This window comes from Pseudomonas sp. FG6, assembly GCF_057809015.1.
On record NZ_JBMDJD010000011.1, the window covers coordinates 57,001 to 112,036 of the forward strand.

The 55,036-nt window shown below is 63.9% G+C and carries 57 protein-coding genes (2 of these 57 running past the window's edge); 30 read left to right on the forward strand and 27 right to left on the reverse strand.

From position 1 onward, the window contains the following. The 12 genes from ACODSJ_RS09475 to pilG form a co-directional block, all read right to left on the reverse strand. Positions 1-222 carry the 5' end (the start) of a malonate decarboxylase holo-ACP synthase gene (locus ACODSJ_RS09475; RefSeq protein ID WP_489101474.1) on the reverse strand. Its footprint begins 402 nt before the window's first position, so the window shows 222 of its 624 coding nt (coding positions 1-222); its start codon is at positions 220-222; its stop codon lies off the left edge, out of view. Continuing rightward, positions 216-1,019 (reverse strand): biotin-independent malonate decarboxylase subunit gamma, encoded by an 804-nt coding sequence (gene mdcE / locus ACODSJ_RS09480; protein WP_489101475.1) that lies wholly within the window; start codon positions 1,017-1,019, stop codon positions 216-218. The genes ACODSJ_RS09475 and mdcE overlap by 7 nt, the downstream gene beginning before the upstream one ends. After that, a complete protein-coding gene (locus ACODSJ_RS09485) occupies positions 1,016-1,867 on the reverse strand; it encodes a biotin-independent malonate decarboxylase subunit beta (RefSeq protein ID WP_489101476.1) in 852 nt (283 codons plus the stop codon). Before ACODSJ_RS09485 ends, mdcE begins: the two co-directional genes overlap by 4 nt. Beyond that, a complete protein-coding gene (locus tag ACODSJ_RS09490) occupies positions 1,860-2,159 on the reverse strand; it encodes a malonate decarboxylase subunit delta (protein ID WP_489101477.1) in 300 nt (99 codons plus the stop codon). Before ACODSJ_RS09490 ends, ACODSJ_RS09485 begins: the two co-directional genes overlap by 8 nt. Beyond that, entirely contained in the window at positions 2,159-3,034 is an 876-nt protein-coding gene (locus ACODSJ_RS09495) for a triphosphoribosyl-dephospho-CoA synthase (RefSeq protein ID WP_489101478.1), read from the reverse strand. The genes ACODSJ_RS09490 and ACODSJ_RS09495 overlap by 1 nt, the downstream gene beginning before the upstream one ends. Then, positions 3,035-4,705: a malonate decarboxylase subunit alpha gene (gene mdcA / locus ACODSJ_RS09500; protein ID WP_489101479.1), complete on the reverse strand. Its 1,671-nt coding sequence runs from the start codon at positions 4,703-4,705 to the stop codon at positions 3,035-3,037. A gap of 310 nt (positions 4,706-5,015) precedes the next feature. Then, entirely contained in the window at positions 5,016-5,483 is a 468-nt protein-coding gene (locus ACODSJ_RS09505) for a chemotaxis protein CheW (RefSeq protein WP_489101480.1), read from the reverse strand. Continuing rightward, the gene (locus tag ACODSJ_RS09510; protein WP_489101481.1) at positions 5,476-11,379 is read right to left on the reverse strand and encodes an Hpt domain-containing protein; all 5,904 of its coding nucleotides are present in this window, start codon (positions 11,377-11,379) and stop codon (positions 5,476-5,478) included. The genes ACODSJ_RS09505 and ACODSJ_RS09510 overlap by 8 nt, the downstream gene beginning before the upstream one ends. Positions 11,380-11,565: 186 nt before the next feature. After that, on the reverse strand, positions 11,566-13,626 hold the full coding sequence (locus ACODSJ_RS09515; RefSeq protein ID WP_489101482.1) for a methyl-accepting chemotaxis protein: 2,061 nt from the start codon (positions 13,624-13,626) through the stop codon (positions 11,566-11,568). A gap of 207 nt (positions 13,627-13,833) precedes the next feature. Next, a complete protein-coding gene (locus ACODSJ_RS09520) occupies positions 13,834-14,373 on the reverse strand; it encodes a chemotaxis protein CheW (RefSeq protein ID WP_489101483.1) in 540 nt (179 codons plus the stop codon). 10 nt (positions 14,374-14,383) lie between these two features. Further along, on the reverse strand, positions 14,384-14,749 hold the full coding sequence (gene pilH / locus ACODSJ_RS09525; RefSeq protein WP_489101484.1) for a twitching motility response regulator PilH: 366 nt from the start codon (positions 14,747-14,749) through the stop codon (positions 14,384-14,386). Between the two features lie 43 nt (positions 14,750-14,792). After that, entirely contained in the window at positions 14,793-15,224 is a 432-nt protein-coding gene (pilG, locus tag ACODSJ_RS09530) for a twitching motility response regulator PilG (RefSeq protein WP_489101485.1), read from the reverse strand. A 224-nt stretch (positions 15,225-15,448) separates the two neighbouring features. On the opposite strand from pilG, the gene gshB reads away from it, so the two are divergent. From gshB to ACODSJ_RS09565, 7 genes are all read left to right on the forward strand, one after another. Beyond that, positions 15,449-16,420 carry a glutathione synthase gene (gshB, locus tag ACODSJ_RS09535; RefSeq protein WP_489101486.1) on the forward strand — a complete coding sequence of 324 codons (972 nt, stop codon included), beginning with the start codon at positions 15,449-15,451 and terminating at the stop codon, positions 16,418-16,420. A 96-nt stretch (positions 16,421-16,516) separates the two neighbouring features. Then, positions 16,517-17,413: an energy transducer TonB gene (locus ACODSJ_RS09540; protein ID WP_489101487.1), complete on the forward strand. Its 897-nt coding sequence runs from the start codon at positions 16,517-16,519 to the stop codon at positions 17,411-17,413. Between the two features lie 175 nt (positions 17,414-17,588). After that, on the forward strand, positions 17,589-18,158 hold the full coding sequence (locus ACODSJ_RS09545) for a YqgE/AlgH family protein (protein WP_489101488.1): 570 nt from the start codon (positions 17,589-17,591) through the stop codon (positions 18,156-18,158). Beyond that, positions 18,158-18,595, forward strand: a complete 438-nt coding sequence (ruvX, locus tag ACODSJ_RS09550) for a Holliday junction resolvase RuvX (protein ID WP_489101489.1) — start codon at positions 18,158-18,160, stop codon at positions 18,593-18,595. Before ACODSJ_RS09545 ends, ruvX begins: the two co-directional genes overlap by 1 nt. Before the next feature lie 85 nt (positions 18,596-18,680). Then, positions 18,681-19,187: a bifunctional pyr operon transcriptional regulator/uracil phosphoribosyltransferase PyrR gene (gene pyrR, locus ACODSJ_RS09555; RefSeq protein ID WP_489101490.1), complete on the forward strand. Its 507-nt coding sequence runs from the start codon at positions 18,681-18,683 to the stop codon at positions 19,185-19,187. A gap of 24 nt (positions 19,188-19,211) precedes the next feature. Further along, entirely contained in the window at positions 19,212-20,216 is a 1,005-nt protein-coding gene (locus ACODSJ_RS09560) for an aspartate carbamoyltransferase catalytic subunit (RefSeq protein WP_489101491.1), read from the forward strand. Continuing rightward, entirely contained in the window at positions 20,213-21,484 is a 1,272-nt protein-coding gene (locus ACODSJ_RS09565) for a dihydroorotase (protein WP_489101492.1), read from the forward strand. The genes ACODSJ_RS09560 and ACODSJ_RS09565 overlap by 4 nt, the downstream gene beginning before the upstream one ends. A gap of 131 nt (positions 21,485-21,615) precedes the next feature. On the opposite strand, the gene ACODSJ_RS09570 is transcribed toward ACODSJ_RS09565, so the two are convergent. After that, entirely contained in the window at positions 21,616-22,044 is a 429-nt protein-coding gene (locus ACODSJ_RS09570) for an NINE protein (protein WP_489101493.1), read from the reverse strand. Positions 22,045-22,292: 248 nt separating this feature from the next. Between ACODSJ_RS09570 and ACODSJ_RS09575 the strand changes: the two genes are divergently transcribed. Next, positions 22,293-22,904, forward strand: coding sequence for a C40 family peptidase (locus tag ACODSJ_RS09575; RefSeq protein ID WP_489101494.1), 612 nt, complete (start codon positions 22,293-22,295; stop codon positions 22,902-22,904). A 200-nt stretch (positions 22,905-23,104) separates the two neighbouring features. Here the strand turns inward: ACODSJ_RS09575 and ACODSJ_RS09580 are convergent, their stop codons facing one another. Then, entirely contained in the window at positions 23,105-24,139 is a 1,035-nt protein-coding gene (locus ACODSJ_RS09580; RefSeq protein WP_489101495.1) for a type IV pilus twitching motility protein PilT, read from the reverse strand. 56 nt (positions 24,140-24,195) lie between these two features. Here ACODSJ_RS09580 and ACODSJ_RS09585 point away from each other — a divergent pair, with 56 nt between their 5' ends. The 10 genes from ACODSJ_RS09585 (at position 24,196) to ACODSJ_RS09630 (ending at position 31,236) form a co-directional block, all read left to right on the forward strand. Then, complete coding sequence (locus ACODSJ_RS09585) at positions 24,196-24,882, forward strand: YggS family pyridoxal phosphate-dependent enzyme (RefSeq protein WP_489101496.1); 687 nt, start codon at positions 24,196-24,198, stop codon at positions 24,880-24,882. Positions 24,883-24,917: 35 nt separating this feature from the next. Continuing rightward, positions 24,918-25,736, forward strand: coding sequence for a pyrroline-5-carboxylate reductase (proC, locus tag ACODSJ_RS09590; protein WP_489101497.1), 819 nt, complete (start codon positions 24,918-24,920; stop codon positions 25,734-25,736). A gap of 10 nt (positions 25,737-25,746) precedes the next feature. Next, a complete protein-coding gene (locus ACODSJ_RS09595; protein ID WP_489101498.1) occupies positions 25,747-26,337 on the forward strand; it encodes a YggT family protein in 591 nt (196 codons plus the stop codon). Positions 26,338-26,340: 3 nt separating this feature from the next. Beyond that, positions 26,341-26,634, forward strand: coding sequence for a DUF167 domain-containing protein (locus tag ACODSJ_RS09600; RefSeq protein ID WP_489101499.1), 294 nt, complete (start codon positions 26,341-26,343; stop codon positions 26,632-26,634). Between the two features lie 243 nt (positions 26,635-26,877). Further along, positions 26,878-28,017, forward strand: a complete 1,140-nt coding sequence (metX, locus tag ACODSJ_RS09605) for a homoserine O-succinyltransferase MetX (protein WP_489101500.1) — start codon at positions 26,878-26,880, stop codon at positions 28,015-28,017. A gap of 7 nt (positions 28,018-28,024) precedes the next feature. Beyond that, a complete protein-coding gene (metW, locus tag ACODSJ_RS09610) occupies positions 28,025-28,645 on the forward strand; it encodes a methionine biosynthesis protein MetW (RefSeq protein ID WP_489101501.1) in 621 nt (206 codons plus the stop codon). Between the two features lie 25 nt (positions 28,646-28,670). After that, on the forward strand, positions 28,671-29,105 hold the full coding sequence (locus tag ACODSJ_RS09615) for a DUF4426 domain-containing protein (protein ID WP_489101502.1): 435 nt from the start codon (positions 28,671-28,673) through the stop codon (positions 29,103-29,105). Then, positions 29,102-29,698 (forward strand): RdgB/HAM1 family non-canonical purine NTP pyrophosphatase, encoded by a 597-nt coding sequence (gene rdgB / locus ACODSJ_RS09620; RefSeq protein WP_489101503.1) that lies wholly within the window; start codon positions 29,102-29,104, stop codon positions 29,696-29,698. Before ACODSJ_RS09615 ends, rdgB begins: the two co-directional genes overlap by 4 nt. Further along, entirely contained in the window at positions 29,695-30,894 is a 1,200-nt protein-coding gene (gene hemW, locus ACODSJ_RS09625; protein ID WP_489101504.1) for a radical SAM family heme chaperone HemW, read from the forward strand. The genes rdgB and hemW overlap by 4 nt, the downstream gene beginning before the upstream one ends. Before the next feature lie 18 nt (positions 30,895-30,912). Next, a complete protein-coding gene (locus ACODSJ_RS09630) occupies positions 30,913-31,236 on the forward strand; it encodes a DUF3392 domain-containing protein (protein ID WP_053148260.1) in 324 nt (107 codons plus the stop codon). Positions 31,237-31,397: 161 nt separating this feature from the next. Here ACODSJ_RS09630 and trmB read toward each other — a convergent pair whose 3' ends face one another. The 4 genes from trmB to ACODSJ_RS09650 all read right to left on the reverse strand — a co-directional run bounded on the left by trmB (position 31,398) and on the right by ACODSJ_RS09650 (position 33,653). Continuing rightward, entirely contained in the window at positions 31,398-32,123 is a 726-nt protein-coding gene (gene trmB / locus ACODSJ_RS09635) for a tRNA (guanosine(46)-N7)-methyltransferase TrmB (RefSeq protein ID WP_489101505.1), read from the reverse strand. Between the two features lie 9 nt (positions 32,124-32,132). Beyond that, the gene (locus ACODSJ_RS09640) at positions 32,133-32,927 is read right to left on the reverse strand and encodes a thiazole synthase (RefSeq protein ID WP_003177480.1); all 795 of its coding nucleotides are present in this window, start codon (positions 32,925-32,927) and stop codon (positions 32,133-32,135) included. Between the two features lie 53 nt (positions 32,928-32,980). Then, entirely contained in the window at positions 32,981-33,181 is a 201-nt protein-coding gene (thiS, locus tag ACODSJ_RS09645) for a sulfur carrier protein ThiS (RefSeq protein ID WP_489101506.1), read from the reverse strand. A gap of 91 nt (positions 33,182-33,272) precedes the next feature. Next, on the reverse strand, positions 33,273-33,653 hold the full coding sequence (locus ACODSJ_RS09650) for a DUF423 domain-containing protein (protein WP_489101507.1): 381 nt from the start codon (positions 33,651-33,653) through the stop codon (positions 33,273-33,275). A gap of 73 nt (positions 33,654-33,726) precedes the next feature. Between ACODSJ_RS09650 and mtgA the strand changes: the two genes are divergently transcribed. Next, positions 33,727-34,449 carry a monofunctional biosynthetic peptidoglycan transglycosylase gene (gene mtgA / locus ACODSJ_RS09655; protein WP_489101508.1) on the forward strand — a complete coding sequence of 241 codons (723 nt, stop codon included), beginning with the start codon at positions 33,727-33,729 and terminating at the stop codon, positions 34,447-34,449. 117 nt (positions 34,450-34,566) lie between these two features. On the opposite strand, the gene rpoH is transcribed toward mtgA, so the two are convergent. From rpoH to ftsY, 4 genes are all read right to left on the reverse strand, one after another. Beyond that, positions 34,567-35,421, reverse strand: a complete 855-nt coding sequence (gene rpoH / locus ACODSJ_RS09660; RefSeq protein ID WP_489101509.1) for an RNA polymerase sigma factor RpoH — start codon at positions 35,419-35,421, stop codon at positions 34,567-34,569. Between the two features lie 113 nt (positions 35,422-35,534). Beyond that, complete coding sequence (gene ftsX, locus ACODSJ_RS09665) at positions 35,535-36,557, reverse strand: permease-like cell division protein FtsX (protein ID WP_489101510.1); 1,023 nt, start codon at positions 36,555-36,557, stop codon at positions 35,535-35,537. Next, positions 36,554-37,225 (reverse strand): cell division ATP-binding protein FtsE, encoded by a 672-nt coding sequence (gene ftsE / locus ACODSJ_RS09670; protein ID WP_489101511.1) that lies wholly within the window; start codon positions 37,223-37,225, stop codon positions 36,554-36,556. The genes ftsX and ftsE overlap by 4 nt, the downstream gene beginning before the upstream one ends. Continuing rightward, positions 37,222-38,658: a signal recognition particle-docking protein FtsY gene (gene ftsY / locus ACODSJ_RS09675; protein WP_489101512.1), complete on the reverse strand. Its 1,437-nt coding sequence runs from the start codon at positions 38,656-38,658 to the stop codon at positions 37,222-37,224. The genes ftsE and ftsY overlap by 4 nt, the downstream gene beginning before the upstream one ends. Positions 38,659-39,001: 343 nt before the next feature. Here ftsY and ACODSJ_RS09680 point away from each other — a divergent pair, with 343 nt between their 5' ends. Genes ACODSJ_RS09680 through ACODSJ_RS09695 form a run of 4 tightly spaced genes read left to right on the forward strand, consistent with a single transcriptional unit; the run spans position 39,002 to position 43,483 of the window. Continuing rightward, positions 39,002-40,357 (forward strand): M16 family metallopeptidase, encoded by a 1,356-nt coding sequence (locus ACODSJ_RS09680; protein ID WP_489101513.1) that lies wholly within the window; start codon positions 39,002-39,004, stop codon positions 40,355-40,357. Continuing rightward, complete coding sequence (locus ACODSJ_RS09685) at positions 40,350-41,840, forward strand: M16 family metallopeptidase (protein ID WP_489101514.1); 1,491 nt, start codon at positions 40,350-40,352, stop codon at positions 41,838-41,840. The genes ACODSJ_RS09680 and ACODSJ_RS09685 overlap by 8 nt, the downstream gene beginning before the upstream one ends. After that, positions 41,840-42,451, forward strand: a complete 612-nt coding sequence (rsmD, locus tag ACODSJ_RS09690) for a 16S rRNA (guanine(966)-N(2))-methyltransferase RsmD (RefSeq protein ID WP_489101515.1) — start codon at positions 41,840-41,842, stop codon at positions 42,449-42,451. The genes ACODSJ_RS09685 and rsmD overlap by 1 nt, the downstream gene beginning before the upstream one ends. A gap of 24 nt (positions 42,452-42,475) precedes the next feature. Further along, positions 42,476-43,483, forward strand: coding sequence for a hydrolase (locus ACODSJ_RS09695; RefSeq protein ID WP_489101556.1), 1,008 nt, complete (start codon positions 42,476-42,478; stop codon positions 43,481-43,483). 63 nt (positions 43,484-43,546) lie between these two features. Here the strand turns inward: ACODSJ_RS09695 and ACODSJ_RS09700 are convergent, their stop codons facing one another. Then, complete coding sequence (locus ACODSJ_RS09700) at positions 43,547-44,401, reverse strand: sulfurtransferase (protein ID WP_489101516.1); 855 nt, start codon at positions 44,399-44,401, stop codon at positions 43,547-43,549. A gap of 44 nt (positions 44,402-44,445) precedes the next feature. Further along, positions 44,446-45,117, reverse strand: coding sequence for a TetR/AcrR family transcriptional regulator (locus tag ACODSJ_RS09705; protein ID WP_489101517.1), 672 nt, complete (start codon positions 45,115-45,117; stop codon positions 44,446-44,448). A gap of 151 nt (positions 45,118-45,268) precedes the next feature. Between ACODSJ_RS09705 and ACODSJ_RS09710 the strand changes: the two genes are divergently transcribed. The 5 genes from ACODSJ_RS09710 (at position 45,269) to ACODSJ_RS09730 (ending at position 50,056) form a co-directional block, all read left to right on the forward strand. Further along, complete coding sequence (locus ACODSJ_RS09710) at positions 45,269-46,699, forward strand: coniferyl aldehyde dehydrogenase (RefSeq protein ID WP_489101518.1); 1,431 nt, start codon at positions 45,269-45,271, stop codon at positions 46,697-46,699. A gap of 27 nt (positions 46,700-46,726) precedes the next feature. After that, positions 46,727-47,272 carry a twin-arginine translocation pathway signal protein gene (locus tag ACODSJ_RS09715; RefSeq protein WP_489101519.1) on the forward strand — a complete coding sequence of 182 codons (546 nt, stop codon included), beginning with the start codon at positions 46,727-46,729 and terminating at the stop codon, positions 47,270-47,272. 70 nt (positions 47,273-47,342) lie between these two features. Then, on the forward strand, positions 47,343-48,938 hold the full coding sequence (locus ACODSJ_RS09720) for a GMC family oxidoreductase (protein WP_489101520.1): 1,596 nt from the start codon (positions 47,343-47,345) through the stop codon (positions 48,936-48,938). Positions 48,939-49,191: 253 nt separating this feature from the next. After that, positions 49,192-49,671, forward strand: coding sequence for a pantetheine-phosphate adenylyltransferase (gene coaD, locus ACODSJ_RS09725; protein ID WP_007945531.1), 480 nt, complete (start codon positions 49,192-49,194; stop codon positions 49,669-49,671). A gap of 133 nt (positions 49,672-49,804) precedes the next feature. Next, complete coding sequence (locus ACODSJ_RS09730; protein WP_489101521.1) at positions 49,805-50,056, forward strand: YfhL family 4Fe-4S dicluster ferredoxin; 252 nt, start codon at positions 49,805-49,807, stop codon at positions 50,054-50,056. Positions 50,057-50,206: 150 nt separating this feature from the next. Here ACODSJ_RS09730 and ACODSJ_RS09735 read toward each other — a convergent pair whose 3' ends face one another. From ACODSJ_RS09735 to ACODSJ_RS09745, 3 genes are all read right to left on the reverse strand, one after another. Then, positions 50,207-50,527, reverse strand: a complete 321-nt coding sequence (locus ACODSJ_RS09735) for a multidrug transporter (protein WP_489101522.1) — start codon at positions 50,525-50,527, stop codon at positions 50,207-50,209. Between the two features lie 67 nt (positions 50,528-50,594). After that, entirely contained in the window at positions 50,595-51,407 is an 813-nt protein-coding gene (gene mutM, locus ACODSJ_RS09740; RefSeq protein ID WP_489101523.1) for a bifunctional DNA-formamidopyrimidine glycosylase/DNA-(apurinic or apyrimidinic site) lyase, read from the reverse strand. Between the two features lie 43 nt (positions 51,408-51,450). Continuing rightward, the gene (locus ACODSJ_RS09745) at positions 51,451-52,266 is read right to left on the reverse strand and encodes an HDOD domain-containing protein (RefSeq protein ID WP_489101557.1); all 816 of its coding nucleotides are present in this window, start codon (positions 52,264-52,266) and stop codon (positions 51,451-51,453) included. Positions 52,267-52,459: 193 nt separating this feature from the next. Between ACODSJ_RS09745 and ACODSJ_RS09750 the strand changes: the two genes are divergently transcribed. Then, the gene (locus ACODSJ_RS09750; RefSeq protein ID WP_489101524.1) at positions 52,460-53,656 is read left to right on the forward strand and encodes a class I SAM-dependent rRNA methyltransferase; all 1,197 of its coding nucleotides are present in this window, start codon (positions 52,460-52,462) and stop codon (positions 53,654-53,656) included. A 240-nt stretch (positions 53,657-53,896) separates the two neighbouring features. After that, positions 53,897-55,036, forward strand: the 5' portion of a protein-coding gene (locus tag ACODSJ_RS09755) for an MFS transporter (protein WP_489101525.1). The gene runs 63 nt beyond the window's last position; 1,140 of the gene's 1,203 nt are visible here — the first part of the coding sequence; its start codon is at positions 53,897-53,899; its stop codon lies off the right edge, out of view.

Consider the following 55,036-nt stretch of genomic DNA (forward strand, 5'->3'; position numbering starts at 1 on the left):
CCGGCGCTGGATCGCGGCCACCGGCATCGACGTGGCGTAGCGTTGCTCCCGCGAGGCCCCGCGCACGCCGACCGCGACGTGCCCGGGCGCCATCAGTGCTCGCCGCACCACCACCGGTTGGCCGTGGCTGAGGGACTCGACGGCCCACGATGGCGCGTCCACGGGCAGTTGCCCAGGGGGCATCCCCCACAGCAGGTCATGGGCCAGCAAGCCGTTCACCACTGCGCCCTCAACAGCTGGCGGACCGTGCCGGAGGCGCTCCGATGAGGCGCGCCGAGGCGGCTGCGTAGGTCCCGGGGTGCCCCGGCCACATCGCTGATCGCGTGTTGCAGGCAATCGATGACCCGCGCCAGATCGGCCGCCGAGGGCTGTTCGATCTGCTCCACCGAGAGGGTTTCCCACAAGAGGCCCAGGCTGGCAAAGCTATCGATGTCATAGGCCATCGGCGGCACGCTGGCGGCCAGGGCTTCCAGCTCTTCGACGCTGCGCAAGGTCACTCGCGCCGCCGACGCCTTGCCCATGGCGTGGACCATCACGCCCGGGTCGCGCAGGGCGATCAACCGGTTGGCCTGGTAGCCGTGGGCCAGGAACGCCCCGGACATCGCCTTGCCCACCAGCAAGCCAATCACCGGATGGCCGGCCAGTCGGGCACGGGCATAGCTGGCGGCCGCTCCGGCCAGGGCCTGGTGAATGCCCAGGGCTTCTTCACGCCGACCATACGCCTGGCTCGGTACATCGACGATGGCGATCAGCGGACGTTTTTGCGAGGTGTCTCGATCAGCGTCGATGGCCTCGTCCACCGCCTTCGCCAGGCCCCAGCCCTCAAGCAAGCCGACTTCGCCGCTGCGCGCCCGTGGAAAACGGTTGCCCGGATCGGCCACGACGGCCAACAGGCGCACGGCTTGCTCGCCCAGCCTGACATCGGCCGCTTTCAACGAAGCGGGCAAGCCTTGCACCGGGCTGGCACCGCCACTCAGGGCCTCGAACCAGCGCAGGCCTCTCGATGAATACGCACTCATGGGCGTTCTCCCTGATACAACTGGCGAACCACTGTCGGCTCGATTTGCACTTCGGTGTCCAAGCGCGCCAGGCGCTGCAAAAACCACTCGGCCTGGCCACTGCGGTGTTCGGCGGGCACGCCCAGGTGCAGCAACTGGCTGACCTGTTGGCGAATCTGCGCCACATCATCGGCCGCGTAACGATCCACCAGCCCGGTGGCGAAACGCTGTTCGCCGCCGGTCAGGCTCCAGATGAACGGCCGGTCGCGCGAGTCGTATTCGTCGAGCCCGGCCTCCTGTTCGATCACCTGCGGACCGTTCAGGCCCAGCCGCGCTTCCTGGGTCACCAGTAGATAACTGCACAACCCGGCGGCAATCGACATGCCGCCAAAGCAACCGACGCTGCCGGCCACCACGCCGACCACCGGCTGATACTGGCGCAGGTCGACAATCGCCGAGTGAATCTCGGCAATCGCCGCCAGCCCGAGGTTGGCTTCCTGCAGCCGCACGCCGCCGGTTTCCAGCAGGAGCACGGCGCGGGTCGGGATGCCCTTGCGGTTGTCCTCGGCGGCCAGTTCCAGTGCACCGGCAATCTTCGCCCCGCCGACTTCACCCAGGCTGCCGCCCTGGAACGCGCCCTCGATGGCGGCGATCACCACCGGCAGACCGTCGAGCGTACCCTTGGCGATCACCACGCCGTCGTCGCTTTGCGGCACCACACCCTGGCGCAACAGCCACGGCGACATGATCCGCTGGAAGGGGTCGAGCAATTCGCGAAAGGTGCCGTCGTCGAGCAAGGCCCTGGCCCGTTGCCGGGCGCCAAGTTCGACAAAGCTGTGCTTGTTGAGCAGCGCTGCACTGTCAGTCATGGCCGATCTCCTCGAAGCCCTGTTCCAGGCGCAAGCGCACCACGCCGGGGGTGGCGCCGAAATCATGAATGTCGATGGACAGGGCCGGCGGCGTCTGGCCGTCGAACAGGCGGGCGAACAAATGCTGCCAGCGCTGCTCACTGCCGTTGACCGAGGTCTGCACCTGGATGGTCAGCTTGCCCGCCACGCCGGGCTCGATCAGCACTTCCAGGTCGCCCGAGCCGACACAGCCCACCAGCGCCCGGCCCCGGGGCGGCTGGCCGGCGGGGAATTCAAAGGATAAGGTTTGCATCAGCACACTCCTGGAAAGAGGCCATCGCCGCGTTCGATACGGTCGAGGAACAGGCTGGCGGCGAGCAGGTCGGCAGCGCCGCCGGGCGAGGCGTTCAAGGCAATCAACTGTTGGTCCAGCGCATGCAGCTGGCGGCGACCGCCCAGCGTCGCGCTGCCCCCGGCATCGAGCACCGCTCTGGCCCCCTGTTGCATGGCCTGCAAGCCCGCTTTGCCAGCGCGGTAGAGCACGCAGGTGTCGGCCAGGGTCGTCATGATCGCCAGCAACGCATCGAGCCGGGCGTTCTGCTCCCCCGCCCCCGCCGCGCGGCTGCGCTTGAGTTGCGGCAGGCCCAGGCCGGTGACCGCCGGGAACGCCAGTTGCGCTTCTTCCCGGGCGCCGCGCACACCGTAGCGCTGGGCAACCTGGGCGCCGTGGCTCAGGGGTTGAGGTGCGTAGCGGTCGTTGAGCAAGGCCAGGCGCGCCGCTCTCACGGCGACGGCACCAGGGGTGTTGGATGCAGGCTCCAGCGCCGTTGCCGCGACCAACAGGCCCAAGGCCCAGATCGCACCCCGGTGGGTGTTCACGCCGCCGGTGGTGGCGAGCATCGCCGCTTCACCGTCCCGGCCCATCTGCCCGAGGGCTTCGCGCAGCGGCAGACCGATCTCGCCGCAATCGAGGGCCGCTTCGGCCATCGCCTTGAACGCCGGCCACAGCGACAGCGCCGAGGCGTGCATCAAGCCCAGATGCAGGTCGGTGTGGGCGCCATTGCCGCGCCGATCCACCAGGGCCGGTTTGGGCGACAGGTCGGCCTCATCGATCAATGCGTCCACCGCCAGATCGGCCAGGTGCTCGGCCAAGGAAAGGTTTTTCGGTTGCAGGTTGAAGGCGCGCATTTACCAACTCCTGAACTTGGCGGGCGGGTTGTAGAGGCCACCGGACCACTCCACCAGATCGGCGACGCTCTTGGCGGCGAGCAATTCGCGGCTGGCGTCGGTACGACGGATGCCGAGGTCTTCAGGCAGGGCAATCAGCCCTTCGCGACGCAGGCGCGCGGTGTCTTTCGGGTTGTGGCGCAGGCCGATGCTGGTGACACCGGCAACCGCTGCGATCATCGCCTGGCGCTCTTCCAGCGAGCGGGCCTTGTACAGGTAGGCAATGCCTTCTTCGGTCAGCAGGTGGGTGACGTCGTCGCCGTAGATCATGATCGGCGCCAGGGGCATGCCGGCTTTTTTCGCCACGTCCACCGCGTCGAGGGTGTCGACGAAGGTCGGTTTGCCGCCTTCCTGGAAGGTCTCGACCATCTGCACCACCAGCTTCTTGCCGCGTTCGAGCAGCGGTGCCTCGCCATCGCCGTGGCGCATGTCGAGCCAGGCCGGCGTGCCATGGCGACGCCCGCGCGGGTCGTGCCCCATGTTCGGCGCACCACCGAAACCGGCCAGGCGGCCACGGGTGACGGTGGAGGAATGACCGTCGCCGTCCACCTGCAGGGTCGCGCCGATGAACAGGTCCACCGCGTACTGTCCGGCCAGTTGGCAGACCATGCGATTGGAGCGCAGCGAGCCGTCGTGACCGGTGAAGAACACATCGGGCCGGGCGGCGATGTAGTTCTCCATCCCCAGCTCGGTGCCGAAGCAATGCACGCTTTCGACCCAGCCGCTTTCAATGGCCGGGATCAGTGTGGGGTGCGGATTGAGGGTCCAGTTGCGGCAGATCTTGCCCTTCAGGCCAAGGGACTCGCCGTAGGTCGGCAGGATCAACTCGATGGCGGCGGTGTTGAAGCCGATGCCGTGGTTGAGGGACTGGACGTTGTGTTTTTCGTAGATCCCGCGGATCGCCATCATCGCCATCAGCACGTGCACGGGCTTGATGTGGCGCGGGTCGCGGGTGAACAGCGGCTCGATGTAGAACGGCTTGTCGGCCACCACCACGAAATCGACCCAGGACGCCGGGATGTCCACGCGCGGCAGGTCGCTGACGTCGTCGACCAACTGGTTGACCTGGACGATGACAATGCCATCGCTGAAGGCCGCCGGTTCGATCAACGCGGGCGTGTCTTCGGTGCTGGGGCCGGTGTAGATATTGCCTGCACGGTCGGCCATGAAGCCGGCCGAGAGCACCACGTTGGGGATCAGGTCCACCACCAGCCGGGCATAGAGTTCGATGTAGGTGTGGATCGCGCCGATTTCCAGCAGGCCGTCTTCGAGCAACTGGCTGATGCGCAAGCTCTGGGTGCCGGCGAAGGAAAAGTCCAGCTTGCGGGCGATGCCGCGTTCGAACAGGTCCAGGTGCTCGGAGCGACCGACGCTGGGCATGATCATGTGCAGGTCATGCAGCTTGCCCGGATCGACCTTGGCCAGGGAGCGCGAGAGGAAATCCGCCTGCTTCTGGTTGTTGCCCTCCAGCACCACGCGATCGCCGGGCAGGATCAACGCCTCCAGCGCCGCGACGATCTTGTCGGTGGGCAACACCACACCGTCGGCAAGCCCCTTGACCTGCTCGAGCCGCCGCTGCTTTTCGCTGCGCCGCCGCGTCCAGCGCGAGTCGGGGGATATTGTTGTTGTCATGACCACTCCACAGGTTCGCTGTCGTGGAGGTCACCTTAGGAGTTTAGAGGCGCGGGCATCAATCAAGCTCGATGGCGGATCGTTACGCTTGGAGTAATGATGGACGGGCGCCCACAAAATCACGTGGCGAGGGAGCTTGCTCCCGCTCGGCCGCGAAGCGGTCGCAGAGTCGCAACGGGGTTTGCCTGAAGATATGCAGGGGCCTGCTTCGCAGGCCAGCGGGAGCAAGCTCCCTCGCCACAGGGGGGGCAAGCTGACCGGTCCCATTAAGGGACTGATCGGACCTTTTCTGGGACCGATCCACCAAAACTCACGCAGCCACCAACCCCGCCGCCAGCACCAGCTCTTCCAACGCCAGTAAATCCGGCACCTTCGCCACATGCTCGCCCACTTGCACCGCCGCCTGCTCCAAGCCGCACAGCGGTACGTCGACGTAGCTCAACTGGCTGTCGAGCTTGCAGGAGCGTGGGATGCCTTGGACCACCAGCGCGATGAAGCGCAACGCCGGCCGCCCGCCCAGGGCGTTGAGCACGACGATGCGGGCCCGTTCGCCGATCACGGTTTTCTGTCCGCAGGCCGACTCGAAGCTCAGCAGCGGGACCTGGCGTTCGCGCCAGCTGACCCAGCCCAGGAACCACGGCGGGGTGTCCAGATCGAAGGCGCTGCCCTGATAGTCAATGAGTTCGGCCACCGCCACATTCGGCAGGATCAGGTGACGGTCCGCCAGGGGCAACAACAGCCCGGTGAGGTGGCTGGTGCGTGGGTAAAGGTCATGCATGGGTCTTGCTCCAGTACGCGATGCTGTCGAGCAGCACCGATTCCTGGTACGGCTTGCCCAGGTAGTCATTGACGCCGATGGCCATGGCGCGGTCGCGGTGTTTCTGGCCCGTGCGGGAGGTGATCATGATGATCGGCAGGTGCGCCAGGCGCGGGTCGTTGCGCACCTGCGTGGCCACTTCGAAACCGTCCATGCGCGGCATTTCGATGTCCAGCAGCATCAGGTCAGGAGAATGCTCGGCCAGCAACGCCATGGCGTCCACGCCGTCCTTGGCGGTGAGCACGTGCATGCCATGGCGCTCCAATAGGCGGCTGGTGACCTTGCGCACCGTCACCGAGTCGTCCACCACCAGCACCAGCAACGGTCGCGGGTGTTCGCCCTCGCCTTGCGCCGGGGCCAGGCGACGCGGCGCCTGGCTGGGCAAGGCGCGGATCGGCGCGAGCAAGTCGAGGATCAGCACCACGCGACCGTCCCCCAGGATGGTCGCCCCGGACAACCCCTGCACTGCCGAGAATTGCGGGCCGAGGCTCTTGACCACGATCTCGCGGGTGCCGGCGGTCGCGTCCACTTGCACGGCGATGTGTCGCTCGTTGCATTGCATCAGCAGCACCGGCAAGGGTTGGCTCTGGCCCAACAGGTTCGTCCGGGCGGCGGTTTTCAGCAGCTCGCCCAGATAACACAGCTCGTAACGTTGCCCGGCATAGGTGTAGGCCGGCGGATCGAGCTGGTAGTAAGCGTCCAGCTCGGCGGGCAGCACCCGCACGATGCTTTCGATGGTGTTCAACGGGATCGCGTACTGGTCTTCGTGACACTGCACCATCAACGCCCGGTTCACCGCCACGGTGAAGGGCAAGCGGATGCGAAAATGCACACCCTGGCCCGGCGTGGAATCGATGACCATGGTGCCGCCCAGTTGCCGGACTTCTTCATGGACCACATCCATGCCAACACCGCGCCCGGAGATCTGGGTGATTTTCTCGGCCGTGGAAAACCCCGGCTGAAGGATGAACTGCAGCACATCGCGGTCGCTGATGTCGCTGTCCGGGGCCAGGAGCCCGCGCTTGATCGCCTTACGGCGCACCGCGTCCAGCGGCACACCGGCACCGTCATCGCGGATGTCGAAAATGATGTCGCCGCCCTCGCGGGACAGGTCGAGGCTGATTCGTCCTCGCGCCGGTTTGCCGGCGGCGATGCGCACATCGGCTGGCTCCAGGCCGTGATCCACGGCATTGCGCAACATGTGTTCAAGGGGCGCGGCCATGCGCTCCAGCACGTTGCGGTCCATCTCGCCCTCGGCGTTGTCGACCACGAACTCCACGTCTTTGCCCAGCTCTTGCGCCACCTGCCGGACGATGCGCTTGAGGCGCGGCAACATGCGCTCGAACGGCACCATGCGCGTGCGCATCAGGCCTTCCTGGAGTTCGGTGTGGATGCGTCCCTGTTGTTGCAGCAGGTTCTCCGCGTCGTGGTTGCTGCGCTCCAGGGTTTCCTTGAGGTCGAGCAGGTCCGAGGTGGACTCGAACAGCGCCCGGGACAACTGTTGCAGCTGGGAGTGGCGGTCCATTTCCAGCGGGTCGAACTCTTCATAACCCAGGCGCTCGGCCTCCACCTGTTGGCGGCTGAGAATCCGGCCCTGGGTTTCGGTGTCCAGGCGGCGCAACTGGTCGCGCATGCGCTCCAGGGTGGTTTCCATCTCACCCAGGGCCACCCGCGCATCGTTGACCTGCTGCTCGATACGGCCACGGAAGATCGACGTCTCACCGGCCAGATTCACGAGGTCGTCGAGCAGATCGGCGGACACCTTGACCATATCCGCGCCGTCGCCCGGCGCTGCCGGCTCGGGTTTGGCAGGTGCAGGCGGCGCCAGCGGTGCCGGTTCCACAACCGCTGGCGGCGTCTCGCTGACCTGCGGATGGTTGACCGCCTGGATCTGCGCGATCAGCCGGTCGCCCGGTGGGCAGGGGTGGCCGGCGCGCACGGCGTCGAGCATCTGCGCCAATCGGTCATGGCTGCTTTGCAGCAGCGTGAACAGCGCCGGGCTCGGCTGGAGCAGGCCGGCCGACAGGCCCTCGTAAAGGTTTTCCAACTCATGGGCGAGGTCGCCGATGGGCACGATTTCCACCATCCGCGCCCCGCCCTTGAGGGTGTGCAAGTCGCGCAGCAGGGTTTCCACGGCCTGGCGGTTCGAAGGTTCGGCCTGCCAGCGCAGCAAGGCCGAGCCAGAGCTGTCGAGAATGTCGAAGCCTTCTTCGAGGAAGATCTCCAGCAACTCGGGATCATGCCCGGCGGCATCGCTGTGGGCCGGATCGGACGTGTCAGTGGCGCCGGGCTTATCCCGGCGCAACCGGTGGATGGCGTCGATCAACGCGACCGGATCGCCCAGCGGTTGACCCTGCTGCAATTGCCCCAGCAACAGGTCGAGGCGTTCATGGCTGTTGTTGAGCAGTTGCGCCAGCTCTTCGCTGTAGCTGTAGCGACGGTCCACCAAGCCTTCGTAGAGGTTTTCCAGCTCCTGGGCCAGGTCGCTCACCGGCCGGATGTCGGCCATGCGCGCCCCACCCTTCAAGGTGTGCATATCGCGTTGCAACGAGGACAACGGCGCACTGCTCTCCGGGTCCGCCAACCAGCGTTGCAGCGCCTGGGCCGCGCTTTCGAGGATGTCCTGGGCTTCTTCGAGAAAGATCGAGACCAGCTCATCGTCCACCGACGTGCTGGTGGCGCTGTGCTCAAGCTCGGCCGTCGCGGCCCCCAACTCACGGATGCTCAAGGTGCGGCTGCCATCGCTGCGGACCAGGCCGGCCGCCAGCGGATCGAGGCTGGTCTGCAACAGCTCGCGCAAGGCCTGGACCCGTTCGGGCTGCGCATGGACGTGTTGCCCGGCGGCCAGCTCATCGAGCATGTCGATGAGCGCCTCGTGGGCCCGTTGCGCCTCCTGGAAAAATTCATCGCTGACCGCCAGGCTGCTTTCTTCCACGGCGCCGTAAAGGTCCAGCAAGGCCTCGCAGAGCTCGTCCACCGGGTGCAGGTCGGCCAGGTGCGCGCCTTCGCCCAGGGTGGTCAACTCATCGAGCAGCGCGCTCAGCTCCTGACCTTCGCCGGGATGCTGCTGCCAGCGCTGCAACAGGCTTTCGGCGTCCAGCAGGATGTCCATGCCTTGGGCGAGGAAGTTGTTGATCAGTTGCGGATCGCGCTTGGCACGCATGCCCTTGTCCGGAGCGCTGAGGGCGGTCTGCACGCGCTCGGTCAACAGCGCCTGGGTGCGCTGGATCAAGTCGACGGCCCCCGGAATCGGCGCCAGCGGCTCGCTGTGCAACTGCCGCAGGCCCAGGCGCAATAACCCGCCGGCCTCCAGCAGCAGTTCCACTTCATCCAGGTCGAGGGCGATCAAGTGGGCCTTGTATTCGCTCGCCAATTGGTCCATCGCGCCGGCCAGCTCGGCGATCGGCAGCACACCCGCCATGGAAGCGCTGCCCTTGAGCGTGTGCAACGCCCGCTGCAGTTCGTCGCTGGCCTGCAAGGGCAAGTGCTCGGCCGCCTGGTCGAGAAACTGATCGAGGCTGGCCAGATGGCCTCGGGCCTCGTTGTCGAAGATCTTCAGCAGCAGCGGATCGAGGGCGGCCACGTCGCGCTTGTCTTCATCGCCGCCCTTGGCGAGGGCATGGGCCCGGGCAGCCAAGCGGTCGACGTCGTCGCGCTGGCGCTGACGGTGGGCGGCGAACTCGGCTACCAGGGCCGGCAACAATTGCAGCGTGTCTTCCAGCAATTGCCGAAGCGCCGCACCGGGTTCGACGCTGCGTTCCAAGACCCGGTTGAGCAGGTTTTCCACCGCCCAGGCCAGTTCACCCAACACCAGCGCCCGGACCATCCGACCGCTGCCCTTGAGGGTGTGGAAGGCCCGGCGCAGTTCGCCCAGGGCAACGCGGTCGTCGGGATGAGCACGCCAGCGCGGCAGGTACTCACGCAGGACATCCTGCACTTCCTCGGCTTCTTCCAGGAAGACGTCGCGCAGTTCATCGTCCACCGGGCTCTCGTCCGTCGGTGGTGGCAGCAGGCTGCCCGGTGTGCCAAGGGCCGGCGGGTTGACCGCCGAAACCGGGCTGGCCAGCACTTGGGCCAGCGATTGCACAGTCTGCGGGTCGTCCAGCTCCTGCAAGTCCTGCATGACCTGGGCTTCATTGGGACTGAGCACATCGTCGAGCAACGGCACCCGGGCTTCATCGGGGAAATAGCCGAGCGCGGCCAGGCTTCGCTCGACCCCATCCAACAGGGGTTCGCCAGGGCTTTCGGCGTCTTCGCTCAAACGCTCCAGATAATACTCAAGGCCGGTGATCACGTCGGCCAGGTGATCGAGCGCCTCCCAGCCTGGCTGGCCCTGTTCCAGCAGCAGGTGTTCACGAATGAAACCGTTGCACGCCTCTACCAGGCCGGCCGCACGGCTCAACGGAATCATCGCCAGCGCGCCCCGGACCTGAGTCAACAGCGCCGGCAGGGCCTGCAATTGCTCGCGGTTCCAGTCAGCGTCGATGTAGTCGACGATCATGTCCTTGGCCTGTTGCAGGCAGGTATGGGCCTCCTTGATGACGATCTGGTGGATCTGGCTCAGGTCGGTGGTGGGCAGGTGGCTGTCTTCACTGCCCTGTGGCTCGACGGTACCGACCATCCCGGCCAGGGTCGCCTCGACGTAGAGCAAGGCGCCGGCGACATCCATGAGGGTCGCGTCATCGGGTGTGCGCTGGCCCTGGGCCAGGCTCAGCACCACCGCCAGCTGATCGATGATCACCTTGCGCGGCTGGCCGAAGCCGAGCACCGCCAGGGTGTCGGCGATCTGTCGCAGGGGCGCCAGCAGGCTGTCCAGCTCAGAGGCGTGCTGGCGGTCGCTGCGCACGAACAGGTCCAGGCGCTCCTTGACCCGTACCAATTCCTCGCAGAGCGCAACGAGCACCGAATGCAGGGCATCGCGGTTCGGCCCGGCCAGTCGCGTGCGTTCTTCGTCGACCATGGCGCTGTCGGGCAGCGCTTCGTCCAGTGAGTAGCGTTCTTTCATGATCTGCATCTGCCCGCTGGGATGTTCGGCCTTGGCAATATAGAACAACAAACTCTTGAGCAACGGCGGCGGTGCCGGCTGATTGATGCCGGGCATGCCTTGGTCCAGCAGACGCTTGAGCTCCTTGTCGGTTTCCTTGAGCAGGCTGCGTAACGCCGGGCTGTTGGCGATACGCCCCTCGCGCATGCCGTCGACCAACGCCGAAGCGACCTGCCACAGCGCATTGAGCGGTGCCCCGGCGCACAAGCCTTCCAGGCGATGGAAGACCTTGGCCAGGTAACCCAGGTGCGTGGCGTCATCCTGTTCGCGCAACAGACCCACCAGGGCCACTTGCAGGCTCTGGCGCAACTTGCGCAAGGTGCCCGACAGGTCTGGCGGCTCGAGCCGCTTCAAGGCATCCTCGCCCAGCGGCACAATGTCGGGCAACTCGGGGCTGAACAGGCTGGTTTCCGACAACAGGCCCTCGCCCCGGGCACTGCGCAGATCATTGATCAGGGGCAGGACCACCAGCGGCAGGTCGCGGCGGGCACTTTGCACACGGTCCAGGTAGATCGGCAACTGACCCAGGGCCTGGCTCAGCAGGCTGATGGCTTCGTCGCGATGGGCAATGCGGTTGTCCTGCAGCGCGGTGCACAGGTGCTCCATCTCCTCGGCCAGCAGCGCCGCGCCGTAGAACTCGACCATCTGCAAGCCGCCGTGCACCTGGTGAATGCAAGCCAGGCATTGGGCAAGGGCATCCGGCGCCTGCGGATCATCCACCAGGCGGTTGAGGGCCAGGTGAGCCTGCTTCAGCGTTTCGGCAATCTCGCCCTTGACCCATTCCAGGGCCACATAGTCGTGCCGATCACCCATAACCACTCCCATAAGGAGGATAAAAAACCTCCTTGGAGAAAGCGTTCATCTGTGGGAGCAAAGCTTGCTCGCGATGCAGACGCCTCGGTCCTTGCAACACCGTGCTGTGTTCATCGCGGGCAAGCCTTGCTCCCACAGAAACTTCATCGCCACAAAAAACACCTTCCAACAGAAAAAACAGCCTGGTCACACCTTGTCCTCATCCACCGCAGCCGCCGCCGGCAAGGTAAACCCCGACACCGACCGGCGTAGCTGGCTGGCCATTTTCGCCAGGTTGCCGATGCTCTCGGCGGTGGCGGTGGAGCCGGACGAGGTTTGGGTGGTGATCTGCTGGATCACGTTCATGGTCAAGGATATCTGCCCCGCCGAGGTGGTCTGTTGCTGCGCCGCGTTGGAAATGCTCTGGATCAGCGCCGCCAGAGTCTTGGACACCCCTTCGATTTCCTCCAGGGCGACGCCTGCGTCCTGGGCCAGTCGAGCCCCGCGCACCACTTCGGTGGTGGTTTGCTCCATGGAGATCACCGCCTCGTTGGTGTCGGCCTGGATCGCCCGCACCAGGGTTTCGATCTGTCGGGTCGCCGCCGACGAACGCTCCGCCAGCCGCTGCACTTCATCGGCGACCACGGCGAAACCGCGCCCGGCATCGCCGGCCATGGATGCCTGGATGGCGGCGTTGAGGGCCAGGATGTTGGTCTGGTCGGCGATATCGTCGATCAGGCTGACAATGTCGCCAATCTCCTGGGATGACTCACCCAGGCGCTTGATACGCTTGGCGGTGTCCTGGATCTGCTCGCGAATGTTGTCCATGCCATGAATGGTGTTGTGCACCACCTCGTTGCCCTTGTTGGCGATTTCCACGGAACGCTCGGCCACCGCCGACGATTCGGCGGCATTGGCCGAGACCTGGTCGATGGACTGCGCCATCTCATTGATTGAAGTCGAAGCTTCGGAGATTTGCTGGGCCTGATGCTCGGAAGCCTGGGCCAGGTGCATCGCCGTGGCCTGAGTTTCCTGCACAGCGGCGGCGACCTGCCCGGCGGTGAGGTTGATGGTGGCGACCAGATCGCGCAGCTGGTCCACCGAATAATTGATGGAGTCGGCAATGGTGCCGGTGAAGTCCTCGGTGACCGAGGCGGTCACGGTGAGGTCGCCGTCGGCCAGATCGGCAATTTCGTCCAGCAGACGCATGATCGCGTTCTGGTTGCGCTCGTTCTTTTCCGCGGTTTCATGCAACTGGCGGTTGGTCTCGCGCACCATTACCAGGCCGATCAGGATGATCGACGCCAGCGCCAGCAAGCCCAGCACATAGCCGCCGAGGGTGTTGGCGGAACGCCCGCCGGCCAGGTTCTCGAAGGCCGTGGCCAGGTGCGAGGCTTCGTCCAGCAGGGTCTGCGACAGGTTGAAGATGTTGCCGGCCGATTCGCGGACCTTGAACAGCTCCGGCGAGGTTTCGAGGATTTCGTCCACCGAGCCCGAGACGAACTCGAAAAGCTCGCTGATTTCGCTCAGGCGCGCCCGGGCATCGCGGTCCTGGACCTGGGAGATCTTCAAGGTTGGATCACCTTGCAGCATGCCATTGAGCACCTGGCCGAAGCGCGCTGCGTCGCGACCAAAGGTCTCGGCGGCCTGGGCGGCATTTTCATCGCCCGCCAGCACGGTGTTCACCGCGCCGAGAATCCGCTCAGCCAGCAACGACTGGCGCTGGGCCACCGCCACCTGGGCGGCGGGCGCGCCGCGTTGCAGCAGGATCTCGACGATCTTTTCGTACTCGACCTGCAACTGCGGCACGGTTTCGGCCAGCGTGGCCGCGACCTGGTGCAGGGACAGCACGGTCTGCTCGCTGGAAAGGATGGCATCGGTGTTCTTGAGCAGGCGCTCCCAGTCCAGCTGCACGGCGCGCATCTGCGGCCGCAGGGTCGCGGGTGCCGGCGGCAGGCCGGTGACCGGGTCGCCCTGCTTGAGGTAACCCCAGCGCTGGGCAAAATCATTGCGCGCATCGCTCAGCAACTTGAACGCTGCCGCCTTGCCGGCGGCGGCCTCGGTGGCGTTCTTGGCGATGCGCTGGGACAGCACCCGCAGCTCACCGGCATGGCCGATGTACTGCTTGTCGTAGGTGGCCTGGGTGTTGAGGTAAGCGAAATTGGCGAACAGCAGCATAATGAAGACAATCAGCGCGACGAACAGCACGATGATCTGCGAACGGCTGCGCGACGCTTCCTGTGACTTGTCTGTGTTTGCTTTGATCATCGGTCCTCGCCTGTACGGCCCAATCCAACTCACTGCGATTAACGGTGAGCAAGCGTTCGGTGTCGCCTGCTCGATCAGCGCGGCCCTGTGGGAGCAAGGCTTGCCCGCGATGAGAACAACACGGTCTCTCGCCAACCGAGGGACCGCCATCGCGAGCAAGCTTTGCTCCCACTGGCTCGCTCCCACAGGGGGTTGCGCTGCCTCGCGCTAAACCGCCACATCCATGAACGCCGGCGACCGCGCCAACGCAAACGGGCTGAACACCTGCCACGGCCGCTCGCCGCGGAACCGGCCCTTGACGAAGGCCGACTCCGGGCCGTCGAGGGCGTCCGCCTGGGGCGCCTCCAGGCTGTCCTGGGGAAAATGCTGCAACCCGAGCACTTCATCCACCAGCAACCCGGTGAAGACCTCGTCGTGATCCACCACCAGCACTCGCCGCTGCTTGCGCACGGGCGACAGTTCATGGCCGAAGAACGCGCACAGGTCCATCAGCGGCAACAGGCGCCCGCGCAGGTTAGCCACCCCGCGAACCCATGCCTTGACCCCGGGCAACTGCGTGTAGCGCGGCTCGTGCAGCACTTCGCTGACTTCGCCCATCGGCGCCACGTACCAATGCTCGCCCAGGCGAAAACCGATGCCGCTCCAACCGGCGCGGTGGGCCGGCTGGGACGGCAGGTCCGCCCCCAGCAACCGGCAGCGCCGATCGATCTGCAGCAACAGCTCGAATGCCGTCAGGGACTGGCTCATGGCCGCGCCGTCAACCGGCCAGCACTTTGTTCAGCGTCGCGATCAGGGTCGGTTCTTCCACCGGTTTGGTCAGGTAGTCCTTCGCGCCCTGGCGAGTACCCCAGACCTTGTCGGTTTCCTGGTCCTTGGTGGTGATGATGATCACCGGGATGTGCCCGGTTTCCGGGTCCTTGGTCAACTGGCGCGTCGCCTGGAAGCCGTTGAGGCCAGGCATGACGATGTCCATCAGCACCGCATCGGGTTTTTCCTGGCGGGCGAGCGCCACGCCGTCGGCGCCGTTCTCGGCCTTCAAGACCTCGTGGCCGTGTTTTTCCAGCATGCCGGTCAGTTTGTACATTTCGGTCGGCGAATCATCGACGATCAGGATACGTGCCATGGTGTTCCCCATTTTTCTCGACCCCTGGCCCTGTGGCCGGGCGTCATTGATTTGCCTGGTGCGACTGGACAGCGGCAAAGCCCGGGACATGGGCCTGTATCGCCCCCAGCAGTTCTTCCTTGCTGAACGGCTTGGTCAAAAACTGATCGGAACCGACGATGCGCCCCTTGGCCTTGTCGAACAGCCCATCCCGGGACGACAGCATGATCACGGGCGTCGCCTTGAAGGCGTTGTTGTTCTTGATCAAGGCACAAGTCTGGTAACCGTCCAGGCGCGGCATCATGATGTCGACGAAGATAATGCCCGGATGATGATCGGCGATCTTGGCCAGGGCATCGAAGCCGTCGACGGCCGTGATCACCTCGCAGCCGACATTGCGCAACAGGGTTTCGGCGGTGCGGCGAATGGTCTTCGAATCGTCGATGACCATGACCTTCAAGGCACTGGGTTGCTGCTGCGTCGGATGCTCTGCCATTGCCACTGCGAACCGGTTTTTAACGTTTGAGAGTGAACGACAGCGCAAACCCTTGATGTTCAAGGCCTGCACGTCACATGGCAGCCTTTTTAGCACAGTCTCCAGCGCCGATCTATCGGGTGGGTGGCACGGTGGTTTTTCCTTGACCGCAAATCCGCCGGGCGCCACTCTGACGCCACTTTTTCACGGCATTCGTGCCCACCCCATTTTCGAGGAATCGAGCCATGAGCGTACGCGTCGGCATTGTCATGGACCCTATCGCCAGCATTTCCTACAAAAAGGACAGCTCGCTGGCCATGTTGCTGGCCGCCCAGAAGCGCGGTTGGGAGCTGTTCTACATGGAGCAGCGCGACCTCTACCAGGCCGAAGGCCAGGCACGGGCGCGGATGAAACCGCTGAAAGTCTTCGCCAACCCGGAAAAATGGTTTGAACTGGGCAACGAAAGCGATGCGCTGCTCAGCGACCTGGACGTGATCCTGATGCGCAAGGATCCACCCTTCGACATGGAGTTCGTCTACTCCACCTACCTGCTGGAACAGGCCGAAAGCGCTGGCGTACTGGTGGTCAACAAACCCCAGAGCCTGCGCGACTGCAACGAAAAACTGTTCGCCACGCTGTTCCCGCACTGCACGCCGGCGACCATCGTCAGCCGTCGGCCGGACGTGCTGCGTGAATTTGCCGACCACCACGGCGACGTGATCCTCAAGCCGCTGGACGGCATGGGCGGTTCGTCGATCTTCCGCCACACCGCCGGCCACCCGAACCTGTCGGTGATCCTGGAAACCCTGACCTTGCACGGCCAGCAGCAAATCATGATCCAGGCTTACCTGCCGGCCATCGTCGATGGCGACAAGCGCATCCTGATGATCGACGGCGAGCCGGTGGACTACTGCCTGGCGCGCATCCCGGCGGCCGGTGAAACCCGCGGCAACCTGGCGGCCGGCGGTCGTGGCGAAGCCCGCCCACTGACCGACAAGGACCGCTGGATCGCCGCGCAGGTCGGCCCGACCTTGCGCGAGAAAGGCCTGTTGTTCGTGGGCCTGGACGTGATCGGCGAGCACCTGACGGAAATCAACGTCACCAGCCCGACCTGCATCCGCGAGATCGACAACGCCTTTGGCACCGACATCGGCGGCCTGCTGATGGAGGCCATCGACAAGAAACTGCAAGCCAAGGGCGCCAAGCCCAAGGCCTGATGCAACTGGTCGCTTGTCACTTGAGGCTTGAAGCTAAAAACCAACATTGCGTTATCATGCCCGCCCTGTGAAACCTGCGATGTTGGTTTTTTTGCCATGACCCTCCCGTCCGATCTGCCCCCAGAGCTCGCCCACCACGGCGTGCGCCCGGCTGATCGCCTCGGTTTTACCCTGTTCCTGGCGGCGCTGATCCACCTGGCGCTGCTGCTGGGGGTGGGATTCGCCACGGTCGAGCCCAAGCAGATCAGCCAGACCCTGGAAATCACCCTGGCCACGTTCAGGAGCGAAACCAAGCCGGCCAAGGCGGATTTCCTCGCCCAGGAAAACCAGCAAGGCAGCGGCACCCTGGAAAAAAAGGCGATCCCCAAGACCACTGAGATCGCGCCGTTCCAGGACAACACCGTGCAGAAAGTCACCCCACCGCCGGCGGCCAAGCCGCAAGTGCAGGAGACCGCGCCCAAGGCCGCGGTGACCACCGTGGCACCGAAGCCGAAAAAAGCCCCGGTCAAGGAAGAGGTCAAGCCCGACCCCAAGCCCAAGGCCCCGGCACCTACCTTCGACAGCTCCCAACTGTCCAGTGACATCGCCAGCCTGGAAGCCGAACTGGCCCAGGAACAGCAACTCTATGCCAAGCGCCCGCGCATCCACCGCCTGAGCGCCGCCTCGACCATGCGCGACAAGGGCGCCTGGTACAAGGACGAATGGCGCAAGAAGGTCGAGCGCATCGGCAACCTCAACTACCCCGACGAAGCGCGACGCAAACAGATCTACGGCAACCTGCGACTAATGGTCTCGATCAACCGCGACGGCTCGCTGTATGAAGTGCTGGTGCTCGAATCCTCCGGCCAGCCGCTGCTCGACCAGGCGGCCCAGCGGATCGTGCGCCTGGCCGCGCCCTTCGCGCCGTTTACCGGCGACCTGTCGGACATCGACCGGCTGGAAATCATCCGCACCTGGAAATTCGCCCGGGGCGACAAGCTTTCCAGTAACTGAGCACCGCCAATCCCCTGTGGGAGCGGGCTTGCTCGCGATGCGGTGTGCCAGCCGCCATCTAGGCTGAATGATCCATGGCTATCGCGAGCAAGCTCGCTCCTACAGGGGATTGGGCGACAGGCTTCAGGTATTTCCCAGCTTGTCAGTTCGCCCCCACGCCGCCACACTAGCGCCTATGAAAAATGTCAGCCCCAGCTACCTCAAGCATCACTTCCTGATCGCCATGCCACACATGGCCGATCCGAACTTCGCCCATACCTTGACCTACATTGTCGAGCACACGGCCAATGGTGCCATGGGGCTGGTGATCAATCGCCCGCAGGAGCTGAACCTGGCGGACATTCTCGAACAATTGCGCCCTGATGTTGAGCCTTCGCTCTTGTGCCAGCACGTGCCGATCTTCATCGGCGGGCCGGTGCAGACCGACCGCGGTTTCGTGCTCCACCCTTCGGGTCCCAAGTATCAGGCCACCGTGGACCTGGACGGCGTATCGCTGTCCACCTCCCAGGACGTGCTGTTCGCCATCGCCGACGGCGTCGGCCCGGAAAAGAGCCTGATCGCCCTCGGCTACGCCGGCTGGGAGGCCGGGCAACTGGAAGCCGAACTGGCCGACAACGCCTGGCTGACCTGTCCGTTCGATGCCGACATCCTGTTCAACACCAGCAGCGAGCTGCGCCTGGAAGCGGCGGCCAACCGGTTGGGGATCAACCTCAGCCTGCTCACCAGCCAGGCGGGACACGCCTGATGGCCCTGCGCTTGCTGCTAGGCTTCGATTACGGCACCAAACAGATCGGCGTGGCGGTCGGCCAGGTCGTGACCGGCCAGGCCCGCGAGTTGTGCACCTTGAAGGCGCAAAACGGCGTTCCGGACTGGAACCAGGTCGAAGCGCTGATCAAGGAATGGAAACCCGATGCCGTGGTGGTCGGCCTGCCGTTGAACATGGACGGCACACCGAGCGACATGTGCGTGCGCGCCGAGAAATTCGCCCGGCGGCTCAACGGCCGCTTCAACCTGCCCTTCTATACCCATGACGAACGCCTGACCACCTTCGAAGCCAAGGGCGAACGGCTGGTGCGTGGTGGGCAGAAAGGCAGTTACCGCGACAACCCGGTGGACGCCATCGCCGCCGCCCTGCTGCTGCAAGGCTGGCTCGACGCCAACACCGCCCTGTTTGAAAGCTGATTGTTTGAAAGCGCCGCCAAGGCGCTTTCTTTTAGTGATAGACCGCGCCGCTTAACCACCGGCCCGGGAACCTGAAGGAGCCAGCATGAGCCTGCCCAATCCTGCCGACCTGATCAGCCAGATGGCGATCCGCCTCACGGCGCACCTGGAACAACGCGGCATCCGCGACCCGCGCTATATCGGCATTCGCACCGGTGGCGTCTGGGTCGCCCAGGCCTTGCTCGATGAACTGGGCAGCCAGGCGCCGCTGGGTACCCTGGACGTGTCCTTCTACCGCGACGACTTCAGCCAGAACGGCCTGCACCCGCAGGTGCGCCCCTCGGCGCTGCCCTTCGAGATCGAAGGCCAGCACCTGGTGCTGATCGACGACGTACTGATGAGTGGCCGGACCATCCGCGCCGCCATGAACGAACTGTTCGACTACGGCCGCCCGGCCAGCGTGACACTGGTGTGCCTGCTGGACCTGGACGCCGCCGAGCTGCCGATCCGCCCGAACGTGGTGGGTGCGACGCTGACCTTGGCCGCCCACGAGCGGGTCAAGCTCTCCGGCCCGTCGCCGCTGCAACTCGAACTGCAAGACCTTGCCCTTTAACTGCCCTTGTAAGAGTCCATTGCGATGACGCCTCTCGAAACCAAGCGCCCGCTGCAGCTCAACGATCAGGGCCAGCTGCGGCATTTCCTGTCCCTCGACGGCCTGCGCCGCGAGCTGCTTACAGAAATCCTCGACACCGCCGACTCGTTCCTCGAGGTTGGCGCTCGGGCGGTGAAGAAAGTCCCGTTGCTGCGCGGCAAGACCGTGTGCAACGTGTTCTTCGAAAACTCCACCCGTACCCGCACCACCTTTGAACTGGCGGCCCAACGGCTGTCGGCGGACGTGATCACGCTGAACGTGTCCACGTCCTCGGCCAGCAAGGGTGAAACCCTGCTCGACACCCTGCGCAACCTGGAAGCCATGGCCGCCGACATGTTCGTCGTGCGCCACGGCGATTCCGGCGCGGCGCACTTCATTGCCGAGCACGTGTGCCCGCAAGTGGCGATCATCAACGGCGGCGACGGCCGTCACGCCCACCCGACCCAGGGCATGCTGGACATGCTGACCATTCGTCGGCACAAGGGCAGCTTCGAGAACCTCTCGGTGGCCATCGTCGGCGACATCCTGCACTCGCGGGTGGCACGCTCGAACATGCTCGCCCTCAAGACCCTCGGTTGCCCGGACATCCGTGTGATCGCGCCGAAGACCCTGCTGCCTATCGGCGTCGAGCAATACGGCGTGAAGGTCTACACCGACATGACCGAAGGCCTCAAGGATGTCGACGTGGTGATCATGCTGCGCTTGCAGCGTGAACGCATGACCGGCGGCCTGTTGCCCAGCGAAGGCGAGTTCTACCGCCTGTTCGGCCTGACCACCGCCCGCCTGGCCGGGGCCAAGCCGGATGCCATCGTCATGCACCCGGGACCGATCAACCGTGGCGTGGAGATCGAATCGGCGGTGGCCGACGGGCCGCACTCGGTGATTCTCAACCAGGTGACCTACGGCATCGCCGTCCGCATGGCCGTGCTGTCCATGGCCATGAGCGGGCAAACGGCCCAGCGCCAATTCGACCAGGAGAACGCCCAGTGAAGCTCAGCATTCTCGGCGCACGCGTGATCGATCCGGCCAGCGGCCTGGATCAAGTGACTGACATCCATATCGATGCCTGCAAAATCGTCGCCTTCGGCGGCGCCCCAGCCGGCTTCGTCGCGGTCCAGACCCTCGACGCCCAAGGCCTGGTGGCCGCTCCCGGGCTGGTGGACCTGAACGTCGCCCTGCGCGAACCCGGCTACAGCCGCAAAGGCAGCATCATCAGCGAAACCCGGGCCGCCGCCGCCGGTGGCGTAACCAGCCTGTGCTGCCCGCCGCAGACCAAACCCGTGCTAGACACCTCGGCCGTGGCCGAACTGATCCTCGACCGCGCCCGCGAGGCCGGCAACACCAAGGTTTTCCCGATCGGCGCGCTGAGCAAAGGCCTCGACGGCGAACAACTGGCCGAACTCATCGCGCTACGTGACGCCGGTTGCGTGGCGTTCGGCAACGGCCTGAACAGCTTTCGCAACACCCGCACGCTGTGCCGCGCCCTGGAATATGCGGCGACGTTCGGCCTGACGGTGGTCTTCAACTCGCAAGACCACGACCTGGCCGAAGGTGGCCTGGCCCATGAAGGCCCGACCGCCAGCTTCCTCGGCCTGCCGGGCATCCCGGAGACTGCCGAGACCGTGGCCCTCGCCCGCGATCTGCTGCTGGTGGAGCAAAGCGGCGTGCGCGCGCACTTCAGCCAACTGACCAGCGCCCGTGGCGCGGCGCTGATCGCCCAGGCCCAGGCCCGCGGCCTGCCGGTGACCGCCGACGTGGCGCTGTACCAGTTGATTCTGACCGACGAAGCGCTGATCGACTTCAACAGCGTCTATCACGTCCAGCCGCCGCTGCGCACCCGCGCCGACCGCGACGGCTTGCGCGAGGCGGTGAAATCCGGCGTGATCTCGGCCATCGCCAGCCACCACCAACCCCACGAACGCGATGCCAAGCTGGCGCCGTTCGGCGCCACCGAACCGGGCATCAGCAGCGTCGAACTGTTGCTGCCATTGGCCCTGACCTTGGTGGAAGATGGCCTGCTGGACCTGCCGACCTTGCTGGCACGCCTGAGCGCCGGCCCGGCCCAGGCCCTGCAATTGCCGGCGGGGAAACTGACCGTGGGTGCAGCGGCCGACCTGGTGCTGTTCGACCCCGCCGCCTCCACCGTGGCCGGCGAAGCCTGGCGCTCCAAGGGTGACAACTGCCCGTTCCTGGGCCACAGCCTGCCGGGCGTGGTGCGCTATACCCTGATGGATGGGCGGATTACGCACCAGTCCTGAAAAACCGCGTCGCCCTTATCGCGAGCAGGCTCGCTCCCACAGGATTTTTGGTGAACACAAAATTTGTGTACACCTCAAATCCAATGTGGGAGCGAGCCTGCTCGCGATACAAACAACTCGGTTCCACTGCCTTACTGAAAAGCCCCACGGTTCTGCGCATTGCGAATCGAGACCTGATCGTTCAGCGTCCAGAAGTCATACAGCACCCCCAGGAAAAACACCCCGCCGGTCAGCAGGTAAAGGATGCCGCTGAGCCATTTGCCCTGGTACATGCGGTGCACGCCCAACACCCCGAGAAACGTCAGCAGGATCCACGCCACGCTGTATTCGATCGGCCCCGGGGTAAACCGCAGGCCCGCTTCACGGTCCATGGCCGGGATCAGGAACAGGTCGATCAACCAGCCAATGCCCAGCAGGCCGAAGGTGAAGAACCAGATCGTGCCGGTCACCGGCTTGCCGTAATAGAACCGGTGAGCGCCGGTAAAGCCGAAAATCCACAGCAGATAGCCGATGACCTTGCTGTGGGTGTCAGGGTTTGCGTCCTGCCGATAGCTGTTCATGAATCCTCTCTTTTGCCGCAATAGAAAAAAATTTTCTGACGTTGTGTGACTTTTACGTGTCTTGCCGACAAGCGGTCCTTGGCGGCTCGAACCGGTGAAACGCCCGCGCCATGGGGGTTGTGTCGGACAATCAGGGCAAATTGTCGCAAGAGTACGGGTTTACGCTGGGTTTCGAGTCGACAAACGGCCCCGGAACGGGAAAAAAAGCTGTTATAAAGTTGCGCGCTAACCCATATGAGCCCTGCCTAATGCGTCCATTTTTCAAGACATGGCTAACCATTTGCCTATTATTGCCACTGGCCGCCCACGCCACCAATCGTGAGCAACGTCTTCCCAACGTCAACGGCTTCACTCCTAAATCCCATGTTTCGGCTCCGTCGAGCCAGAACACCGCGAGCACCCAGCGCGTAAGCACCGTCAACGGCAAGCTGGCGACGCCGATGGCCGCCAAGACCAGCAGCAACGTGCTGAGCCGTGCCGTGAACGTGCTCGGTACGCCTTATCGTTGGGGCGGCAGCAGCCCAAGTAAAGGCTTCGATTGCAGCGGACTGGTCAAATACGCCTTCAACGACGCCACCTTCGACCTGCCACGCACCTCGAACGCCATGGCCACCGGCCACGGCGAAAAAGTCGATCGCAAGGACCTCAAGCCCGGCGACCTGATTTTCTTCAAGCTCAAGAGCCGTCGGGTCAACCACGTAGCGATCTACCTGGGCAACGATCGCTTCATCCATGCCCCGCGCCGGGGCAAGTCGGTCTCCATCGACACCCTGAACAAGCCGTACTGGGACAGCCATTACGTGATTGCCAAGCGAGTACTGCCAAAAGAGCCGGGGGCGATGCGGGTGGTTCAGCGCTGATCAAAGCCCCCCTGTGGCGAGGGGATTTATCCCCGCTGGGCTGCGCAGCAGCCCCCAACAATGCAGAGGTCTGCCCCCCTTGTTTCGAGCTAGCGAATTTTGGGGCTGCCTCGCAGCCCAGCGGGGATAAATCCCCTCGCCACAGTAATTCCCTCTCCACAAATAAAACCCCTCACCACAAGAGCTGCCCCTTCCGTTTTCTAGAAGTTATCCGGCGTACGCGCCCGCTCCCGGGCGTGTTCGCGACTGATCAGCCCTTTGTTCACCAAATCCTTAAGGCACATGTCCAGCGTCTGCATCCCCAGTGAACCACCGGTCTGGATCGCCGAGTACATCTGCGCCACCTTGTCTTCGCGAATCAGGTTACGGATGGCCGAAGTGCCGAGCATGATTTCGTGGGCAGCCACCCGGCCGCCGCCGATTTTCTTGACCAGGGTCTGGGAAATCACCGCCTGCAACGACTCCGACAACATCGAGCGAACCATGGATTTCTCGTCCCCCGGGAACACGTCCACCACCCGGTCGATGGTCTTGGCCGCCGAGGTCGTGTGCAACGTGCCGAACACCAGGTGCCCGGTTTCGGCGGCGGTCAGCGCCAGGCGAATGGTTTCCAGGTCGCGCATTTCCCCCACCAGGATCACGTCCGGGTCTTCGCGCAGGGCCGAACGCAGTGCCGTGGAGAAGCCTTGCGTGTCGCGGTGCACTTCGCGCTGGTTGATCAGGCATTTGCGCGGTTCATGCACGAACTCGATCGGGTCCTCGATGGTGAGGATGTGGTGATGCTTGTGGCTGTTGAGGTAATCGATCATCGCCGCCAGGGTGGTGGATTTGCCTGAACCGGTGGGCCCGGTCACCAACACCAGCCCGCGAGGTGCCTCGGTCACTTTGCGAAACACCTCGCCCATCCCCAAGTCTTCCATGGTCAGGACTTTCGACGGAATGGTGCGAAACACCGCCCCCGCGCCGCGATTCTGGTTGAAGGCGTTGACCCGGAATCGGGCAACACCCGGCACGTCGAAGGAAAAATCGGTTTCCAGAAACTTTTCGTAATCCATTCGCTGCCGATCATTCATGATGTCGTAGATCAGCTCATGGACCTGCTTGTGGTCCAGTGCAGGCAGGTTGATGCGTCGCACATCGCCGTCGACGCGGATCATCGGTGGCAACCCGGCAGACAGGTGCAAATCCGACGCCCCCTGTTTGGCGCTGAACGCCAGCAACTCAGTGATATCCATAGCGCTCCCCAATTCCAGTAGAATGCCGCGAACCTCAGACCCGCTGGCGCTTCTTTATGTCCACGATAGCAGACAACATTTCTCAGGTTAGATCGCGCATCCAGGCTGCAGAGCTGGCCGCCCAACGCGCCGGACACAGCGTTCACCTGCTGGCTGTGAGCAAGACCAAGCCCGCCCAGGCCTTGCGCGAAGCCTATGCCGCCGGGCTGCGGGACTTTGGCGAGAATTACCTGCAAGAAGCGCTGGGCAAGCAGGCGGAACTGACCGACCTGCCCTTGATCTGGCACTTCATCGGCCCCATTCAGTCGAACAAGACCCGTGCTATCGCCGAACATTTCGACTGGGTGCACTCCGTGGATCGCTTGAAAATTGCCCAACGCCTGTCCGAGCAGCGCCCGGCCGAGTTGCCAGCGCTGAACATCTGCATCCAGGTCAACGTCAGCGGCGAGGCCAGCAAGTCCGGTTGTACCCCGGCGGACCTGCCGGCCCTGGCCGAGGCCATCAGTGCATTGCCGCGCCTGAAACTGCGCGGCCTGATGGCGATTCCCGAACCCACCGAAGACCGTGCCGCCCAGGATGCCGCCTTCGCGGCCGTGCAGCAGCTGCAAGCCAGCCTGGGCCTGCCACTGGACACACTGTCCATGGGCATGAGCCATGACCTCGAATCAGCCATTGCCCAAGGCGCCACCTGGGTGCGCATCGGTACGGCGCTGTTCGGTGCGCGCGACTACGGTCAGGCCTGAAGCATGCTCAACTCATCTCTTTATAAGGACCTGTCATGAGCAACACGCGTATTGCCTTCATCGGCGCCGGCAACATGGCCGCCAGCCTGATCGGCGGCCTGCGGGCCAAGGGCCTGGACGCCGCGCAGATCCGCGCCAGCGATCCGGGTGAGGCCACCCGTGCACGGGTCAGCGCCGAACACGGCATCCAGACCTTCGCCGACAACGCCCAGGCCATCGACGGCGTGGACGTCATCGTGCTGGCGGTCAAGCCGCAAGCGATGAAAACCGTGTGCGAGGCCCTGCGCCCAAGCCTCAAGCCCCATCAACTGGTTGTGTCGATTGCCGCCGGCATCACCTGCGCCAGCATGAACAACTGGCTCGGCGCGCAACCGATCGTGCGCTGCATGCCCAACACCCCAGCCCTGTTGCGCCAAGGCGTCAGCGGCCTGTTCGCGACCGCGCAGGTCAGCGCCGCACAACGCCAGCAGGCCCAAGAGCTGCTGTCGGCCGTGGGCCTGGCGCTGTGGCTGGAGAGCGAACAGCAACTGGACGCGGTCACCGCCGTCTCCGGCTCGGGCCCGGCGTATTTCTTCCTGCTGATCGAAGCCATGACCGCCGCAGGCGAAAAACTCGGCCTGCCGCGGGAAACCGCCGCGCAACTGACCCTTCAGACCGCCCTCGGCGCTGCCCACATGGCCGTCGCCAGTGATGTCGACGCCGCCGAATTGCGCCGTCGCGTGACCTCCCCGGCCGGCACCACCGAAGCGGCCATCAAATCGTTCCAGGCCGGCGGCTTCGAAGCCCTGGTGGAAAAAGCATTGGGTGCCGCCGCGCACCGCTCGGCCGAAATGGCCGAACAATTGGGCCAATAAGGAGCCATCCATGATCGGATTGAACACCGCAGCGGTGTATGTGCTGCAAACCCTCGGCAGCCTGTACCTGCTGATCGTGCTGATGCGCTTCGTGCTGCAACTGGTGCGCGCCAACTTCTACAACCCGCTGTGCCAGTTCGTCGTCAAGGCCACCCAGCCGCTGCTCAAGCCCCTGCGCCGGATCGTCCCGAGCCTGTTCGGCCTGGACATGTCCTCGCTGCTGCTGGCCATCCTGGTGCAGATGGCCTTGATGGCCCTGACCCTGCTGCTGACCTACGGCACCACCGGCAACCCGCTGCAACTGGTGATCTGGTCGATCATCGGCGTAACCGCGCTGTTCCTGAAGATTTTCTTCTTTGCCCTGATCATCAGCGTGATCCTGTCCTGGGTCGCACCGGGCAGCCACAACCCGGGCGCCGAACTGGTCAACCAGATCTGCGAACCGGCCCTGGCGCCGTTTCGCCGCATCGTGCCGAACCTCGGCGGCCTGGACATCTCACCGATCCTGGCGTTCATGGTGCTCAAGCTGCTCGACATGCTGGTGATCAACAACCTGGCGGCAATGACCATGATGCCGGAAATCCTGCGCGTGCTGATCTGAGCCGTGAGCTACTTCCGTTGGGACGGTGACGACCTGATCCTGGAATGCCACCTGCAACCGGCAGCCCGCAGCGACGACTTCGCCGGGCTGCACGGCGAGCGCCTGAAAATCCGCCTCACCGCCCCGCCGGTCGAGGGCAAGGCCAACGCCTACCTGATGGCGTTCCTGGCCAAGGCGTTCGGCGTGTCCAAGAGCCAGGTCAGCCTGATCAGCGGCGAGTTGAACCGGCAGAAGCGGGTGCGAATCAGCGCGCCGAAGAAGCTGCCGGAGTTGCCGGGGCTGTCCCGGCCAACCTGATCCTGAGGCAGGGTTAACCCTGTGGCGAGGGAGCTTGCTCCCGCTGGGCTGCGAAGCGGCCCTGAAACCTGCTGCCCGGGTCTGTCTGGGGGACGGTGGCGCCTGGTTTGGGGCTGCTTCGCAGCCCAGCGGGAGCAAGCTCCCTCGCCACGGGTAAAGCGGCGGACAATCAGCGGCGCCTTTGCTTGCCGCCCGCCACAGCGGTCTTTAGACTTACGCCTCATTTCAACGAGAGCAGGGTCGATGCCAGCTGCCTTTCCCGCCGATTCCGTTGGTCTGGTGACGCCGCAAATGGCGCATTTCAGCGAGCCCCTGGCCCTGGCCTGCGGCCGTTCGTTGCCAGCCTATGACCTGATCTACGAAACCTATGGCACCCTCAACGCCACGGCGAGCAACGCCGTGTTGATCTGCCATGCCTTGTCCGGACATCACCACGCCGCCGGCTACCACAGCGTCGACGACCGCAAGCCCGGTTGGTGGGACAGTTGCATCGGCCCGGGCAAGCCCATCGACACAAACCGGTTCTTCGTGGTCAGCCTGAACAACCTCGGCGGTTGCAACGGTTCCACCGGCCCGAGCAGCCTCAACCCGGACACCGGCAAGCCTTTCGGCGCTGAGTTCCCGGTGTTGACGGTGGAAGACTGGGTCCACAGCCAGGCGCGCCTGGCCGATCGCCTCGGGATCGGCCAGTGGGCCGCCGTGATCGGCGGCAGCCTGGGGGGCATGCAAGCCCTGCAATGGACCATCACCTACCCGGACCGCGTGCGTCATTGCCTGGCAATCGCCTCGGCGCCCAAGCTGTCGGCGCAGAACATCGCCTTCAACGAAGTGGCACGCCAGGCGATCCTCACCGACCCGGAATTCCACGGCGGTTCGTTCCAGGAACATGGCGTAATCCCCAAGCGCGGGCTGATGCTGGCGCGGATGGTCGGCCACATCACCTACCTGTCCGACGACTCCATGGGCGAGAAATTCGGCCGTGGCCTCAAGAGCGAAAAGCTCAACTACGACTTCCACAGCGTCGAGTTCCAGGTGGAAAGCTACCTGCGCTACCAGGGCGAGGAATTCTCCGGACGTTTCGACGCCAACACGTACCTGTTGATGACCAAGGCGCTGGACTACTTCGATCCGGCGGCGAACTTCGACGATAACCTGGCGAAAACCTTCGAGAGCGCCACCGCCAAGTTCTGTGTGATGTCGTTCACCACCGACTGGCGTTTCTCCCCGGCGCGCTCGCGAGAGCTGGTGGACGCACTGATGGCCGCTCGCAAGGACGTCTGCTACCTGGAGATCGACGCACCCCAGGGCCATGACGCCTTCTTGATCCCGATCCCGCGTTATTTGCAGGCGTTCGGCAATTACATGAACCGTATAACCCTCTGAGGACGCCATGAGAGCCGATCTGGAAATCATCCAGGAATGGATCCCCGCTGGCAGCCGCGTGCTCGACCTGGGCTGCGGCAACGGCGAACTGCTGACCTGGCTGCGGGACAACAAGCAAGTCACCGGCTACGGCCTGGAAAACGACCCGGACAACATTGCCGAGTGCGTCGCCAACGGCATCAACGTCATCGAGCAGGACCTGGACAAGGGCCTGGGCAACTTTGCCAGCAACAGCTTCGACATCGTGGTCATGACCCAGGCGCTGCAAGCCGTGCATTACCCGGACAAGATCCTCGACGAAATGCTGCGGGTCGGGCGCCAGTGCATCATCACCTTCCCCAACTTCGGTCACTGGCGCTGCCGCTGGTACCTGGCGAGCAAGGGACGCATGCCGGTGTCGGAGTTCCTGCCCTATACCTGGTACAACACACCGAATATCCACTTCTGCACGTTCGAGGACTTCGAAGAACTGTGCCGCGAACGTGAAGCCACGGTCATCGACCGCCTGGCGGTGGACCAGCAACACCGCCATGGGTGGGCGAGCAAGCTATGGCCTAATCTGTTAGGTGAAATAGGCATTTATCGGGTGAGCAGCCCAGGCCTCGCCGATCACCAGGTCGCGGTATGAAACCCGGCCGAACCAGGAGCACGACATGAAACGTCTCGCGTTGTTTCTCATCACCGCCTGCCTGAGCGTGGGCGCCATCGCCGCCGACGCCATCAAGGGCGAGCGCAAGGAAGTGTTCGGCGACATCACCGTGCACTACAACACCTTCAACTCCACGTTCCTGACGCCAGACATCGCCAAGGCGGCCGAATTGATTCGCAGCAAGCACCAGGGCGTGATCAACGTCTCGGTGCTCAAGGCCGGCAAACCGTTGATCGCCCAGGTCAGCGGCACGGTCAAGGACCTCACCAGCCAGAGCGTCCCGCTGAACTTCAAGCAGGTAACCGAGCAAGGCGCGATCTATTACATCGCCCAGTATCCGGTGGAGCAGCAGGAAACCCGCACCTTTGAAATCAAGGTGCAGACGGAAGACAAGATCAACACCATCAACTTCAACCAGGAACTGTTCCCCGGCGAATGATGAACTTCACCCAACTCGTACTGGCCAGCCACAACGCCGGCAAACTCAAGGAGCTCCAGGCCATGCTCGGCGGATCGGTGCAGTTGCGCTCGATCGGCGAGTTCAGCCAGTTGGAACCTGAAGAAACCGGCCTGTCGTTCGTCGAGAACGCCATCCTCAAGGCCCGTAACGCCGCGCGCATCTCCGGCCTGCCGGCGCTGGCCGACGACTCGGGCCTGGCGGTGGATTTCCTCGGCGGCGCGCCGGGCATCTATTCGGCTCGCTATGCCGACGGCAAGGGTGACGCGGCGAACAACGCCAAGTTGCTCGACGTGCTCAAGGACGTACCCGAAGCCGAACGCGGCGCGCAGTTCGTGTGCGTGCTGGCCCTGGTCCGTCACGCCGACGATCCGCTGCCGATCCTGTGCGAAGGCCTGTGGCACGGGCGCATCCTCACCGAGGCCAGCGGCGAGCACGGCTTTGGCTACGACCCGTTGTTCTGGGTACCGGAGCGCAACTGCTCCAGCGCCGAACTGGGCCCGGTGGAGAAAAACCAACTGAGCCACCGCGCCCGCGCCATGGCCCTGCTGCGTCAACGCCTGGGCCTGCAATGACCGATGACCTCCCCGCACCGCTGATTCACGGCGGTGCGCAAACGCCCCGGACGCCGCTGCCGGTACTGCCGCCCCTGGCGTTGTACATCCACATCCCGTGGTGCGTGCGCAAATGCCCGTATTGCGACTTCAACTCCCACGCTGCCAGCCCGCAATTGCCGGAAGAGGAATACGTCGACGCCCTGCTGGCCGACCTTGACCAGGATCTGCACGCGGTCTACGGCCGGCCGTTGAGCTCGATCTTCTTCGGTGGCGGTACGCCGAGCCTGTTCAGCGCCCAGGCCTTGGGCCGGCTGCTGACAGGTATCGAGGCGCGGATACCGTTCGCCCAGGACATCGAGATCACCCTGGAAGCCAACCCCGGCACCTTCGAACAAGAAAAGTTCGTCGCCTACCGGGCCTTGGGCATCAATCGCCTGTCCATCGGCGTCCAGAGCTTCCAGCAGGCCAAGCTCGAGGCCCTGGGACGGATCCACAACGGCGATGAGGCGGTGCGCGCCGCCGGAATGGCCCGCCAGGCCGGGTTCGATAACTTCAACCTGGACCTGATGCATGGCCTGCCCGACCAGTCCCTGGACGACGCCCTGAGCGACCTGCGCCAGGCCATCGCCCTGAAGCCGACCCACCTGTCCTGGTACCAACTGACGCTGGAGCCGAACACGGTGTTCTGGAACCAGCCACCGACCTTGCCGGAAGACGACACCCTGTGGGACATCCAGGAAGCGGGGCAAGCGCTGCTGGCCGAGCATGGCTACGTGCAATACGAGGTCTCGGCCTACGCCCAACCCGGCCGGGCGGCACGGCACAACCTCAATTACTGGAGCTTCGGTGACTTCATCGGCATCGGCGCCGGCGCCCACGGCAAGCTCAGCCATCCGGACGGTCGCATCGTGCGCACCTGGAAGACGCGCCTGCCCAAGGACTACCTCAACCCGGCCAAACGTTTTCTGGCCGGCGAGAAAGTCCTGGCCAATGAAGAGCTGCCGTTCGAGTTCCTGATGAACGCCCTGCGCCTGACCGAAGGCGTGGAAGCGCGGCTCTACCCGGAGCGCACGGGACTGCCCCTGCAAAGCCTCGCCGAAGGCCGGCGCGAGGCCGAACAAAGCGGGTTGTTGCAGGTCGAACCGTCACGTCTGGCGGCCACCGAACGCGGGCAACTGTTTCTCAACGACCTGCTGCAGAAGTTTCTGAGCTGATCAACACAAGGAAATCGAATGGATCTGGTACTCGACCTGCTCGCCACCGTGTCCCGCTGGAGCCGCAGCAACCTGTCGGAAATCTCCCTGGCCCTGGTCGGTTGCCTGCTGGTGCTGTTTGGCGCCGACATCAAGGGCTGGATCGAACAGCGCCTGGGCAGCATCGCCGGCGCCTTGCGCGTCCCGCTGATCGCCCTGCTGTGCATGATCGGCAGCGGTGCCGCGCTGATCTATGCCACGCCCTGGGTCGTCCGGGGCTTGAGCCAGTTCAACAACTACAGCCTGGCACCGGTGTTGCTGGTGGTGTTGGTGCTGATTGGGGTGGTGGCGGATCGGCGCTGATCCGGCCACAACCTAAAACAGCTGTGGGAGCGAGCTTTGTGGGAGCAAGGCTTGCTCGCGATGCAGGCGACTCGGTACCGAGTCGATACCGAGGCGCTGCTATCGCGGGCAAGCCTTGCTCCCACAGAAGCCCAGCTCCCACATTGGGTATTGCGTGATGTTTAAGCCAGCTTCTCGAACTTCAAATCCCAAACCCCATGCCCAAGCCGTTCGCCACGGCGCTCGAACTTGGTGATCGGCCGTTCGGCCGGGCGTGGGACGCATTTGCCGTCCTCGGCCAGGTTGCGATAGCCCGGGGCGACGTTCATCACTTCCAGCATGTATTCGGCGTAGGGCTCCCAGTCGGTGGCCATGTGCAGCACACCGCCGACCTTCAACTTGCTGCGCACCAGCTCGGCGAACGACGCCTGGACGATACGGCGCTTGTGGTGACGGCTTTTGTGCCAAGGGTCCGGAAAGAACAGCATCAGCCGGTCGAGGCTGTTGTCGGCCACACAACGGTTGAGCACTTCGATGGCGTCGCAATCGTAGACCCGCAGGTTGGTCAGCCCTTGGGTCAGCACGCCGTTGAGCAGCGCGCCGACACCGGGACGGTGGACTTCCACACCAATGAAATCCTGCTCCGGCGCGGCCGCAGCCATCTCCAGCAGCGAGTGGCCCATGCCGAAGCCGATTTCCAGCGAGCGCGGGGCCGAACGGCCAAACACCTGGTCAAAATCCACCGGCGCATCGGCCAAGGGCAGCACGAACAGCGGTGCGCCCTGCTCCAGGCCGCGTTGCTGGCCTTCAGTCATACGCCCGGCGCGCATCACGAAACTCTTGATGCGGCGGTGTTGGCGCTCTTCGCCTTCTTCCGGCAGGACAGGCGTGTCGTTCGATTCAGTCATCAATGGCTCTTACTTGATCAGACCATCCAGCGGCGAGGAGGCGCTGGCGTAAAGTTTTTTCGGCATGCGACCGGCCAGGTAAGCCAGGCGACCTGCCACGATGGCGTGCTTCATGGCTTCGGCCATCAGGATCGGTTGCTGGGCATGGGCGATGGCGGAGTTCATCAACACGGCTTCGCAACCCAGCTCCATGGCAATGGTCGCGTCGGAGGCGGTACCGACACCGGCATCCACCAGCACCGGGATCTTGGCTTCTTCCAGGATGATCTGCAGGTTGTAAGGGTTGCAGATCCCCAGGCCAGTGCCGATCAGGCCAGCCAGCGGCATGACCGCGATGCAGCCGATTTCCGCCAATTGACGCGCAATGATCGGATCATCGCTGGTGTACACCATCACGTCGAAACCTTCCTTGACCAGGGTTTCGGCGGCCTTGAGGGTTTCGATCACGTTGGGAAACAGGGTCTTCTGGTCCGCCAGCACTTCCAGCTTCACCAGGTTATGGCCGTCGAGCAGCTCACGGGCCAGGCGGCAGGTGCGCACGGCCTCGATGGCATCGAAGCAACCGGCGGTGTTCGGCAGGATGGTGTAGCGATCCGGCGGCAGGATATCCAGCAGGTTCGGCTCGCCCGGGTTCTGGCCAATGTTGGTCCGGCGGACGGCGACGGTCACGATCTCTGCGCCCGAGGCCTCGATGGCCAGGCGGGTTTCTTCCATGTCGCGGTACTTGCCGGTGCCTACCAGCAAACGCGACTGGTAGGTACGACCGGCCAGGACGAAGGGCTTGTCGCTACGAACGATGCTCATGGGAAATCCTCTGTAGGGGTGAGGTTCTTGCGAAATGCTGTGAAGCCGACGGTCTAGCCGCCGCCAATGGCGTGGACCACTTCGACGCTGTCGCCGTCGTTCAACGCAGTCTCGGCGTGTTGGCTGCGCGGGACGATATCCAGATTGAGTTCCACCGCGACGCGGCGTCCGGTCAGTTCCAGACGGGTCAGCAGGGCCGCAACGGTTTCACCGTCGGGCAGTTCAAAGGGTTCGCCGTTCAATTGAATGCGCATGCCGGATGCCGCCATCATTTTTTGGGGCTGGCATTCTAGCCCGATCAGTCTGGGGGACCCAAGTCCCTTGGTCAGCTACGAGCGACAAGCTTCAAGCGGCAAGCTGCAGGCGCCAAGCGGCGATGCCCAGGCACAACCAACCGATCAGGAAGGCCACGCCGCCCAAGGGTGTGATCATGCCCAACTTGGTAACACCTGTAAGGGTCAACAGATACAGGCTGCCGGAGAACAACAGGATGCCGATCACAAATGAAACCCCGGCCCAGGTGACAATGCGTCCGGGAATATGTGTGGCCAGCAGCGCGACGCCCAGCAATGCGAGAGTGTGCACCAGTTGGTAGGTGACACCGGTGTGGAAAATCGCCAGGTAATCGGCGCTCAAGCGGTTTTTCAGGCCATGGGCGGCGAATGCGCCCAGCGCCACGCCCGTGAAGCCAAAAAAAGCAGCCAGCATCAGAAAGCTACGCAGCATGAGAACTCCACTCAGACTCGGTCGACAGGGTCTGTATAATGGCCCGCTCGACCGGTTCGGCCAAGCCATCTCTATGCTGCGTACATTGTTTCGACGATTCCTCAAGGCCCTGCTCTGGTTCGCCGTTGGCAGCGTTGTCCTGGTGCTGCTGTTTCGCGTAGTACCCCCACCGTTCACGACGCTGATGATCGAGCGCAAGGTCGAATCGTGGTTTGACGGCGAGCCGATTGACCTGCAACGCACCTGGCAGCCCTGGGACCAGATCTCCGACAGCCTCAAGGTGGCGGTGATTGCCGGTGAGGATCAGAAATTCCCCGAACACTGGGGGTTCGACATCAGCGCGATCCAGGCCGCGTTTGCCCACAACGGGCGCGGCGGTTCGATTCGCGGCGCCAGCACCCTCAGCCAGCAAGTGTCCAAGAACCTGTTCCTGTGGTCGGGCCGCAGTTGGCTGCGCAAGGGCCTGGAAGCCTGGTTCACCGCACTGATCGAGGTGTTCTGGCCCAAGCAGCGGATCCTCGAGGTGTACCTCAACAGCGTCGAGTGGGATGACGGGGTGTTCGGCGCCGAAGCCGCGGCGCGACATCATTTCCGGACAGGTGCCAGCGCCTTGTCCCGGCAACAGGCCAGCCTGCTGGCGGCCGTACTGCCCAACCCCCGCGCGTGGAGCGCCAGCCGGCCGAGCCCTTATGTGCTGCGGCGCGCGAGCTGGATTCGCCAGCAGATGAGCCAGTTGGGGGGCGACAGTTATCTGCTGGAACTCGACCATCGGCGGCCAGCGCCGTGGGCTCAGTAGCCAAACACTGCTGACGCCTTGCTGGAGAGTCCCACAGAGTCCGTTGTGTTTTTTAGAACACAAACAAAAACGCCCCGACCATCACTGATCGGGGCGTTTTTCATGCCGCTGTCGCCGTCAGGCGGCGATCGATACCTTGAGCTTGTTCATCGCGCTCTTTTCAAGCTGGCGAATCCGCTCGGCCGACACGTTGTACTTCTGCGCCAGGTCGTGCAGCGTGGCTTTTTCCTCGGCCAGCCAACGCTGGTAGAGGATGTCGCGACTACGCTCGTCCAGCACTTCCAGCGCTTCGTGCAGGCTGCTGTTGGAGCTGTCGCTCCAGTCGGCATCCTCCAGTTGACGCGCCGGATCGTACCGGTGGTCTTCCAGGTAGTTGGCCGGCGACTGGAAAGCGCTGTCGTCGTCCGCTTCGGCAGCCGGGTCGAAGGCCATGTCCTGGCCGGTCAGGCGGCTTTCCATCTCGCGCACTTCCCGAGGTTCCACGCCCAGGCTTTCCGCCACGCGATGGACTTCCTCGTTGTTCAACCAGGCCAGGCGCTTCTTCTGGCTGCGCAGGTTGAAGAACAGCTTGCGCTGGGCCTTGGTGGTCGCGACTTTCACGATGCGCCAGTTGCGCAGGATGAACTCGTGGATTTCCGCCTTGATCCAGTGCACCGCAAACGACACCAGGCGCACGCCCATTTCCGGGTTGAAACGCTTGACCGCCTTCATCAGGCCTACGTTGCCTTCCTGGATCAGGTCGGCCTGGGCCAGCCCGTAGCCGGAGTAGCTGCGGGCAATGTGTACGACAAAACGCAGGTGGGCGAGCACCATCTGCCGAGCCGCCTCAAGATCCTGCTCATAGTAGAGACTCTCGGCCAGTTCACGCTCCTGCTCGGGCGTCAGCAATGGAATGCTGTTCACCGTGTGCACATAGGCCTCCAGGTTCGCACCCGGGACCAAGGCATAAGCAGGTTGCAAAGAAGTGGTCATACGAAAAAACCTCCGACTCACATAACTCGTGCAGTTCAGCACTGCGAAAATTGACCGGGAACCGCCAGGCAAGTTCCCACAAAAATTGAAAGGTCAATACGCGCAAAAAAATACTATTTTGGTGCAAGCTCCCGCAGGTGGCGTGCTACCGCAATCCATGCACCGATATAACCCAACAGCACCGCCCCTAGCAAGAGTGACAGACCGTCGGCGACCGGCACGCCGGCCAGCGAGAAATCGCTGCCATACAAACCGGCCAGCCCCACTACCGCATCGTTCAGCCAGTCCAGGCCGAACGCCAATACACCCCAGGACAGGATCCCGGCACCGAAGCCATACAGCGCGCCCATATAAAGGAAGGGCCTGCGTACGTAACTGTCCGTGCCGCCGACGAGTTTAATCACTTCTATCTCGGTGCGGCGGTTTTCAATATGAAGACGAATGGTATTGCCTATCACCAAAAGTAATGCAGAAACCAGCAACACCGTCAGCCCGAAGACAAACCGGTCGCCCAGCTTGAGGATCGCGGCAAGACGCTCGACCCAGACTAGATCAAGTTGCGCCTGTTGTACCTTGGGCAATTCGGAAAGTCTTTGTCTTAATGCTTCAAGGGTCGGTTTGTCGACTTCCTTCGGCGTCACCAGCACCACACCCGGCAGAGGGTTTTCCGGCAATTCCCGGAGGGCTTCGCCCAGGCCGGACTGCTGCTGGAATTCCTCCAGCGCCTGGTCGCGGCCAATGTATTCGGCGTCGGCCACCCCTGGCATGGCCTTGATCTGCTCGCGCAGGGCCTGGCCTTCGCCGGGCGTCGCCTCCAGCTGCAGGTACAGGGAAATCTGCGCCGCGCGCTGCCAGGATCCCCCCAGGCGCTCGACATTATTCAGCAGTAATGACAACCCCATGGGCAAGCTCAGCGCCACGGCCATCACCATGCAGGTAAAGAAGCTGCCGATGGGTTGCTTGCCCAGGCGCCGCAGACTGTCGAGCAAGCTGGCACGGTGGCTTTCGATCCAGGCGCTGAACAGTGTGGCGAAGTCCGGGCCGTCGTCGTCATCGCGCTTTTTCTTCTGTGGCTGCGGGTCGGAGGCCTTCGGGGCCACACGCTCGGCCACTTTCGGGCTGCGGGTCGCGCTCATACGCCAGCCTCCCCGTCACCGATCAATCGACCGCGCTGCAAGGTGAGCATGCGGTGACGCATGCGAGCGATCAACGCCAGGTCGTGACTGGCGATCAGCACGCTGGTGCCCAAACGGTTGATGTCTTCGAATACGCCCATGATTTCCGCCGCCAGACGCGGGTCGAGGTTACCGGTGGGTTCGTCCGCCAGCAGCAGGGCCGGGCGGTGGACAATGGCGCGGGCGATGCCGACGCGCTGTTGCTGGCCGGTGGACAGGTCGCCCGGGTACAACTCGGCCTTGTCCGACAAGGCCACGCGCTCCAGGGCCGAATCCACACGCTTGCCGATCTCGGCCTTGGACAAGCCCAGGATCTGCAACGGCAACGCCACGTTGTTGAATACGGTGCGATCGAACAGCAGCTGGTGATTCTGGAACACCACGCCGATCTGCCGTCGCAGGAACGGGATCTGGGCGTTGCTGATGGTGCTCAGGTCCTGGCCGGCCAGCAGCAGCTTGCCGCTGGTGGGTCGCTCCATCGCCAGCAACAGGCGCAGCAAGGTGCTTTTACCGGCGCCAGAGTGGCCGGTGACAAACAGAAACTCGCCCCGACGGACCCGAAAGCTCAGCTCATGCAGGCCGACGTGACCGTTCGGATAGCGTTTGCCGACCTGTTCGAAACGAATCATGAGTGCTCCCGCTCGGCGAACAGTGCCTGGACAAAGGGCTCGGCTTCGAAGGTACGCAGGTCGTCAATGCTCTCGCCCACGCCGATGTAGCGAATCGGCAGGCCGAATTGCTTGGCCAGGGCGAAAATCACCCCGCCCTTGGCCGTGCCATCGAGCTTGGTCAGGGCCAGGCCGGTCAGTTCGACGGTCTGGTTGAACTGCTTGGCCTGGTTGATGGCGTTCTGGCCGGTGCCGGCGTCCAGCACCAACAGCACCTCGTGGGGTGCGTCGGCGTCGAGCTTGCCGATCACCCGGCGGACTTTCTTCAGCTCTTCCATCAGGTTGTCTTTGGTGTGCAGGCGACCGGCCGTGTCGGCGATCAGCACATCGATGCCGCGGGCCTTGGCGGCCTGCACGGCGTCGAAGATCACCGAGGCGGAATCGGCGCCGGTGTGCTGGGCGATCACCGGGATCTTGTTGCGTTCGCCCCACACTTGCAGTTGTTCGACGGCAGCGGCGCGGAAGGTGTCGCCGGCGGCGAGCATGACTTTCTTGCCTTCCAGTTGCAGCTTCTTGGCCAGTTTGCCGATGGTGGTGGTCTTGCCGGCGCCATTGACGCCCACCACCAGGATCACGAACGGCTTGTTCTGCGAAGCGATCACCAGCGGCTGCTCAACGGGCTTGAGCATGCTGGTCAGCTCGCCTTGCAGGGATTTGTACAGCGCATCGGCATCGGTCAGCTGCTTGCGCGCCACTTTCTGCGTCAGGCTCTGGATGATCACCGAAGTGGCCTCGACACCGACATCGGCCGTCAGCAGGCGGGTTTCGAGGTCGTCCAGCAATTCGTCATCGATGACCTTCTTGCCCAGGAACAGGCTCGCCATGCCTTCGCCGATACTGGCGCTGGTCTTGGACAGGCCTTGCTTGAGGCGGGCGAAGAAGCCGACCTTGCCCTGCTCCGCCGGGCGCGCAGGCTCGGCAAGGGCAGGCACTTCGAGCGCAGCGGGTTCTGGCTCGACGATAGGCGCGGGAGCCGCCGGGGCGCGGGCTTGCACCGGTGCCTCGACAACCGGCTCCACAGGCACCACCGCAACAGGTTGCACCAGAGGCGGAATCGGCGGAGTGATGTGCGGGGCCTGGGCGTCTTCAACCAGCGCCACCGGTTCTTCCGCCACCGGCAGGGTCAGCCAGGTGGCGTGTTCGGCGGGCTGGGCCGAGGGTTGTTCGACCAGCGGCTCGGTGGCAGGCTCCGGCTCGACCGGTTGCAGCACCGGCTCGGCCAGCGGCAGGACGATGGGCGCGGCCTCTTCGACCACCTGTTCGGCAGCGGGCTCAAGCGTCGGTTGTGGCTGTTCGACGACGGTTTCCTGCGGCTTCTTGCGCAGCCATCCGAACAGGCCTTTTTTCTCGCCAGCCGCAGCTGGGGTCTTCTTGTCGTCGTTGGAACCAAACATGGAGGACGGCTATCTCACGGTAGCGACGCGCCACGGGGCGCCTCGGTGATAAATATTCGATGCTGAACAGACTGCGTTTCATCCAGCTTGTTCACGCGCAACAGATTGTCGAAATGTCCCCAGGACACCCCGCGGTCGTTTTTTACTCAGGACTGGCACGGCATCATCGGCGAAAACGCAGGGATCAACGGACAAACCCGCTGCTTCTGCGAAAAACCCGGACAACCCCGGGCCGACAAAAGGCCCGATAGGCGTGGCCGCCAGTAAAACGGACCGTTATCCTAGCACCCTCTCGCCCGCCGACGCTAAGACCTAGCGGGCCGCCCAACAGGTTTAAACACGAATGAATGCCCTTGCCCGCCGCGCTGCAGGCCTGCTGCTCAGCACAGTCTGCCTGCCCTTCTCAGTCCTGGCTGCCGACCCACAACCCACCCATGAATTTACCCTCGACAACGGCCTGAAGGTCGTGGTGCGCGAGGATCATCGGGCCCCGGTGGTGGTCTCCCAGGTCTGGTACAAGGTCGGCTCCAGCTATGAGACACCTGGCCAGACCGGGTTGTCCCACGCCCTGGAACACATGATGTTCAAGGGCAGCGAGAAGGTCGGCCCCGGCGAGGCCTCGTTGATCCTGCGCGACCTGGGCGCCGAAGAAAATGCCTTCACCAGCGACGATTTCACCGCCTATTACCAGGTACTGGCCCGGGATCGCCTGGGCGTCGCCTTCGAGCTGGAAGCCGACCGCATGGCCAGCCTGCGCCTGCCGCCGGAGGAGTTTAGCCGCGAGATCGAGGTGATCAAGGAAGAGCGCCGCCTGCGCACCGACGACAAGCCGATGTCCAAGGCGTTCGAGCGTTTCAAGGCCATGGCCTACCCGGCCAGCGGCTACCACACGCCGACCATCGGCTGGATGGCCGACCTGGACCGGATGACCGTAACCGAACTGCGTCGCTGGTACGAATCCTGGTATGTGCCGAACAACGCGACCCTGGTGGTGGTCGGCGATGTGACGCCGGACGAGGTCAAGACCCTGGCCCAGCGTTATTTCGGCCCTATCGCCCGGCGCGACGTGCCTTCGGCGAAAATCCCGCTGGAGCTGGCCGAGCCGGGGGAACGCCAGATCACCCTGCATGTGCAGACGCAACTGCCGAGCCTGATGCTGGCCTTCAACGTGCCCAGCATCGCCACGGCGACGGACAAGCGCCTGGTCAACGCCCTGCGGCTGATCTCGGCCTTGCTGGACGGCGGCTACAGCGGCCGGATCCCGACCCAGCTGGAGCGCGGTGAAGAACTGGTATCGGGCGGTTCGTCGAGCTACGACGCCTACACCCGTGGCGATTCGTTGTTCACGTTGTCGGCTGCACCCAATACCCAGAAAAACAAGACCATGGCGCAGGCCGAAGCCGGCCTGTGGCGCCTGCTCGACCAGCTGAAGACCACTGCCCCTACAGCCGAGGAGCTGGAGCGTGTACGCGCCCAGGTCATTGCCGGCCTGGTGTACGAACGCGATTCGATCACCAGCCAGGCCACAGCCATTGGCCAGCTGGAAACCGTCGGTTTGTCCTGGAAGCTGATGGACACCGAGCTCGCCGAGCTGCAAAGCGTGACCCCGCAAGACATCCAGAAGGCAGCCCAGCTGTATTTCACCCGCTCGCGCCTGAGCGTTGCCCACATCCTGCCCGAGGAAAAGGCTCATGAGTGAGCGTAAATCATCGCGCCTGGTATTGATCGGCGTGGCCGTCATGGCCGTGGCCGGGTCCCTGGCCTTCTACCTGGCGCCCACCGCGAGCGTGACGGCCAGCCAGGCCCTGGACAACGCCAAGTCCGGCAACAAACTGCAATCGCTGGCTGAACTGGACGACAAGGCGCCCAGCCATCGCCAGCTCGACGTACAGACCTGGAAGACCGCAGACGGCACCAAGGTCCTGTTCGTCGAGGCGCGGGAATTGCCAATGTTCGACCTGCGCCTGACCTTCGCCGCCGGCAGCAGCCAGGACGGCACCACGCCCGGCCTGGCGCTGCTGACCAACGCCATGCTCAACGAAGGCGTGGCGGGCAAGGATGTCGGCGCCATCGCCCAAGGGTTCGAAAGCCTCGGCGCAGACTTCGGCAACGGTGCGCTGCGGGACATGGCCCTGGCGTCGCTGCGCAGCCTCAGCGCAGTGGACAAGCGTGAGCCGGCCCTGAAGCTGTTCGCCGAAGTCGTCGGCAAGCCGACCTTCCCCGCCGACTCCTTCGCCCGCATCAAGAACCAGATGCTGGCGGGCTTCGAATACCAGAAACAGAACCCCGGCAAGCTGGCGGGCCTGGAACTGATGAAGCGCCTGTACGGAGACCATCCGTATGCCCACTCCAGCGACGGCACCGCCGAGAGCATCCCGCCGATTACGCTGGCTCAGTTGCGGGCCTTCCACGCCAAGGCCTACACGGCCGGCAACGCGGTGATTGCACTGGTGGGCGACCTGTCCCGCGCCGAGGCCGAAGCGATTGCCAGCCAGGTATCCGCCGCGCTCCCCAAAGGCCCGGCATTGGCAAAAACCCCAGCGCCAGTGGAACCGAGCCCGAGCGTCGGCCATATCGAGTTTCCGTCCAAGCAGACCAGCCTGCTGCTGGCCCAGTTGGGCATCGACCGGGACGACCCGGATTACGCCGCCGTGTCCCTGGGCAACCAGATCCTCGGCGGCGGCGGGTTCGGCACGCGCCTGATGTCCGAGGTCCGGGAAAAGCGCGGGCTGACCTACGGCGTGTACTCCGGTTTCACACCGATGCAGGCCCGCGGCCCCTTCATGATCAACCTGCAAACCCGCGCCGAAATGAGCGAGGGCACGTTGAAACTGGTGCAGGACGTGTTCGCCGACTACTTGCAGAACGGCCCGACCCAGAAAGAACTCGACGACGCCAAGCGTGAGCTGGCCGGCAGCTTTCCCCTGTCTACCGCCAGCAACGGCGACATCGTCGGCCAGCTCGGCGCCATGGGTTTCTATGACCTGCCACTGAGCTACCTGGAAGATTTCATGCGGCAATCCCAGACGCTGACCGTAGAGCAGGTCAAGGCGGCCCTGAACAAACATTTGAGCACGGACAAAATGGTCATCGTCACCGCCGGCCCGACCGTTGCGCAGAAACCGCTGCCGGCCCCTTCTGACAAACCTGCCGAGCAACCGCTCGGCGTCCCGGAGCATTAATGGCCCGTTCATCGAATTCCAGCAAGAAACCCACCCACAATGGCGTGAACCAGTTGCGCATCATCGGCGGTGAATGGCGCAGCCGGCGCCTGAGCTTCCCTGACGCTCCCGGCCTGCGCCCCACTCCGGACCGGGTGCGCGAAACCCTGTTCAACTGGTTGGCGCCCTATGTAGCGGGTGCCCGGGTGCTCGACCCGTTTGCCGGCAGTGGCGCCTTGTTTCTCGAAGCGTTGTCCCGTGGCGCCGCCATGGGCCAGGCGCTGGACGCCAGCAGCCTGGCGGTGTCCAGCCTGAAAGAACACCTGGGCACGCTGCGTTGCACTGTGGGCCAGGTGCAGACCGCCGACGCGTTGCGCTACCTCGACAGCCAGCCGGCGACTCTCTTCGACCTGGTGTTCCTCGACCCGCCTTTCAACCAGGACCTGTTGCCGACGGTGTGTACCTTGCTCGAAGAGCGCCACTGGCTGGCCGACGATGCATGGGTCTACACTGAAAGCGAGACCGCCCCGTCCACATTGGGCTTGCCGGGAAATTGGCGCCTGCATCGCGAGCAGAAGTCCGGACGGGTGTATTACGCCTTGTGGCAGCGTTTGACAAAGGACACTGACTGACCGGCCGCCCATGCATCGAGAGTGATCGTGCCTGCCGCCCCTGAACATTTCGTCCCCGCCCTGGGTCTTGGCAATCCACACTTGCAAACCTTGTGGGGCCCCCTATGGCGCAAAACCACTCCCATCGAGCGCGAGCGCGAGCGGCTGTGGTTGGAAGACGGGGACTTCCTCGACCTCGACTGGCACGGCCCCCACAGCGTCAAGGCCCCGGTGGTGTTGGTGCTTCACGGGCTGACCGGCTCATCCAACTCGCCGTATGTGGCGGGCCTGCAACAAGCCCTCGGCAACCAGGGGTGGGCCAGTGTCGCGCTGAACTGGCGCGGCTGCTCGGGCGAGCCGAACCTGCTGCCGCGCAGCTATCACTCTGGCGTCAGCGAAGACCTGGCGGCCGCCATCACTCACCTGCGAGCCCGCCGGCCCTTGGCTCCGTTGTTTGCGGTGGGTTATTCATTGGGCGGCAATGTGCTGCTCAAACACCTGGGGGAAACCGGCCGCGACAGCCAGTTGCAAGGCGCGGTGGCCGTTTCGGTCCCCTTTCGCCTCGACCAGTGCGCGGACCGCATCGGCCAAGGGTTTTCCAGGTTCTACCAAGCGCATTTCATGCGGTCGCTGGTGGCCTACGTGCGCAACAAACAGCACAAGTTCCAGCACGACGGGCGTCACGAGGGGCTGCAAACCCTCACGGCACTGGGCCCCCTGGAGAACATGCGGACCTTCTGGGATTTCGATGGCCGGGTTACGGCTCCACTGCACGGTTTCTCGGATGCGGCGGACTATTACCGTCGTGCCTCCAGCCGTTATTTCCTGGGTGGAATCAATACGCCAACGCTGGTCATCCAGGCCGCCGACGACCCCTTCGTATTTCCCCACAGCCTGCCCGAACCCGGCGAGTTATCCGCTTCTACCCGACTCGAACTGCATGCGCGGGGTGGACACGTGGGATTCGTCGAAGGCTCCTTGCGGCGCCCGGGGTACTACCTGGAACGACGAATCCCCCATTGGCTGGCCAGCCTGGGGCATGGGCGGGCGTAGAATTCGCCGACAAAACAATCCCCGGTGGCAGCGAAGCTTGCTCGCAAGCAAGCCCCCTACCGCTTATTCCCCTGTCGCCACGCCTCGCTGGGGATCGTTGATCCATTCACTCCACGAACCCGCGTACAGTTTCCCCAGGGGATACCCGGCCAGGCACAACGCAAAGAGGTTATGGCACGCCGTTACGCCAGAGCCGCAATAAGCCACGAGCGCGGAGGGTGAGCGTCCGTCCAGTTTTTCGGCGAAACGCTGCTTGAGCTGATCGGCCGGCAGGAAACGCCCGTCGCCCCCCAGGTTGTCAGTAAAAGCGGCGCACTGCGCCCCCGGGATATGCCCGGCTATCGGGTCGATCGGCTCGACTTCGCCCTTGAAGCGCGGCAACGCCCGGGCGTCCAGCAGGGTCATGTCCGATTGACCCAGGCGTTGTTGCAGTGCTTGTGCGTCGAGCAGCAGGGTGGCGTCCGGTGCGCCGCTGAACGTTCCGCGACGGGCGGGAGGCGGATCGAGGCTCAGGGGCAAGCCGGCGGCGTGCCAGGCCTTGAGTCCGCCGTCGAGGATAAACACACCCTCGCGCTTACCCAGCCAGGCCAGTAGCCACCAGGCGCGCGCAGCGTAGGCGCCGGGGCCATCGTCGTAGAGCACGATCTCGCTGTCGTTGCCGATACCCCAGGCTTGGAGGCGCTCTATCAGCGCCCCGGGCTCGGGCAGCGGATGACGTCCGGTCACGCCCTTGGTCACCGGCCCGCTCAGGTCACGCTCAAGGTCCGCGTACGACGCACCGGCAATATGGCCCTCGGCATAACTGCGCTGGCCGTAATCCGGGTCTTCCAGGGCAAAGCGACAATCGAGGATCACCCACCCGGGCTGTGATCGCTTCTGTTCGAGGGCTTGAGGGCTGATGAGTTGCGCAATCGGCATGGTGAGCTCCTGTGAAATCGAAAGTCCAATCCTTGGGTTTGGGCCTACTGCCCGTCCTCCAGGGTCTGGGCCAGTGGAACATAAAACTCCTTGAACAGCGCATCCACCGCCTCGCGGGCCTCGTCGGTCACGAAACCGGCTTCCAGCACCAACACCTGGTACACGCCACGCTTGATGGCCTGTTCGCTCAGGTGGCTGAAATTCTCCCGCGTGGTACACAAGAACCGCACCCACGAGGTGAGGATGATCCAGGCGTTGAGCGTCAGGGATTCGATCTGCACGCGGTCCATCTTCAGGATGCCGGCGGCGACGAAGCCTTCGTAGATCGCGGTGCCGTGGATCAGGCTGCGCTGGGAAAATCGCCGGTAGCGCGCGGCCAGGTCCGGATCGCTGTCGAGCAGGTGCTCCAGGTCCCGGTGCAGGAAGCGGTAGCGCCACATCGCGGCCAGCAGCTCCTGCAAATAGAAACGCTTGTCCTCCACCGTGGCCGCACGCCCCTGGGGAGGACGCAGGAAGCTGTCCACCAGGTTCTCGTATTCACTGAACAGCACGGCGATGATCGCCTGCTTGTTGGGGAAGTGGTAATAGAGGTTGCCTGGCGACATGTCCATATGGGCGGCAATGTGGTTCGTGCTGACACTGCGCTCGCCCTGCTGGTTGAACAGCTCCAGGCTGTTTTGCACGATGCGCTCGCTGGTTTTTATTCGTGGGGCCATGATTTGGACTTTAATTCGACGAAGGCATTGAAAGGCATCTTACGACCTATCGGTCACAGCACAACCCCAAAAGTCCGTTACGGATGCCATTTGACTTTTTAGAGCTTAAGCTCTAAAAAGCACCCACTCCAATAATAATCCGGGGCCGAAAATGCCTGCCGACGTCGCTTATCTGCAAGAGTCCGAGCTACAACCGGGCGAACTGCTCGCCCTCTTCGATGCCCAGCGCCAAGCCTGCGCCGCCCATCCGATGCCTGCGGCCGAACAACGCCGGCAATGGCTCAAGGCGCTGCATGAGGTCTTGAGCAACGAACGGCAGGCCTTGGTCGACGCCATCAGCCAGGATTTCAGCCACCGCAGCGCCGACGAAACCCTGCTGGCCGAGTTGATGCCCAGCCTGCAAGGCATCCATTACGCCAGCAGGCACCTCAAGGGCTGGATGAAACCCTCCCGACGCAACGTCGGCCTGGCCTTCCAGCCGGCGTCAGCCAAGGTGGTGTACCAGCCGCTGGGCGTGGTCGGTGTCATCGTGCCTTGGAATTATCCGCTGTTCCTGGCCATCGGCCCCCTGGTGGGAGCGCTGTCGGCGGGCAACCGAGTGATGCTCAAACTCAGCGAGTCGACCCCGGCCACCGGGTTGCTGCTCAAGCGATTGCTGGCACGGGTGTTTCCCCAGGACCTGGTCTGCGTGGTGCTGGGCGAGGCCGACGTCGGCATGGCCTTTTCCAGGCTGCCTTTCGATCATCTGTTGTTCACCGGCGCCACCAGCATCGGCAAGCACGTGATGCGCGCCGCCGCCGAAAACCTGACCCCGGTGACCCTTGAGCTGGGCGGAAAGTCACCGGCCATCGTGTCAATCGATGTGCCTGCCAAGGACGCCGCCGAGCGCATCGCCTTCGGCAAGACCCTGAACGCCGGGCAAACCTGCGTGGCACCAGACTACGTGCTGGTGCCGCAGAACCGCGTCGGTGAATTCGTTGAAGCCTATCGCGAGGCGGTTCGCCGGTTTTACCCGACCCTGGCGGACAATCCGGACTACACCGCCATCATCAACGAACGCCAGCTGGCGCGGCTCAACGGCTATATCAGCGATGCCACCAGCAAGGGCGCGTTGCTGATCGAGCTGTTCGAAAAGAACCAGGGCCGCCGCATGGCCCACAGCCTGCTGCTCAACGTCAGCGACGACATGACCGTCATGCAGGACGAAATCTTCGGTCCGCTGCTGCCCATCGTGCCCTACGAAAACCTCGACCAGGCCTTTGCCTATATCAACCGGCGGCCCCGCCCGCTGGCCCTCTACTATTTTGGCTACGACAAAGCCGAACAGCAGCGCGTGCTCCAGGAAACCCACTCCGGTGGCGTCTGCCTGAACGACACGTTGTTGCACGTCGCCCAGGACGACATGCCGTTCGGCGGAATCGGCGCCTCAGGCATGGGGCATTACCACGGGCACGAGGGTTTCCTGACCTTCAGCAAGGCCAAGGGCGTGCTGACCAAACAGCGCTTCAACGCGGCGAAGCTGATTTATCCGCCCTACGGCAAGCCCTTGCAGAAACTGATCCAGAAGCTGTTTGTCCGCTGACGCACATCTTGCCGAGTGATCACCCTAATGAACCCAAGCCTTACCGACACTCCCACGCTGTCAAGGCGCGGCCTGCTGAAATTCAGCCTCGGCAGCAGCCTGTTCCTGACCACCGCAGGCTTGGGGGCCAGCCTCAGCGGTTGCTCGCCCAGCCAACCGGCCCATGGCCTGATGGCGCTGCGTGAGAACGACCTGCCGCTTTTGCGCAGCCTCATCCCCGTGATGCTGGACGGCGCAGTGACTGCCGGACAACTCCTTGCCGCCAGCGACGCGACCCTGCGAAACCTGGACACCGGCCTGGCCCACCTGTCCCCGCCCATGCTCAAGCTCGCCCACCAACTGTTCGACGTGCTCACCCTGGGCGTCACCCGTGGACCGCTGACGGGTATCTGGGGGTCGTGGGAAAACGCCCGCGCCGAGGACATCCGCCAGTTCCTCGCCCGCTGGCAAGACAGCTCGCTGGACCTGCTGCGCCAGGGTCACAGCTCGTTGCTGCAAATGGTGATGATGGCCTGGTACAGCCGGCCCGAGGCCTGGGCGCATTGTGGGTATCCGGGGCCGCCAAGTATCTGAAAGCCAGCCCCCCAAGCCCGCTCCTACAGGGTTATTCATCGAAAAGTCATAACAATAAGAGCCCTCGAACATGCCCGTACCCGATCCCTTCCGCGAAGGCCTGGCCCATGGCTGGACCACTTACAACGGCGCCGAGTTGACCCAGGACCTGGTCCTGGAAGCGGACGTGGCTATCGTCGGCAGCGGCGCCGGCGGTGGTACCACGGCCGAAATCCTCAGCGCCGCCGGCTATCACGTGTTGCTGATCGAGGAAGGCCCGCTCAAGACCAGCAGCGACTTCAAGCTCCTGGAGGACCAGGCCTACAGCAGCCTGTACCAGGAAGGCCTCGGGCGCATGAGCAAGGACGGCGCCATCACCATCCTGCAGGGGCGAGCGGTGGGCGGGACCACACTGATCAACTGGACTTCCAGCTTCCGCACTCCCGCGCCAACCCTTGAGCACTGGGCCGCCGAGCACAACGTCAAGGGGCACGACCCCGCCGAGATGGCCCCCTGGTTCGAACGCATGGAGCAACGCCTGGGCGTGGCACCGTGGCTGATTCCGCCCAATGCCAACAACGACGTGATCCGCAAAGGTTGCGAACACTTGGGCTACAGCTGGCATGTCATCCCGCGCAATGTCCGCGGCTGCTGGAACCTGGGTTACTGCGGCATGGGCTGCCCGACCAACGCCAAGCAATCGATGCTGGTCACCACCATCCCGGCCACCCTGGACAAGGGAGGCGCGCTGCTTTACCTGGCCCGGGCCGAACGGCTGACGATCAAGAACGACGCCGTCGTCGGCCTGGAGTGCCTGGCCATGGATGCCCGCTGCGTGGCACCGACGGGGCGGCGCATCAGCGTCAGGGCGCGGCACTACGTGTTGGCCGGCGGCGGTATCAACAGCCCCGGGCTGCTGCTGCGCTCCGATGCACCGGACCCGCACGGGCGCCTGGGCAAACGCACGTTCCTGCATCTGGTGAACACGTCCGCCGGGCAGTTCGACGAGGTCATCAACCCGTTCTACGGCGCGCCGCAGTCAATCTACTCCGATCATTTCCAATGGCAGGACGGGACCACGGGCAAAATGTCCTACAAGCTCGAAGTTCCGCCCCTGCACCCGGCCCTCGCCGCCACGCTCTTGGGCGGGTACGGCACCGAGAACGCCTTGCGCATGTCCCAGCTGCCCTACACCCATGCCATGCTGGCGTTGATGCGCGACGGCTTCCACCCGGACAGCCCCGGCGGCAACGTCGAATTGCGCAGCGACGGCTCTGCCGTGCTCGACTACAGTGTTTCGCCTTATGCCTGGGACGGCCTGCGCCGGGCGTTCCACAGCATGGCCGAGATTCAGTTCGCCGCCGGCGCTCGGGCCGTCATGCCCCTGCACAGCGATGCGCGCTACGTGAAGACCCTGGCCGAGGCCCGCAGCCTGATCGACGGCCTGGACCTGGCCTTGCATCGCACGCGCCTGGGCAGTGCCCACGTGATGGGCGGCTGTGCCATGGGCGAAGACCCCACAAGCGCCGTGGCCGACAGCCTCGGTCGCCATCACCAACTGGGCAATCTGTCGATCCACGACGGCTCGCTGTTTCCCACCAGCATTGGTGCGAACCCGCAATTGTCGGTGTACGGACTGACGGCGAAACTGGCCACCGCCCTGGCCGAACGCCTGAAAAACCCATGAACGATGTACGGATAAAGACAACGAACCCGTGGCGAGGGAGCTTGCTCCCGCTTGAATGCGAAGCGCTCACAAAAATGGGTCTGCTGCGCAGCCCAGCGGGAGCAAGCTCCCTCGCCACGGGTGTACCGAACAGCTGAATATCGGGTGCATTCGCGGCGGCTATAGTGCTGTCTAATCCTACAGTCGACTTGGCCGACCGTAGCAGGCTGCGATACCATCCGACTCCCCAACGCACTCCCGCCAGGACGCCGCGATGAACCGAGTGTTGTACCCAGGTACCTTCGACCCTATTACCAAGGGCCATGGCGATCTGGTCGAACGCGCCGCGCGCCTGTTCGACCACGTGATCATCGCCGTCGCCGCCAGCCCGAAGAAAAACCCGCTGTTTCCCTTGGAGCAACGTGTGGAACTGGCCCGCGAGGTCACCAAACACCTGCCCAATGTGGAGGTGGTCGGTTTCTCGACACTGCTGGCGCATTTTGCCAAGGAAAAGAACGCCAATGTGTTCCTGCGCGGCCTGCGTGCGGTCTCGGACTTCGAGTACGAGTTCCAGCTGGCCAACATGAACCGCCAACTGGCGCCCGACGTCGAAAGCCTGTTCCTGACCCCGTCGGAACGTTATTCATTCATTTCTTCGACACTGGTACGGGAAATCGCGGCCCTGGGCGGCGATATCACCAAGTTCGTCCACCCAGCCGTGGCCGATGCGCTGACCGAGCGCTTCAAGAAGTAACCCGCAGGCGCTGCGACTCGCCCCGCAGCACAGTGCAGTCCATCGCACCCGCGTGCACTGCGCTCGCCAATGCGGCACAATTGCGCCCATACGTTTTCAGATGCCCGGGCCGAACGCCCCGGCAGGAGCTTGCATGTCCCTGATCATCACCGACGACTGCATCAATTGCGACGTCTGCGAACCCGAGTGCCCGAACGAAGCCATTTCCCAGGGCGAAGAGATCTACGTCATCGACCCGAACCTGTGCACCCAGTGCGTCGGCCATTACGACGAACCCCAGTGCCAGCAGGTTTGCCCGGTGGATTGCATCCCGCTGGACGAAGCCCATCCGGAGACTGAAGAACAGTTGATGGAGAAATATCGCAAGATTACCGGTAAGGTTTGAGCCGGGTGATTTTGTAGCGCTCGTGCCGGCCTCATCGCGAGCAGGCTCGCTCCCACAGGGGGCTGCGGTGGTTCCACCCTTTGTGTCTTGCGCAAATCCCTTGTGGGAGCGAGCCTGCTCGCGATGAGGCCATCAGCCACACCCCAGGCCTCACTCCTGCTGCTCAAACCCCTCCCCAACACACCCCAGGCACCGCACGAACGTGGCCTTCGCCGGATCCACCACCAGCGCTTTCCCCGCATCGCCCACCCCACCGCCCAGCGCGGTAAAAGGCAACGACACGACGAAAGCCCCAGCGCCGATCACGGTGGCGACGAGCAGCAACGGACGGGCGATCAGCAGATCACCCATCATGGCGTAGGCCGGTGGATTCTGGATGGTGTAGCGCGGATCGCCGCTGCCGTTGTTCGCCACGGCAGGCAAAGCGACGGTCAGCAGCAGCGCGAGAACGACAGGTCGAAACGGTTTCATGGTGCGATCCTTCGGCTAAAACAGTATGACTACTGACTATAGACCGTAGGGCGGATCAACTGACAGATCAGCTCTGACAGCGCGGACACCAGACACTGGCGCGCTGGCCCAGGCGGATCTCCCGCAGCCCCGCGCCACAGACCTTGCACAGCTCCCCACCTCGGCCATACACGAACAGCTCCTGCTGGAAATAACCAGGCTGGCCGTCCCCGCCGATGAAATCCCGCAACGTGGTGCCACCGCGCTCGATGGCATGGGCGAGGATGCGCTTGATCTCGATCGCCAGCTTCAAGTAACGCGCCCGGGAAATACCTCCGGCTTCCCGACGCGGGTCGATGCCGGCGGCAAACAGCGCTTCGGTCGCATAGATATTGCCCACGCCCACCACGACCGCGTTGTCCATGATGAACGGCTTGACCGCCATGGAGCGTCCGCGGGAAAGCTGGAACAAGCGTTCACCGTCAAACAGGTCGGTCAACGGCTCCGGCCCGAGGCGAATCAGCAGTTCGTGATTGAGCGGGTCCAGGCTCCAGAGCATCGCCCCGAAACGCCTGGGGTCGGTGTAGCGCAAGGCCAGGCCGGACTCCAGCTCGATGTCGACATGCTCGTGCTTGGCGGCAGGCATGCCAACCTCCACCAACCGCAAGTTGCCGGACATGCCCAGGTGACTGATCAGGGTGCCGACCTCGGCGTTGATCAACAGGTACTTGGCGCGCCGCTCCACCTGCACGATGCGCTGGCCCGAAAGCCGCACGTCGAGGTCTTCGGGGATCGGCCAGCGCAAACGCCGGTCCCGCACGATCACACGGCTGACCCGCTGCCCTTCGAGGTGCGGGGCGATTCCGCGGCGGGTGGTTTCGACTTCCGGCAGTTCTGGCATAGGGCTCTCAAATCAGGCAAGGCGCGGCGCTGGCGTCCAGCGCTTAGCGAGTGGCGAGGTCGCGGATTTCCTGTTTCTGGGTCTGGAAATCGTATTCCGACAAACCGATGTAATCGAGCACCAGCGGCCCGACACATTCCCACTCGTGGTCTACGGCCTGGTTACCCAGCACCCGGTACGAGGCGCAGATATGCTCGGACATCTTCAGGACCGCCAGCAGGTTCTTCAGCGGGCTGTTGTTGCGCGAAGACTCGTCGCTGAAAATCGCCAGGGCGTTGTGGTGATTGGCAATGGCCTGGCTGACGTGGTCCGGCAGGCGCCAGGCCTTGGAGGTGTAGTAGCCGACCACCGCATGGTTGGTGTTGAACACCCGGTTTTCGGTGTCCACGATCCGGCATTCGGCGCTGGCATTGGCATAGGCCTCTTCCAGCACGTCCATGTACGTGGGGAACTGCTTGAGCATCAGCGGTACGCCACAATCGTGGAACAACCCCAATGCGTAGGCCTCGTCGCCATTGTCCAGGCCGACGCGCTTGGCCAGGGTCAGGGAGGTCATCGCCACGTCCTGGGCGGTGTCCCAGAAGCGATTGAGGGTGACGATGGCGTCGTCGTGCAACTCGCCCTTGATCGACTGCGCGTTGATCAGGTTGATGATCGACCGGCTGCCCAGCAGGTTCACCGCCCGCTGGATCGAGGTGATCTTGTTGCGCAGGCCGTAATACGGCGAGTTGACGATCTTGAGCAGCGCACCCGACAGGCCCGGGTCCTGGGAGATCAACTTGGCGATGGTCTCCAGGTCCGGGTCGGGCATGTACTGCTCCATCTGCAGGTCCACCATGATCTGCGGCTGGGGCGGCACACTGATGCCTTGCAGGGACTGTTGGATCTGTTCGGCGGAAAGCTCTTGGGACATGGGTACACACTCCGGGATCAGGCGGCGATTCTAACCCTTAACGATGGATCCGATACACCGTCCGGCCACCGATCGTCCTTGCGGCCCGACAAGCACCACAACACGGTATACTCCCGCTCTTTTTTTCCGGAGCGACGTCATGTCCCTGCCCAGCCTGCGCCTCAAAGCCAACGCCGACCGTCGCCTGCGCGCCGGCCACTTGTGGGTCTACAGTAACGAAATCGACGTGGCCGCCACCCCGCTGCACGGTTTCAAGGCTGGGGACCAGGCCGTCCTCGAAGCCGCCGGCGGCAAGCCGCTGGGCATCGTCGCGATGAGCCCCAACAACCTGATCTGCGCCCGCCTGCTGTCCCGCGACGCGAAGCTGCCGCTGGACAAGTCCCTGCTGGTGCATCGCCTCAACGTGGCGCTGTCCCTGCGCGAACGGCTGTTCGACAAACCGTTCTATCGCCTGGTCTACGGCGATTCCGACCTGCTGCCAGGCCTGGTGGTCGACCGTTTCGGCGACATCCTGGTGGTGCAGATCGCCTCTGCCACCATGGAAGCCCACAAGGACGACGTGATCGCCGCCCTGACCCAGGTGCTCAAGCCCAGCGGCATCCTGTTCAAGAACGACTCCGCTGCCCGTGACGCCGAAGGCCTCGAGCGCTACGTCGACACGGTATTCGGCGTGGTGCCGGAGTGGGTCGCGCTGGAAGAGAACGGCGTGAAGTTCGAAGCGCCGGTCATCCAAGGCCAGAAAACCGGCTGGTTCTATGACCACCGCATGAACCGCGCCCGCCTGGCCCCCTACGCCAAAGGCAAGCGCGTCCTCGACCTGTACAGCTACATCGGCGGTTGGGGCGTGCAAGCGGCGGCTTTCGGCGCCAGTGAAGTGTTCTGCGTCGATGCCTCGGGCTTCGCCCTCGACGGCGTCGAGCGCAATGCCGCCCTGAACGGTTTCGCCGACAAGATGACCTGCATCGAAGGCGACGTCTTCGAAGCCCTGAAGGAGCTCAAGGCCAGCGAAGAACGCTTCGACGTGATCGTCGCCGACCCACCCGCGTTCATCAAGCGCAAGAAAGACATGAAGAACGGTGAAGGCGCCTACCGCCGCCTGAACGAGCAAGCCATGCGCCTGCTGACCAAGGACGGCATCCTGGTCAGCGCATCGTGCTCGATGCACCTGCCCGAAGACGACCTGCAAAACATCCTGCTGACCAGCGCCCGCCACCTGGACCGCAACATCCAGTTGCTCGAACGCGGCAGCCAGGGCCCGGACCATCCGGTGCACCCGGCCATCGCCGAGACTCGCTACATCAAGAGCATCACCTGCCGGCTGTTGCCCAACAGCTGAGGCCGAGCGGGGCTGGAGCCATCGCTCATGCCCCGCACACCCGGCACCGGAATCGCAGCCTTGGCTGCGATTTTTTTTGCCCGTCCGACAGGGCTCGCACGCAAAGGTTGATGAACAGCAACAGCCTGTAGGAGACGCCCCACGTTATTTCCAGAGCCGTCCTACTCAATCTCCCCGTGCCCGACGGGCATTCCCCATTAGGATTGAACACGCCCCTTCGGACACCCCTGGAACCCGGCAATGACTGATCCGCAGAACCGTGTGGCGACCCCTAAACCTGCCACCGTCGGCTTATTGCTGGCGCTGACATTGCTCAGCGTCTTCCCCATCGACGTCGTGCTGCCCTCGTTTCCTGCGCTTTCCGAGCATTTCGAAAGTTCATCGGCGGACATCGCCCTGTCGGTCAGCCTGTTCGCAGTGGGCATTGCCCTTTCGCAACTGCTGGTCGGCCCACTCTCTGACGTCATGGGGCGAAAGAACCTGCTGCTGATCGGGATCACGGTGTCCGCCATCGGAGCAACAGGTTGCGTGCTCGCCGACGGCTACTGGTCCTTTCTGTTTTTTCGGATCGTCCAGGCCCTGGGATGCGGTTGTTTCGTCCTGGCGCAAGCATTGATCCAAGACCTGTTCACCGGCCGGGAACAGCAGCGGCTGCGGATCTTCCTGGTCACCTGCGGGGGCATTTTCATTTCGGTTTCGCCCCTGGCCGGCACCGGGCTGCAAAGCTGGATGGGCTGGCGCGGCAGTTTCCTGGTGTTCATCGCCCTGGCCATCGCCGTATGGGTAAGCGCCGCCCTGTTGCTGGAACGCGCGGTGGCGCGCCAACCCAGGCGCCTGGATTACCTCGCCGCCTATGGAAAGGTCTGCAGCGACTTCAGTTTCATGGCCTATTGGCTGACCTCCGCGCTCGCGTTTTCCTGCCACTTTTCGTTCATTGTCATTTCGCCACTGATCCTGATCGACCAGTTGCACCTCTCGCCCGAGGCGTTTTCGCTGGCCTTGCTGGGCTATGGGCTGGCCTACATTGGCGGCGGCGCGGTGGCGTCGGTGCTGAACCATCGGATCGACTCGCAGACCCAGATCGTCATCGGCCTTGGCCTGATTCTCGCGGCGGGTATCCTGATGCTGGGGCTCGCCAGCCACCTTGGCCTGTCGGTCACCACCTTGCTGCTGCCCATGATCGTGTGCACCACCGGGACCACCATCGCCCGCGCCGCCGCCCACACCCGGGCCATGAACCTGTTCCCCGATCAGGCCGGGACGTCAGCCTCGGCCGGCAGCGTGCTGATCTTCATTGTCGGCGGGTTGACCAGCGCCGCCCTCAGCCTCACCCCGCTGGCCCTGCAAACCACCCTGGCCCTGAGCCTGATCTCATTGAGC

Bases quoted from the DNA above. Each gene is read 5' to 3' on its own strand.
- mdcE (WP_489101475.1), bottom strand. From the start codon at position 1,019: ATGAGTGCGTATTCATCGAGAGGCCTGCGCTGGTTCGAGGCCCTGAGT.
- ACODSJ_RS09485 (WP_489101476.1), bottom strand. From the start codon at position 1,867: ATGACTGACAGTGCAGCGCTGCTCAACAAGCACAGCTTTGTCGAACTT.
- ACODSJ_RS09490 (WP_489101477.1), bottom strand. From the start codon at position 2,159: ATGCAAACCTTATCCTTTGAATTCCCCGCCGGCCAGCCGCCCCGGGGC.
- ACODSJ_RS09495 (WP_489101478.1), bottom strand. From the start codon at position 3,034: ATGCGCGCCTTCAACCTGCAACCGAAAAACCTTTCCTTGGCCGAGCAC.
- mdcA (WP_489101479.1), bottom strand. From the start codon at position 4,705: ATGACAACAACAATATCCCCCGACTCGCGCTGGACGCGGCGGCGCAGC.
- ACODSJ_RS09505 (WP_489101480.1), bottom strand. From the start codon at position 5,483: ATGCATGACCTTTACCCACGCACCAGCCACCTCACCGGGCTGTTGTTG.
- ACODSJ_RS09510 (WP_489101481.1), bottom strand. From the start codon at position 11,379: ATGGGTGATCGGCACGACTATGTGGCCCTGGAATGGGTCAAGGGCGAG.
- ACODSJ_RS09515 (WP_489101482.1), bottom strand. From the start codon at position 13,626: ATGATCAAAGCAAACACAGACAAGTCACAGGAAGCGTCGCGCAGCCGT.
- ACODSJ_RS09520 (WP_489101483.1), bottom strand. From the start codon at position 14,373: ATGAGCCAGTCCCTGACGGCATTCGAGCTGTTGCTGCAGATCGATCGG.
- pilH (WP_489101484.1), bottom strand. From the start codon at position 14,749: ATGGCACGTATCCTGATCGTCGATGATTCGCCGACCGAAATGTACAAA.
- pilG (WP_489101485.1), bottom strand. From the start codon at position 15,224: ATGGCAGAGCATCCGACGCAGCAGCAACCCAGTGCCTTGAAGGTCATG.
- gshB (WP_489101486.1), top strand. From the start codon at position 15,449: ATGAGCGTACGCGTCGGCATTGTCATGGACCCTATCGCCAGCATTTCC.
- ACODSJ_RS09540 (WP_489101487.1), top strand. From the start codon at position 16,517: ATGACCCTCCCGTCCGATCTGCCCCCAGAGCTCGCCCACCACGGCGTG.
- ACODSJ_RS09545 (WP_489101488.1), top strand. From the start codon at position 17,589: ATGAAAAATGTCAGCCCCAGCTACCTCAAGCATCACTTCCTGATCGCC.
- ruvX (WP_489101489.1), top strand. From the start codon at position 18,158: ATGGCCCTGCGCTTGCTGCTAGGCTTCGATTACGGCACCAAACAGATC.
- pyrR (WP_489101490.1), top strand. From the start codon at position 18,681: ATGAGCCTGCCCAATCCTGCCGACCTGATCAGCCAGATGGCGATCCGC.
- ACODSJ_RS09560 (WP_489101491.1), top strand. From the start codon at position 19,212: ATGACGCCTCTCGAAACCAAGCGCCCGCTGCAGCTCAACGATCAGGGC.
- ACODSJ_RS09570 (WP_489101493.1), bottom strand. From the start codon at position 22,044: ATGAACAGCTATCGGCAGGACGCAAACCCTGACACCCACAGCAAGGTC.
- ACODSJ_RS09575 (WP_489101494.1), top strand. From the start codon at position 22,293: ATGCGTCCATTTTTCAAGACATGGCTAACCATTTGCCTATTATTGCCA.
- ACODSJ_RS09580 (WP_489101495.1), bottom strand. From the start codon at position 24,139: ATGGATATCACTGAGTTGCTGGCGTTCAGCGCCAAACAGGGGGCGTCG.
- ACODSJ_RS09585 (WP_489101496.1), top strand. From the start codon at position 24,196: ATGTCCACGATAGCAGACAACATTTCTCAGGTTAGATCGCGCATCCAG.
- proC (WP_489101497.1), top strand. From the start codon at position 24,918: ATGAGCAACACGCGTATTGCCTTCATCGGCGCCGGCAACATGGCCGCC.
- ACODSJ_RS09595 (WP_489101498.1), top strand. From the start codon at position 25,747: ATGATCGGATTGAACACCGCAGCGGTGTATGTGCTGCAAACCCTCGGC.
- metX (WP_489101500.1), top strand. From the start codon at position 26,878: ATGCCAGCTGCCTTTCCCGCCGATTCCGTTGGTCTGGTGACGCCGCAA.
- metW (WP_489101501.1), top strand. From the start codon at position 28,025: ATGAGAGCCGATCTGGAAATCATCCAGGAATGGATCCCCGCTGGCAGC.
- ACODSJ_RS09615 (WP_489101502.1), top strand. From the start codon at position 28,671: ATGAAACGTCTCGCGTTGTTTCTCATCACCGCCTGCCTGAGCGTGGGC.
- rdgB (WP_489101503.1), top strand. From the start codon at position 29,102: ATGATGAACTTCACCCAACTCGTACTGGCCAGCCACAACGCCGGCAAA.
- hemW (WP_489101504.1), top strand. From the start codon at position 29,695: ATGACCGATGACCTCCCCGCACCGCTGATTCACGGCGGTGCGCAAACG.
- ACODSJ_RS09630 (WP_053148260.1), top strand. From the start codon at position 30,913: ATGGATCTGGTACTCGACCTGCTCGCCACCGTGTCCCGCTGGAGCCGC.
- trmB (WP_489101505.1), bottom strand. From the start codon at position 32,123: ATGACTGAATCGAACGACACGCCTGTCCTGCCGGAAGAAGGCGAAGAG.
- ACODSJ_RS09640 (WP_003177480.1), bottom strand. From the start codon at position 32,927: ATGAGCATCGTTCGTAGCGACAAGCCCTTCGTCCTGGCCGGTCGTACC.
- thiS (WP_489101506.1), bottom strand. From the start codon at position 33,181: ATGCGCATTCAATTGAACGGCGAACCCTTTGAACTGCCCGACGGTGAA.
- ACODSJ_RS09650 (WP_489101507.1), bottom strand. From the start codon at position 33,653: ATGCTGCGTAGCTTTCTGATGCTGGCTGCTTTTTTTGGCTTCACGGGC.
- mtgA (WP_489101508.1), top strand. From the start codon at position 33,727: ATGCTGCGTACATTGTTTCGACGATTCCTCAAGGCCCTGCTCTGGTTC.
- rpoH (WP_489101509.1), bottom strand. From the start codon at position 35,421: ATGACCACTTCTTTGCAACCTGCTTATGCCTTGGTCCCGGGTGCGAAC.
- ftsX (WP_489101510.1), bottom strand. From the start codon at position 36,557: ATGAGCGCGACCCGCAGCCCGAAAGTGGCCGAGCGTGTGGCCCCGAAG.
- ftsE (WP_489101511.1), bottom strand. From the start codon at position 37,225: ATGATTCGTTTCGAACAGGTCGGCAAACGCTATCCGAACGGTCACGTC.
- ftsY (WP_489101512.1), bottom strand. From the start codon at position 38,658: ATGTTTGGTTCCAACGACGACAAGAAGACCCCAGCTGCGGCTGGCGAG.
- ACODSJ_RS09680 (WP_489101513.1), top strand. From the start codon at position 39,002: ATGAATGCCCTTGCCCGCCGCGCTGCAGGCCTGCTGCTCAGCACAGTC.
- ACODSJ_RS09685 (WP_489101514.1), top strand. From the start codon at position 40,350: ATGAGTGAGCGTAAATCATCGCGCCTGGTATTGATCGGCGTGGCCGTC.
- rsmD (WP_489101515.1), top strand. From the start codon at position 41,840: ATGGCCCGTTCATCGAATTCCAGCAAGAAACCCACCCACAATGGCGTG.
- ACODSJ_RS09700 (WP_489101516.1), bottom strand. From the start codon at position 44,401: ATGCCGATTGCGCAACTCATCAGCCCTCAAGCCCTCGAACAGAAGCGA.
- ACODSJ_RS09705 (WP_489101517.1), bottom strand. From the start codon at position 45,117: ATGGCCCCACGAATAAAAACCAGCGAGCGCATCGTGCAAAACAGCCTG.
- ACODSJ_RS09710 (WP_489101518.1), top strand. From the start codon at position 45,269: ATGCCTGCCGACGTCGCTTATCTGCAAGAGTCCGAGCTACAACCGGGC.
- ACODSJ_RS09715 (WP_489101519.1), top strand. From the start codon at position 46,727: ATGAACCCAAGCCTTACCGACACTCCCACGCTGTCAAGGCGCGGCCTG.
- ACODSJ_RS09720 (WP_489101520.1), top strand. From the start codon at position 47,343: ATGCCCGTACCCGATCCCTTCCGCGAAGGCCTGGCCCATGGCTGGACC.
- coaD (WP_007945531.1), top strand. From the start codon at position 49,192: ATGAACCGAGTGTTGTACCCAGGTACCTTCGACCCTATTACCAAGGGC.
- ACODSJ_RS09730 (WP_489101521.1), top strand. From the start codon at position 49,805: ATGTCCCTGATCATCACCGACGACTGCATCAATTGCGACGTCTGCGAA.
- ACODSJ_RS09735 (WP_489101522.1), bottom strand. From the start codon at position 50,527: ATGAAACCGTTTCGACCTGTCGTTCTCGCGCTGCTGCTGACCGTCGCT.
- mutM (WP_489101523.1), bottom strand. From the start codon at position 51,407: ATGCCAGAACTGCCGGAAGTCGAAACCACCCGCCGCGGAATCGCCCCG.
- ACODSJ_RS09750 (WP_489101524.1), top strand. From the start codon at position 52,460: ATGTCCCTGCCCAGCCTGCGCCTCAAAGCCAACGCCGACCGTCGCCTG.